Origin of the sequence: Snuella sedimenti (assembly GCF_016428595.1) — a bacterium.
GTDB lineage: Bacteria > Bacteroidota > Bacteroidia > Flavobacteriales > Flavobacteriaceae > Snuella > Snuella sedimenti.
Map to the genome: position 1 here is coordinate 1 of NZ_JAELVQ010000019.1, position 57,671 is coordinate 57,671.

Here is a 57,671-nt window from a genome sequence, read left to right on the forward strand (position 1 = left end):
ACTCAAATAGAAACGATTTTTAGTGGCTCACTTTCGTCCGGCAAGCTATGCTCAATTTAGACCGGCAAGGGTGGCTCACTTTGCTCCGAAGTTAGTGGTATACTTTGTCCGAATTTTGCAATTAAATAATGACAATTGACATTATTGATCATTTTTTTTCTTCATTAGAAGGGGTTCGTGTTAAAGATACTTTTGATTTATTTAGGATTGATTATAAAACTAATGACTTAAAATTATTAAAGGAAATATTTACAAAAGAAAACTACACAACTATAAATGAAGAATTAAAAAAACACGAATATAGTTGGGATGTTTCTATTGATGAATTAGATTATTCAATTAGTCAAAATAGCTTTTCAACACCTAATATAGATGATGAATCATTTGATGTTGTTGTCGAATTTAATATTTATAAAACTAGCAATCGAGTTGTTATTTTTGATGAGTCGTTATTTAATGATTTTATCAATAAAATAGATTATGAAAATTTATTATTGGCTATTAAAAGAAAACCTGCTCCAATAGAGTTTATTAACGATTCGAGCGTGTTTTATGGAGATAGTAACATAATTATTCTTGGAAATACTAAGGATTCTGTTGAAAAGGCTAATCTTAGTTATCAATGTAATTTCAGAAATTATAATCAAATTAATTTTTCTCCCAATTATTTTCATTTGCCAAATGTAAATGATCAACTTTCAGTATTGGAGACAAAACTTAAGAAGTTAAATTTTGTGTATTGCTTAGTTTACATATGTAATTCTTCAGAAATACATGAAAATAATCTTGATGTTACTATATCGGGAAACAAAACGTTGAAATATAGTTTAAATATTAATGAAGATTTAGATTTAGAAGCAGCAAACCATTACTATAATATATATAAATGGATATATAGTGAATCAACAAAGATTGAAGATAAACTTGGTTTGTCAAGGAATATTATAACTTCATATTTGAAAGAAGATTCTATAAGCATAGACGGTTCTGTTTTTAACTCTATTTTGTCTTCAAACCAAATTTATGTCAAAGGAAATATTAATAAATATTTCGAAGTTAGAAATAAAATTATAGAACAAATTGAGCAAACGATTAGTAAAGTAAATCAATCACTAGATACTTTTTTTAATAATTTTCAAAAAAACATATTGATATTTCTTTCATTTTTCCTTAGTATATTCATTTATAAAATCTCTAGAAATGGGGATGTTGAGAAAATATTTAATGAAGATACATCAATGATTGGGCTTTATTTTGTAGCAATATCTGCTTGTTTTTTATTAGTTTCCTATATTATATATAGAATGGATAAAAAAAGGGTTGGAGAGCGATATGAAAATGTAAAAAAAAGATATCAAGATGTTTTAATTCAGGACGACATTGATAAAATTATTAACAATGACGCTGAATATAAAGATGAGATTAAATTTCTTGAAAAAAGAATAGGGTGGTATGTTTCATTGTGGATTATATCAATCATACTATTTGTTGTGATATTATTCCTGACTTCAAGTTATTTAAACCTAACAAGTTTAACTTAATTGTCCCCTTATTCGTCCCCTATATGTTTGCTTGTTTTGTAAAATTTTGAAAATGAAATGTTTAATGTGTATTTGGTGAATTCAGTATGACCCACAAATATTTTTAAGATTTATTTTTCCTATTTGGATAAAAAAATTTTGCTAATTAAAAAACTGATTTATCTTTGCAGTCCAAAATTCAGGGCGCGTAGCTCAGTTGGTTCAGAGCACTTGGTTTACACCCAAGGGGTCAGGGGTTCGAATCCCTTCGCGCCCACAAAATCTAAGGTTATCCATGAAGATGGGTAGCCTTTTTTGTTTTATGGTGTATTACGTTTATATATTGTATTCAGAGATACTGGATATGTAGGACTGGCGTTTGGTTTATAAAGAAGCATATGTTACCAAACCGGATGCTCTGTTGCGGGAGCGTCAGAAAAAGAAATGGAAAAGCAGAAGGAAGATTAAGGATTTAATAGAACAGGGCAGAACTAAGGTTTAGGGCATCCCGATTTACATCGGGAGGGTCAGGGGTTCGAATCCCTTCGCGCCCACAACAATATAAGGTTGCCCGTCGTTTATGGGCAACCTTTTTTATTTCGTGGTATATTATACTGTTACTAAATATAGTATATTTGTGATACTATCATATGATACTATTAAAAATGGAATCACCTTATCAGATTACCGATAACATTTTAAGATTAGTCGTTGAGGTTTCTGAACGTTTGGGTGAAATAAACGCTACCCATTTATACAAACCCCCTACTGAGTTACGCAAAAAGAATCGCATTAAAACTATACAATCCTCTTTACAAATAGAAGGTAATACACTTACGGAGGTACAGATAACAGCACTTTTAAACCATAAGCGAGTAATTGCTCCACAAAAGGATATATTGGAGGTACAGAACGCTGTAAAAGCATATGATCAATTACGACAGCTCAATCCTTATAAATTAGACGATTTAGAAAAGGTGCACGCAATTCTTATGAAAGGATTAATTGAATACCCAGGGAAATTACGTACTAGGAATGTCGGTATAGTTAAAGGCTCGAAAGTTGAACACGTTGCGCCAAGTGGAAGTATGATAAAAGGATTAATGAATGATTTGTTCGATTATTTAAAAACCGATAAAGATGTATTGCTAATAAAAAGTTGCGTATTTCATTATGAATTTGAGTTTATACATCCCTTTTTAGATGGTAATGGACGAATGGGAAGATTATGGCAGACACTAATCTTAATGCAGAAATATCCCGTTTTTGAATACCTGCCAGTTGAAAGCCTAATTAAAGAAAACCAAGAGGAGTATTATAAGGCTTTAAGCTTGTCTGATAAAAAGGCGCATTCAACACCATTTATAGAGTTTATGTTGGGTATTATTCTTCAAGCGTTAGAAGATATTTTAAAAACCCAAAATAGAACGCTTACAGGTCAAGATAGGATAGAGCTTTACAAGGATATTATAGGTAATAAAGATTTTAGCCGAAAAGATTATTTGTTAAATTACAAAGGTATTAGTCAAGCCACTGCGAGCCGAGATTTAAAAAGAGCAGTAGAACAAGGCGTTTTGGTTAAATCTGGAGATAAGCGACTAACGAAATATCAATTTTGGTATTAAGGTGGTGTCTGTGTGTTTACATAAAAATGATATTACTAAACTATTTAAGTTTGGAGTAGGCGAAAGGCGAAACAAATCTTAATCAGTTAAAAACACTGTTAACAATTGCAAAGATTAACTCTAAAGATGCCATAAATATCCGAGACGGGAAATTAGTTAGAATTCCTTCGAGCCCACAAAATCTAAGGTTATCCATGAAGATGGGTCGCCTTTTTTGTTTTAATAATCATGCCTAAGTCTGCTGCCTTTTGGTGATTTTCGACAGTTTTTTATTTAAAAATAGAAGTTAAATTATTGGTAGGTAGTTGTCTATAAAGAATCTCCCAAAGTATTCATTAATTTTTTTTATCTCGATTATCAATTAAAAAACTTGTTTCTTTCAGTGTTTTTTTTAGATTTGTGAATGTTTGCACATACAGACATTTTTTAGTTTGATTATTTACTCTCCTTGAGAAGTTAATAGGAAACCTAAAGTGTTTATTGTAAATTTATAGACTTAACTAAACTCTAAATTAAAATCTCATTTTTATACAAATTTCTGAATTTGTAGAGGTTTTTAATGTCTTTATTTTCAGTGATTTAAATAATTTTAAGTATCGAACGGAGTGATTATTCACGTTCTTGATTTTATAATTAATTTATTATCAGATAATTATCAAAATTTAAACGAATGAAATTAAAAATCAGTGTTTTAGTTACTTTAATTGGGGTAATTGTTTTAATCTATGCTTTTAAAGTAGGAGTATTTCAAGGAGAGAAAGATGCTTATGTAAATCAAAAGCTGCCAGATGTGGTCGACTACAATTTTCATATAAAGCCTATTTTGTCTGATAATTGCTATACCTGTCATGGACCAGATGCCAATAAACGAAAAGCAGGTCTACGATTGGATATTGAGTCTGCAGCTTTTTTAGAGTTACCAGAAAGTCCGGGTAAATATGCCATTGTTAAGGGTAAACCAAATCAAAGTTTGTTATATAAACATGTAACGACCAATGACGTTAAGCAATTAATGCCTCCTGTAGATTCTAATTTAAAATTAACTGCTTACGAAAAACAATTGTTAAAAAAATGGATTGAACAAGGTGCTAAATTTGAGAAGCACTGGGCTTTTATAACACCAAAGAAAAATAAAGTTCCAAAAGCCGAAGGAGAAGCGTGGGTACAAAATGAAATTGATGCTTTTGTTTTAGAACAATTAGAAGCTAATAATTTAAAACCTTCAGAAAAAGCTTCAAAGGAAACTTTGATTAGAAGGGTTAGTTTAGATCTTACCGGTTTACCACCAAAACAAGAACAGTTACAAGTTTTAACTTCCAGTAGTATAGAAGAAGGCCTGAATCAAGTTATCGATACATTTTTAGCGTCACCTGCTTATGGAGAACGCATGACACAAGTATGGTTGGATGTAGCAAGGTATGCCGACTCTCATGGTTATCAGGACGATAGTTATAGGAGTATGTGGCCCTGGCGCGATTGGGTAATTCATGCCTTCAATAATAATTTGCCGTACGATACGTTTTTGACTTGGCAATTAGCGGGCGATTTGCTACTTAACGCTAACATTGAGCAAATATTGGCAACAGGCTTTAACAGAAACCATCCCATCACACAAGAAGGGGGCGTAATACAGGAAGAATACCAATCCTATTATGTGGTTGATAGAACAAACACTTTGGGGAAAGGCGTTTTAGGGCTTACTTTGGAATGTGCTAAGTGCCACGATCATAAATACGACCCATTGTCTCAGAAAGATTACTATGAGATGTATTCTTTTTTTAATAATGTAAAAGAAAAAGGCTTACAAATGGACGCCGTTCAGGCTGCTAACAAAAAGTTCTTTGCCGATCCTCCGTATATCACGATCTCTGATGAGGTTGTTAACGAGGAACTAAACTTTGTGAATAAGGAGGCTGGTGAGGCTGTTAAGGTAATGGTAATGAACGATTCGATGCCGCGCAAAACGCATATTTTTAATCGTGGCGAATACGATCAACTAGGGGAGGTAGTGGAGCCAAATACGCCTTCTGTTATTTTGCCGTTTTCTGATGATTTGCCCAAGAATAGATTGGGATTGGCAAAATGGGTAACCGATACAAATAACCCGTTAACAGCACGCGTATTCGTTAATCGCATTTGGGCGATGTTATTCGGAAAAGGTTTAGTGCTTACTGCAGAAGATTTTGGCGTTCAAGGAAGTTTACCAACACACCCACAATTGTTGGATTGGTTGGCCGTTGATTTTATGGAGCATGATTGGGATATCAAGTACCTGCTAAAGAAGATTATGCTATCAGCAACCTATCAACAAAGTTCTGTTGCAACTCCAGAATTGATAGCTGCAGATCCAGAAAACAAACTATTAGGAAGAGCTTCTAGGTTTAGAATGAGTGGAGAAATGATTAGAGACTATATTTTAGCAACCAGTGGTTTGTTAAATACTGAAATTGGCGGTTCTAGTGTTAAGCCGTATCAACCAGCAGGGCTTTGGGAAGAAACCAATGCAGGAGGTAATAGAGGCATCTTAACAAAGTATATCCCAGATACCGGAGATAAACTCTATAGACGTTCGCTGTACACGTTTTGGAAACGTACCTTGCCTCCACCCAATATGTCTGTTTTTGATGCCCCCAATAGGGATCTGTGTGAGGTAAGACGGCAAAACACGAATACACCTTTACAAGCTTTGGCCTTACAGAATGATGTTCAAGTGTTGGAAGCCGCAAGGGTATTAGCAGAGCGCACGATCTTTGAAGAAGGCATAAAAAATGCTAAATCTATAATTAAAAAAGTGTTTAAGCGTATTTTAATTAGAGAACCAAAGGAAGAAGAGTTAACAACTTTAGAATCTTATTATAGTGATGCTTTAAAAAGGTTTTTAGGAGAAAAAGAAAAAGCAGTACAATTAGTAGCATTGGGAGATTATGAAAGTTTGGGCACAGACCCTGTAAAAACAGCGGCATTGATGCTAACGGCACAAGTAATTTATAATCTTGATGAAACAATAACCAAAGAATAGGAGAATCATGGAGGAAAAAAAATCAAATTCAGAAAACCCCCTTAAAATTAACCGTAGACACTTTTTTTCACAATTAAGTGTAGGTATTGGATCTGTTGCTCTAGGGTCGTTATTGATTCCCGACTTGTTTAAAGGAGGTCCAGAACTTGTTGGAACACCACCGCTCGGTATCCCGCATTTTGCACCAAAGGCCAAGCGGGTTATATATTTATTTCAATCTGGAGCACCATCGCAGTTGGAATCTTTCGATTATAAGCCAACACTACTAAAACGTATGGGGCAGGATTTGCCTGAGTCTGTGCGTAACGGACAGCGCTTAACCGGAATGACCGCTGGTCAGGATAAATTCCCCCTAATGCCATCGGCAGCCAAGTTTAGGCAGTACGGTAAAAGCGGTGCCTGGATTAGTGATTTTTTTCCGCATATTGCTAAGATCTCAGACGATATATGTATCATTAATAGTATGCATACAGAAGCCATTAATCACGATCCGGCTATTACATTTTTACAAACAGGAAGTCAGCAATCCGGACGTCCAAGTATGGGGTCTTGGTTGAGTTACGGTTTAGGAAGTGAAAACCAGAATTTACCATCCTTTGTAGTGTTAACCTCAAGAGGTAAAGGTAACAGTCAGGGATTGTATTCCAAGCTGTGGTCTAGTGGTTTTTTGGATTCGAAGCACCAAGGTGTTATGTTGCGTTCTGGAAAAGATCCGGTTTTGTATTTGAATGACCCAGACGGACTTTCACGAGCCGATAAACGCCATTTATTAGATCATGTATCGTCACTTAATAAGTTACACCATGTGGAAACGGGCGATAATGAGATCGAATCGCGCATTGCCCAGTACGAGATGGCCTATAGAATGCAAATGTCCGTGCCCGATGTAATGGATATTAAAAACGAACCAGAATCCGTTATCAAATTGTACGGAGAAGATGCGAAGACTCCAGGGACCTATGCAGCAAATTGTTTGCAGGCACGTAGATTGGCAGAAAATGGTGTGCGCTTTATTCAATTGTACCATCAAGGTTGGGATCAACATGGTAATTTATTTAATGACATGGCAAGTCAGGCAAAGGATGTAGATCAAGCGTCAGCAGCTTTAATAATGGATTTAAAACAACGCGGTATGCTTGAGGATACCTTGGTAATTTGGGGCGGTGAGTTTGGTCGAACCAATTATTGTCAAGGAAAATTCGATCCTAAAAATTATGGTAGGGACCATCACCCAAGAGCCTTTAGTATCTGGATGGCCGGCGGCGGAATAAAACCAGGTATCACTTATGGTGAAACCGATGAGTTTGGGTATAATATTATTAAGAATCCTGTGCATGTCAATGATTTTCACGCTACCATCATGCATAATTTAGGACTTAATCACGAGCAATTAACCTATAAATATCAAGGACGCCGGTTTAGACTTACCGATGTAGCTGGTAATGTTATAAATGATATTTTAACATAAATTATGGCTAAAAAAGATACTACCCGTTTGGTCGATCTTCTTGTTTTTGGATTGACCGTTTTTCTGATATTTTGTTTGATTTTCGAATCTTTTGTTAGTCTGCCGAACCTTGTTTCTTGGTTAGGGCGCTGGCACCCTTTGGTATTGCATTTCCCTATTGTTATCGTGCTTGTTGTAGCCTTAGCGGCTTTAATTGGTAAACAAATAAAAAAGCAATGGCTTGTTGTAGCGGTTTTATCGGTTTTAGTTACGGCCATTACCGGTTTTTTTCTGGGAACAGAAACGTCTTCAAAAGGACAGTTGTTATTTTGGCACCAGTGGTTAGGCGCAAGTATGGCATTTTTGACTGTAGTTTGGTATTGGTTATACACGCATGACATACAGAATGTTTACCTGTTAAAAGGAATTCAAGCAGGTCTTATTCTATTAGTTGGATTTACCGGACACTATGGTGGTATGGTTACGCATGGTGAAGAATTTTTGGCTTTACCAAAGAGTAATAAGTTAAAGAAGATTCCCGATAATCCATTGATTTACGAACATGTAGTCGGACAAATATTGGAAAATAATTGTGTGGCCTGTCATAATGAGAATAAGAAAAAGGGCGATTATTTAATGACAGGGATGGAGCAAATAATAGCGGGGGGAAAGACAGGTGTAGCTATGATTTCCGGAAAACCAGAAGAAAGCGAGTTTATTAGACGTTTGCGGCTGCCTGTAGAAGATAAAGAGCATATGCCTCCAGAAGGGAAAAAGCCATTGTCTGAAAACGAAATGCAAATTTTAGAGCGATGGATAGCCTTGGGTATTTCTGATACATTGCGGTTAAACCATCTAGGGGCTAATGAAACGTTAGCAACTTTGGTAAGTAACATGATGGTTCCCGAAGATAAAGAGCGTTGGAATAAGTTGCCAAAGGTGGATAATGTGACGTTACAGAACTTAACATCAAATTATGTTAATGTAAAGCGTATTGAAAATAGTTCAGAGGCGCTTAGTGTGTCTGTGTTTTTACCGCCTGAATACAATTCGCAGTTGGTATTGAATTTGAAACCAATAGCAGAAAATATAGTAGAGTTGGATTTAAGTGGTCTGCCAGTTGGAGCAACCGAAATGGATTTTGTTGCCACATGTAAGAACCTTGAATTGTTAGAAATAGATAGGACACCTGTAACCGACATTGAGGTTGAAAAGCTAAAAGCATTAACAAAACTTAGGGCGCTTAAAGTATATGGCTCTAAAATTACCGATGCTGGATTGCCAATAATAACTGAATTAAAAAGCTTAAAGCGTTTGTATATTTGGGATACGAAAATTAGTGAAGTGGCCTTAAGAAAGGTAGCGGCAACTAAACCAGAATTGAAAATAGATACAGGTATTAATTCTGAGCTTCTGGAAGCCTTTATTAAACATGATACTTTAAAAAAGGAAAATTAAATCATAAAAAAAGAGACTGTCTTCATAAAAAGACAGTCTTTTATAGCTTTTTATTAGTATGACAATCTATAGACCAAAGGCCTCTTTTACTTTGTCAACATAATCTAATTTTTCCCAAGTAAATAATTCTACATCTAGGGTCACAGATTCTCCGTTTGGCTGTGAAAATGTTTTGGTAACAATTTCATTTTCACGGCCCATGTGTCCATATGCAGCTGTTTCGCTATACATAGGTGAGCGCAATTTTAGTCGTTCTTCGATAGCTGCTGGTCTCATGTCGAATAGTTGCGATACTTTTTTTGCAATTTCACCATCGGTCATATTAAAAGGACAAGTGCCATACGTGTCTATAAAAATCCCCATAGGTTCTACTACACCAATAGCATAACTCACTTGTACCAAAACTTCGTCGGCCACACCAGCAGCAACTAAATTTTTGGCAATGTGCCTAGTAGCATAAGCGGCACTTCTATCAACTTTACTAGGGTCTTTTCCAGAAAATGCGCCACCACCATGGGCGCCTTTACCGCCATATGTGTCAACTATAATTTTACGTCCAGTCAAACCAGTATCACCATGTGGTCCGCCAATTACAAACTTTCCGGTTGGGTTAATATGGTAAGTAATGTCACTGTCGAATAATGCTTGCGTTTGTTCAGGTAGTTTGGCAATAACCCGAGGGATCACAATATTAATAACATCATCCTTTATTTTAGTAAGCATGCTTTCATCGTCCCCAAACTCATCGTGTTGCGTAGAAACTACAATAGAATCTATACGTTGAGGTATGTTATCGTCGCTATACTCGATGGTAACCTGACTTTTAGAATCGGGTCTTAAATAGGTGATGTCCTTGTTCTCTTTACGTAAGGTTGCAAGTTCTTTAAGGATTCTATGTGACAAGTCCAATGCCAATGGCATATAGTTTTCAGTTTCGCGAGTGGCATAGCCAAACATCATGCCTTGGTCTCCGGCTCCTTGTTGTTCTTTGCTAGCTCTGTCTACCCCACGATTAATATCATCAGATTGTTCATGGATAGCAGAGAATACTCCACAAGAATTACCGTCAAACATATACTCGCCTTTTGTATACCCAATTTTGTTTATGGTGTCACGTGCAATTTTTTGTACATCTAAATAAGTATGTGATTTTACTTCACCAGCAAGTACTACTTGTCCAGTTGTAACAAGCGTTTCACAGGCAACTTTAGAATCTCTGTCAAACGCCAAAAAGTTGTCTATAAGTGCATCACTAATTTGATCTGCTACTTTATCAGGATGTCCTTCAGAAACACTTTCTGAAGTAAATAAATAAGCCATATATCTATTAATTTAATCTAAGATTTGACGATAACGTCTCAGGAAGTTTACACTGCCTTTAGCATTTTTATTTTATACCGATACAAGTCCAGTATAAAGAGGTTGCAATCAGTCAAATCTTTCCTCTATTATTTGTGAGGGCAAAAGTAAAAAAATAAAAGTAAAAGTGAATTGATTTTTATTTTTTTCGGAAATTAATTGTTTATTAAAATTTATTTGTAAATATTTGTTCCCTCATAAATGAAAAGACAATTTTTAAATATCATTTCTATTATCGTCATCGTGATTATTTCATGAGGATAAAGGGATGGTATCTAAAACTAAAATATATTTAAAGGCCTTCCCATAAACGGAAGGCTTTTTTATTGAATATTTTTTCATTTTTGAACATCATAAAAATATAGAGTTAATTTATTGTTTTTCAAATAGTTATGTTGTTTGTTGTGTTGCTGGGTTTAACCTTAAAAAACAATAAATCGGGCAATTAAAAACCTAATAAATTAATTTCGAAGCTTATTTGTAGCATTAGGAAGTTTCTGTTAAAAAGCTTAAAACATTAAAGAATATTAAAACAAATAGGATAAAACATAAAATTATCTACAATAAAAATGAAGGAACTTAATAAATATAGTAGAAGGTTAACTCAGGATGAATCCCAACCTGCCTCACAGGCTATGTTATATGCGGTTGGACTAACCGATGAAGATATGCAAAAACCCCAAGTGGGCATTGCAAGTACTGGCTACGACGGTAACCCTTGTAACATGCACTTGAATGGTTTGGCTGCAGAGGTGAAAATTGAGTGCAAGATCGCTAATATGGTAGGTTTAGGATTTAATACCATTGGCGTTAGTGATGGTATTTCTATGGGGACTTCTGGTATGAACTATTCATTAGCGTCTAGAGACATTATTGCAGATTCTATTGAAACGGTAATGAATGCCCAAAGTTACGACGCCTTAGTTTCGGTTGTTGGATGTGATAAAAACATGCCTGGGGCGGTAATTGCGATGCTGCGATTAAACAGACCTTCTATTATGATGTACGGAGGTACCATTGCTTCTGGAAAATATAAAGGACGAAAGCTTAATATAGTTTCGGCTTTTGAAGCTTTAGGGCAAAAGGTAGCAGGTGAAATTGATGAAGATGAGTACCGAGAAATTATAAAGCGAGCTATTCCAGGAGCGGGAGCTTGTGGTGGAATGTATACGGCCAATACAATGGCCTCGGCTATCGAGTGTATGGGATTTGCTTTACCTTATAACTCTTCAATTCCAGCCGAAAACCCAAATAAACTATCGGAAGCGGAAAGAACGGCAATAGCTATAAAAAAGCTTTTGGAACTGGATTTAAAACCATTGGATATCATTTCCAAAAAATCTATCGAAAATGCAATTGCTTTAGTAAATGCTTTAGGAGGTTCTACCAATGCTGTATTACATTTTTTAGCGATCGCACATGCCGCCGACATTGAATTTACACTAGAAGATTTTCAACGTGTAAGTGATAGAACGCCATTAATAGCAGACTTAAAGCCGTCTGGAAAATATTTAATGGAGGATGTTCATGGTATTGGAGGAACGCCAGCAGTAATGAAATATTTATTGGATAATGGCTATTTACATGGCGATTGTTTAACGGTTACTGGTAATACATTGGCTGAGAACTTAAAGGATGTAAAGCCTCTTGAATTTGAAAACGATCAGGACGTTATTTACCCAACAGACAAAGCCTTAAAATCATCAGGGAATTTGCAAATCCTCTATGGAAACTTAGCATCTGAAGGTGCGGTTGCAAAAATATCTGGAAAAGAAGGCTTGGTGTTTGAAGGTAAAGCGGTGGTTTACGATGGTGAGCAAGCTGCGAATACAGGAATATCAAATGGCGAGGTAGAAAAGGGTGATGTAGTGGTTATACGTTATGTTGGGCCAAAGGGTGGCCCAGGTATGCCAGAAATGTTAAAGCCTACCTCTTTAATCATGGGAGCTGGATTAGGGAAATCGGTAGCACTTATTACAGATGGTCGTTTCTCTGGTGGAACACATGGTTTTGTTGTAGGTCACATTACCCCAGAAGCTCAAACAGGTGGTGCAATTGGAATAGTGAAAACAGGAGACAGAATTAGGATTAGTGCAGAGGATAACTCAATAAACGTCTTACTGTCAGATGAAGAATTAGCAGAAAGAAAAGCCCAATGGAAGGCGCCAGAATTAAAACATAAAAAAGGAATATTATATAAATATGCAAAATCGGTAGCTTCAGCTTCAAAAGGTTGTGTTACTGATGCATTTTAACTCTTTTCAAGATGAAAGAAACAGAGACATTAGAATCAAAACAAGCTTCAAAAGGCAGTACAGAACGTATTAGTGGAAGTGAGGCGGTTGTAAAATGTTTAATAGCCGAAGGTGTTGATATACTTTACGGATATCCGGGTGGTGCTATTATGCCAGTCTATGATGCACTTTATAAATATCAAGACCAAATTCATCATGTTCTTACACGTCATGAACAGGGAGCTGCGCATGCTGCTCAAGGCTTTGCTAGAATTTCAGGCAGAGTAGGTGTTGCGATGGCAACTTCTGGTCCAGGAGCTACCAATTTGATTACCGGAATTGCAGATGCCCAAATAGACTCTACACCGTTGGTGTGCATTACAGGACAGGTGTTTTCTCATTTATTGGGAAGTGATGCATTCCAGGAAACCGATATTGTAGGTATCTCTACGCCCGTTACTAAATGGAGCCATCAGATAACTAAAGCGTCTGAAATACCAGAAGTCATGGCCAAGGCATTTTATATAGCCAAAAGTGGGCGTCCGGGGCCTGTTTTAATCGATATTACTAAGGATGCTCAAGTTTCGGAGTTAGATTTTAAATATGAAAAATGTACTGGCGTAAGGAGTTATAATCCTGTTCCAAAATTAAATAATGATACCGTTCAAGCAGCAGCTGATATTATAAACGCAGCAAAAAAACCTATGATTGTTTGGGGACAAGGCGTTATTCTTGGTAAGGCCGAGGAAGAATTAAAGGCTGTTATCGAAAAAGCGGGTATTCCTGCAGCGTGGACTATTATGGGTGCTTCTGCTATACCAACATCACATCCGTTGAATGTAGGTATGGTAGGTATGCATGGTAATTATGCGCCTAACGTGTTAACTAACCAATGCGATGTGCTTATAGCTATAGGAATGCGTTTTGACGACCGTGTTACAGGTAAATTGGAAACCTATGCAAAACAAGCCAAGGTGATTCATTTTGAAATAGATCCAGCAGAGATTGATAAAAATGTAAAAACCGATGTTGCGGTTTTGGGAGATTCTAAAGAAAGTTTAGCGGCTTTATTACCGTTGTTAAATGAAAATACACATGAAGGATGGTTGGAAGAATTTAAAAAGCTGTATGCCATAGAGTTTGAAAAAGTTATCAAGGATGATATTCATCCAACCAAAGAAGGGTTGACTATGGGTGAAGTTCTAAAAGAAATAAACAAGCAAAGTGAAGGAAATGCAGCTATTGTTTCCGATGTAGGGCAACACCAAATGATTGCTTGTCGCTATTCGAAGTTCAATAAAACCAAAAGTAATATTACTTCTGGTGGTTTGGGAACTATGGGTTTTGCACTTCCTGCAGCAATGGGAGCTAAAATGGCAGCACCAGAGCGTGAAGTAGTGGCTATTATTGGCGATGGAGGTTTTCAGATGAATATTCAGGAATTGGGTACCATTTTTCAAACACAAATACCAGTTAAAATTGTGGTGTTGAACAATGAGTTTTTAGGTATGGTTCGCCAATGGCAACAGTTGTTTTTTGATAAGCGTTATGCTTCGACAGAAATGACCAATCCAGATTTTATAACGATTGCCAAAGGCTATCACTTAAAAACCAAAAAGGTAACCAAAAGGGAAGAATTGGCAGAGGCCGTTAAAGAAATGATAGCTTCAGATAGTGCTTATTTCTTAGAGGTTTGTGTAGAAAAAGAAGATAATGTGTTTCCTATGATTCCTGCTGGAGCATCGGTTTCAGATATTCGCTTAAGTTAAACCAAGAAATAGATAAAAGAAAATAGAAATATTAACGAGAGATAATATTAAAGAGACATCAAGATTTGTGCTAAAGTAATCTTTTCTCTTTCATCTTTTCTCTTTCATCTTTAACAAAATGAACGAAGAAATAAAAACTTTTACGATTTCAATTTATACCGAAAACAATATTGGTTTGCTAAATCGTATTTCAGCTATTTTTCAGCGCAGACACATCAATATAGAAAGTTTAACAACATCACAATCTGAAATTGAAGGTGTAAATCGCTTTGTAATTGTTGTAAATATTACAGAGCATCAGGCTAAGAAAATTATAGGGCAAATAGAAAAGCAGGTAGAAGCTATTAAAGCCTATTATCATACAGATGAGGAGACTATTTTCACAGAGTCTTGTATGTTTAAGATCAAATCGAATTTGTTGTTTGAAGAGCCTCAAATTCAAAACATAATAAAAGAAAGTAATACTCGAATTGTTACTGTAAATAAAGAGTTTTTCGTATTGGAAAAATCAGGAAGGCGTCATGAAATAGAGACTCTAAGAAAAGAATTAAATACGTTTGGTATTATGCAGTTTGTGCGTTCCGGACGTATTGCAGTAACTAAAGAAGAAATGAAAATAACAGAAATGCTTATGGCATTCAATAATCAATAACACAATAAAATGGGAAATTATTTTAACACATTATCGTTAAGAGATAAGTTAGATCAATTATCGAAATGTAGGTTTATGGAGTCTTCAGAATTTGAAGATGGTGTAAATGCTTTAAAAGGAAAAAAAATAGTCATTGTTGGGTGTGGTGCTCAAGGTCTTAACCAAGGTCTTAATATGCGTGATTCAGGATTAGATATTTCTTATGCCTTACGCGATGCTGCCATTGCAGAAAAACGCACTTCTTATGTGAATGCAACCGAAAATGGGTTTAATGTTGGAACATACCAAGAGCTAATTCCAACGGCCGATTTGGTGTTGAATTTAACTCCAGATAAACAACATACCAATGTAGTTAATGCAGTTATGCCTTTAATGAAACAAGGGGCAACTTTATCATATTCTCATGGTTTTAACATTGTAGAGGAAGGGATGCAAATCCGTAAGGATCTTACGGTTATTATGGTAGCTCCTAAATGTCCAGGATCTGAAGTAAGAGAAGAGTATAAGCGTGGTTTTGGAGTTCCAACACTTATTGCCGTGCACCCAGAGAATGACCCAGAAGGAAAAGGTTGGGCACAAGCAAAGGCTTATGCGGCAGCAACAGGAGGTGATAGAGCTGGGGTTTTAGCGTCATCTTTCGTTGCCGAGGTAAAATCAGATTTAATGGGAGAGCAAACTATTCTTTGTGGTTTGTTACAAACAGGATCTATTCTTTGTTTCGATAAAATGATTGAAAAAGGAATTGATGCTGGCTATGCTTCAAAATTAATTCAATATGGATGGGAAACCATTACCGAAGGTCTTAAGTATGGAGGTATAACAAACATGATGGATCGTTTGTCTAATCCGGCTAAGATTAAAGCGTTTGAATTGTCTGAAGAATTAAAAGATATCATGCGTCCATTATTCCAAAAGCATATGGACGATATTATGGAAGGTAACTTCTCTAGTGGTATGATGGCAGATTGGGCGAATAACGATGAAAAATTATTGACATGGAGAGCCGCAACAGCAGAAACTGCTTTTGAAAAAACACCAGCTGGTGATGTAGAGATTACAGAGCAAGAGTATTATGACAATGGTGTGTTAATGGTTGCTATGGTAAGAGCTGGAGTTGAGTTAGCCTTTGAAGCTATGACCGAATCAGGAATTATCGATGCCTCTGCATATTACGAGTCTTTACACGAAACACCACTTATTGCAAATACCATTGCAAGAAGAAAGTTGTATGAGATGAATAGTGTAATCTCCGATACTGCGGAGTATGGATGTTATTTATTCGATCATGCTTGTAAGCCTCTATTGGGCGATTTTATGAAGAAAATTGATACAGATGTTATTGGCAAAGCTTATGCTAAAGATAACGGCGAAGGTGTCGATAATGCTAAATTAATTGAAGTAAATGCAGCTTTAAGAGCGCATCCCGTTGAGAAAGTAGGCGCTGTTTTAAGAGCATCTATGACAGCGATGAAACCAATAGTTTAACTAGTTATGGAAGAGGAAAAATTAGTGTATTTTCCTAAAATTAAAGATGTCCAAGTAGCTGCCGATACAATTAAAAATGTATCGGCAGTTACGCCTTTACAGACTAGCATTAGGTATTCAAATGAACATCAAGCCAACATACTCTTAAAACGTGAGGATCTCCAGCAAGTACGTTCTTATAAGATAAGGGGGGCTTACAATAAGATTAGCTCGCTAACAACTGAAGAATTAAAGAATGGCGTAGTTTGTGCCAGTGCAGGTAATCATGCCCAAGGTTTTGCCTTTGCCTGTAACCATCTTAAGATACATGGTGTTGTTTATATGCCTTCGGTAACACCTATGCAAAAGGTAGAACAAACAAAAATGTTTGGAGGTGATTATATTACGGTTGTATTGGAAGGTGATACTTTTGATGATGCCTACCATCTGGCAATGAAAGCCTGTGAAAAGCAACATAAAACATTTATTCACCCGTTCGACGATAAAAAAGTCATTGAAGGACAGGCTACAATCGGTCTGGAGATTTTGGATCAGGTAGAAGAACCTATAGATTATGTATTTGTTGCTGTTGGTGGCGGTGGCATGGCAGCTGGCTTATCTACGGTATTTAATGCGCTTTCTCCAGATACTAAAATTATAGGTGTAGAACCAGAAGGCGCACCTTCAATGTTAACATCCATTAGAAATAATAAAAATACAGAACTTGACCATATTGATAAATTTATTGACGGTGCAGCTGTAAAGCGTGTAGGGGATCTAACCTTTCCAATATGCAAAGCGTTCCTGCATGATGTTATTGCGGTACCCGAAGGTAAGGTGTGTCAGACTATTTTAGACCTGTACAATAAAGATGCTATTGTGGTGGAGCCTGCTGGCGCTTTGAGTATTTCTGCATTGGATTTTTATGCTGAAAAGATAAAAGGCAAAAATGTAGTTTGCGTGGTTAGTGGTAGTAATAATGATATTACGCGCACACCAGAAATTAAAGAACGTGCCTTGTTGTACGCCAATTTAAAGCATTATTTTATTATTAAGTTCCCGCAACGTGCAGGGGCTTTAAGAGAGTTTGTGGTAGATATCTTAGGCCCTAACGATGATATTACATATTTTCAGTATGCCAAAAAGACCAATCGTGAAAACGGTGCTGCTGTGGTTGGTATCCAATTGAAGGCTTCTAAGGATCTTGAACCTTTAATTACAAAAATGAAAGCGCATAATTTTTATGGTGATTATTTAAATGATAAACCGGATCTGTTTCAGTTTTTGGTGTGATAAATTAGCCAGTTTATAATGAATTCAAAAGCGCTTGTTAATACGGTTAAACAAGCGCTTTTTTTATATTCAGTTATTATTAGAAGTCTCGATATGCACCTTCGAGATATTGATTGGCTTCTTCTTCAGCGAATTTAGCGTTTGCACTGTCCCAATGCAGGGTTTGGTTCGGAAAACGTCCAGCTATAACACCTAAAAGGATCGTTTCAGTTAATTTAGAAGCATAAGAAAATGGAGCACTACAAGTGCCTTTGCCTAAACAAGCATCTATGAACTGGTGATAGTGCTTAGGACCTTCAGAATCATAATTACGAATTGGTTCTCCCAAATTGTTAGCTTCTGAGATTGCCGCAATCTCAGAAGAGATGTCCACATACTTCCCATCAACAATTTTCTGGGGAAGTTGCATAAAATGAGGTAAAAGCAATCGGCCTTTTTCACCAACAAACATAGCACCTTGCTCAGGTAAACTACCTTCACTGGCTGTTTTGGCTTCAAGAGATACTTTATCTTCTAAAGAAGCTTCTTCGCTATTTGATGTATTCGCTGTTTTTGTTGCTTCATCCATGCCCGGTAACTTTAGATCTTCATGATCTCTGGGGGCACCGGGGCCATCGTGCCAAATCCATTTTAAGGTTTCTGCAGTATAATTGGTTTGAGGAAATTCGTAGGTTACAATATTGTTTTCAGGATATCCAAAACCTGTAGTCTCTCTACATTCATTCTTAATGGTCATAGGGACGTCTAATTCAAGAGCATTGTATGGTGTGTCAAAAATGTGTACGCCCATATCGCCAAGGGTGCCACAGCCATAATCCATTATCTTACGCCAATTGCCCGGATGGTACATGCCATTTTTATAGGGTCTTTCAGAAGAAGTTCCTAACCAAAGGTTCCAATCTAAAGTTTCTGGTACGGGATCGTTACCTTCTGGAGCTGGGCCATCATATCCCCAGTTTTTTGGAGACCATGCGTGTACGGTATGTACTTTGCCTATAATCCCAGATTGAATTAAAAGCGTAGCTAACTTATAATCGTAAAAAGAGTGTACCTGAATGCCCATTTGCGTAATAAGATTCTTTTCTTTGGCCAGCTTTTTCATAGCTCTGGCTTCCGAAACATAATGTGTTAATGGCTTTTGACAATACACCGGTTTGTCCATATTCATAGCTGACATCGAGGCAGGCGCATGCGTGTGATCGGGTGTAGAAACAATAACCGCATCAATATCGTCTGCCATTTCTTTCAGCATAACACGGTAATCTGAAAAAACTTTTGCGTTTGGGTGTTGCTGTTTGGCTTCTGATAATTTATTGGAATCCACATCACATAAGGCAACTATATCTGCTAACGGGTGTGATGCAATGGCATCAAGATCGGCCTTTCCCATACCGCCGACACCAATATGGGCTGTTCTAATGCGTGTTTTAACAACAGGTTTTTCTTTGCACATAATAAGGGATGGCGCTAAAACCAATCCTGTAACTCCTAAACTGCTTCTCTTTAAAAAATCTCTTTTGTTCATAAACCTTGTTTTAGCTATAGTTTCTTTATTTTAATGTTTCGTAACCATAAGGGGCTGTCGTGGTCTTGAATTGCAATATACCCAGATTTAAAAGTGCCGTATTTTGGATAATCTTTCCATTTGCCTGTTTTTTTTCTGGTTTCCCAATCTTCTGACCAAGGGACAAATTCAAGCAGTTTTTTCCCGTTTAGCCAATGTTCTACTTTTTCTGCTGTAAAAATGATGCGCGACGTATTCCATTCCATAGCTGGTTTTGCTATTTTCTGGCTTAAATCTGGTACATACATGGCATAGTCGGCTCCTGTTTTTTGCCACTCTTCTAAGATAGCATTATTAATTTCCTCCCATTTAAAGTCATCCAGCATTTGATATTCTGGGGATACCTCGTATGGCGGCCAATCACCTTCTTTTACATGGTACATCAAGCCGCTATTGCCCCCTTCAGGGATCTTCCATTCCCAATATAATTCAAAATCATCGAATTCTTCTGCGGCATATACAATATCCTTGCCGCCTTTTCTGTTGGCTTCTGTGCGTTTTTCGGTGTCAAAAGTTAGTTCTCCGTTTTTTATAACCCAACCTGCAGGTAAAGTATCTCCGTTGTAGGCACGCCATCCTTTGGTACTGGAACCATCAAAAAGGTAAATCCAGTCGCTTTCATTAGGCTGAGATCTATCTGTTGTTTCCTGAGTTAAAACTGGCGATTTTTTGTCTTCTTTATCCTTACAAGAAACTAAAAAAACGGACGTAAAAGATAATGCTAAAATTATATGCTTCATGTTTTGAAATTTATTAAAAGTTTAAATATAAGCAATTGGATGATTTTTAAAGTGGGTTCGCTAGGTTTTGTTGTCTGTCGAGAAATAATTATGTTAGATTAATCGGAAGGATTCCTTGATGCTTTGCGTTAGGGGTTCTCCGTGAAATCGAAGATTCATGAATGTAAAAGGTTAAGAATATGTATATATGAAACCAACATTAACAAAATTTAAGCATTTTTTCGCAAAAAGGAATGTTTAAAATTTTTAATGTGAGAGCGTAGCGATTGCATACGTTCTCAATTTTATAATTAATATAAAATCAAATGAATTATCAAAATTTATTCGTGTGAATACAACGGGAACCTAAATAGTTCTGAAAGCTTTCGGGATCGTTTCAAGAAATTCTTTATTTGGAACGGTATTGCTTTGTAAATAGATCCATTATAATTTTCTAGTAATTGTCTAACGCTTGTAGTACTTCTTGTTCAAAAATAATTAAAGAGCTAATCATAAAGGTAAATCAAGGTTTGCAAAGTGTTCAAAACCATGCAGGAAGCGTATTATGATGAAAAATGTATCAAAATTAACCGTTAAAATTTTAACGTTTGAACTTTTTTTTGTTATTTGAGCCCCCGTAATAAAAATGGATTAAAAATACAGAGAGGTGGCCGAGTGGTCGAAGGCGCACGCCTGGAAAGTGTGTATACGTCAAAAGCGTATCGAGGGTTCGAATCCCTTCCTCTCTGCTGTTATTTTATTTTTAGTTGCATTTTTTTTATATCTTTAACACTTTAAAACTAATAAAATTAAGATCTAGAACATGAAAAGATTATTTTCTATCCTTGCCATTACTGGGGTTATGGCATTCGGAACTGTTAATGCAAATGCAAGCACAACTACTGCAGCAACTACATCTGCGGTTGTAAGTACAACACAAGATGACGCGGCTGAGCCTGCTGAGGAGCTTGGATTTCACCAAGTATTAAAAAAGTATTTTTTAGAAGGAGGACCTGGATTTATGGGGATTGTATTATTATGTTTAATTCTTGGGTTGGCAATAGCTATAGAGAGAATTATCTTTTTAAACCTTTCAACTACAAATACAAAAAAATTAACGAAAGACGTTGAAGATGCATTGTCTTCAGGAGGCGTGGAATCGGCTAAAGAAGTATGTAGAAATACAAAAGGGCCTATCGCTTCTATTTATTACCAAGGCTTAGATAGAACCGATGAAGGTCTAGATGCTGTTGAAAAAGCGGTTGTAGCGTACGGTGGTGTACAAATGGGGCAATTAGAGAAAAATGTATCTTGGATCTCTTTATTTATCGCATTAGCACCAATGCTTGGCTTTATGGGGACAGTAATAGGTATGATTGAAGCGTTTAATAAAATTGAAGCAGCAGGGGACATACAGCCATCACTTGTGGCAGGTGGTATTAAAGTAGCGCTTTTAACAACTGTATTTGGTTTGATTGTTGCGATTATACTTCAAATTTTTTACAATTACATTATTGCTAAAATTGATAGTATCGTTAATAATATGGAGGACGCTTCCATTACGTTAATGGATTTATTGATCAGACAAAAGAAGTAATAATTAAAAACTATAAAAATTATTATGAATTTACATAAAATAATGAAGATCATAGCTTATGCTTTTGGTATTATTGGTTCTATTTTTGCACTGATGATAATGTCGGGATCGGAAGCAATGATCGATAACATATTATTTGTAACATATATTACGCTTGGTTTGGTTTTATTACTAGTGTTGATATATGTTCTTAAAGGTTTATCTACAGGAAACATTAAAAAGACATTGATTACAGTAAGTATATTTTTGATTATTGTGTTTATATCATATGCTATGTCTTCTGGAACAGATTTAGATTTAAAACCTTTTACGGATAAGGGGCAAGATATTACAGAAATGACTTCTAAGAAGGTAGGGGCCGGATTATATACATTCTATGTGCTTGCGTTTTTGGCAATTGCCTCCATGGTGTTTTCAGGCGTTAAAAAAATATTTAAATAATTATGGCAAAACGAGCAGCACCAGAAGTTAATGCAGGCTCTATGGCCGACATTGCCTTCTTATTGTTAATATTTTTTCTTGTAACAACAACTATTGAGACGGACTCGGGAATTAACCGTAAGTTGCCTCCAATAGAGGACAATACAGAGCCTCCTATTATTAAGCAAAGAAACATCTTTACGGTATTGATTAATGGTAAGAATCAGTTGATGGTTGAAGAAGAGTTAACAGAACTTAAGGACTTAAGGCAAGCAGCTATTGATTTTTTAGATAATAATGCTGATGGGTCTTGTAGTTATTGTAATGGTAAAAAAGAAGAGAATTCATCTGTTAATCCTGATAAGGCAATTATATCTCTAAAAAACGAAAGAGAAACATCTTATGAAATGTATATATCGGTTCAAAACGAATTGGTAGCTGCTTACAATGAACTTCGAAATCGACTAGCAAAAAGCAGATACGGTAAGTCCTTTATTGAGATGCAAGCAGATTATAAGGATGTTAACTGGCCAGGAAATAAAGAAAAGTTGAAGGGGCAAATAGATCAGATAAAGCTGGACTATCCTATGAAGCTTTCTGAGGTACAATAATAAAATTTAACACATACACTTTAATATGTCTAAATTTAAAAAGAAAAAAAGCGGCGAAGTTCCTGCAGTAAGTACGGCATCGTTACCCGATATTGTATTTATGTTATTGTTCTTCTTCATGGTAGCTACTGTAATGAGGCAAAATACCTTGATGATTGAGAATAACCTGCCTTTTGCCGATCAAGTTGAAAAGCTTGATAAAAAAGACTTGGTTATGTATATTTATGCAGGGAAGCCAAGTGATAATTACAAGCAATATGGAACTGAGGCTAGAATTCAGCTAAATGATAAATTTGCTAATGTAAGTGATATAGCTGCCTTTATAGCGGCAGAAAGAGATTCTAAGCGTGAAGAATTGGTGCCATTTTTAACTACTGCTTTAAAAGTTGATAGTAAATCGAACATGGGTTTGATAATGGATATCAAGCAAGAGTTACGCAAAGTAAATGCTCTTAAAATTAATTATACGACCAAAAAGGGTAGTGTACTTAATAAATAAGTAAAATTCTTAATTTTATATTATAAAGGCGTTTTGATTTATCAAAACGCCTTTTAATTTTTGTTAGTGCCAACAATATAATAGAAACTTTGATGTTACTATCTTTATAACGTTGATTGTATATTAAGGGTTAGTATTTTAAAGTAGTTTGACTGTGAAGAAACTCATATATTTTTTATTTTTCTCTATTGTAAGCTTTCAAGTGATATATCCACAAGAGCTTGATATAAAAGTAGTAGACTCTCTTTATAAAGAAGATCAGTTCTACGCAGGGGTAACCTATAATTTACTTGGTAAAAAGCCTTCAGAGCTTTCCCAAAGTGGTTTTTCGATAGGGTTTCACTTCGGGTTTATTAAGGACATGCCAATAAATAAAGATAGAGATATAGCTATTGGTATAGGAGTTGGGTACTCAGCTAATTCATTTAATCAAAATTTAAAAATAACCAAAGATGATTTAGGCGCTATTTCGTATCGTATTTTGGGAGCAGAGGACAACTATTCTAAAAACCAGTTTTCCAGTCATTTGTTAGAAATTCCTATTGAGTTTAGGTGGCGAACATCAACACCTGTTGAGTATAAGTTTTGGCGTGTCTATACAGGTTTTAAATTTGGGTATTTACTAGCGAATACTGTGAAGTTTAATGGTGATCCCGAGCACTTAAAATATAAGGGGCTTAATGATTTTAATAGGTTTCAATATGGTTTAACCTTGTCTATGGGCTATAATACTTGGAATTTATATGCTTACTATGCTTTAAATCCTATTTTCTCTAAAGATGCAATGCTGGATGGTGAAGTTATAGATATGCATGCCATTAAGGTTGGCTTGATGTTTTATATCTTATAACCAATAATTCGATTCGATTAAATTGCTGTAACACCCCCAAATACAATGATTGATTTGCTAATACTCTAAATAGGAATAGACTATTATATTATTCTTAAAGTCATTGGTTGGGTAATTTTGTAAAACTGATAGTTTTCTTTTCTTTATCTAAGAGGCTCTAATTAAAAGTTTGAGCTTTTTTGGTTAAATAATCTTGCGAGTTATACGTTTAATTAATTTTAACTCTGTAGTTTACAAAGGGGAATAGTTATAAATGTTACAATAATAAGTTTGAGCTTTGTTGAACGTAAATTTCTTGTTTTAATTTTTTAATTGCAAACATTTGATAATTAGTTTTCTGTGTTGTGAAGTTATTTGCAATATTGATTCGGTTTACATATAAGTAGGTGTTTGTTTTAAATTTTAACATCTTATTCCTTCGTTTTTTGAAATAAAATATTACATTGGTTTATTTATTGATCAATCAGTCAGAATATAATATTAATATCAACGTGGATTTATGGGCAACTGTGATCAGTCAACAGAAAAATTGCTTCACTTATTAAGGGTAAAATTTACAAGAAAATATATTAAGGACTCCATTTTATCGCATCCAGACCATCCTAGTTTGTTGGCAATCTCCGATACTTTGGAAAAATATCGAATAGAAACATTAGCCGTTAAGATTGACGCGAATAAACGTAAAGATATGCCCTTGCCCTGTATTGTGCAGGTGGAATCTAACAGGCAGCCATTGTTTTATGTTCTAAAGGAAACACCTAAGGGTCATGTGGTTTATTACGATGACAAAAACAAGCTGGTGCAAAGTACTAAAGAAACTTTTTTAAAGCAATGGATAGGAGTTTGTCTGTTGGTAGAAACTACAGAGAACTCGAAGGAGAAGGATATCGAGAAAAAACTAATTGCTAAACGGATTCAATATGCCTTAAATGAAGTGGAATCTGATTTGGGTTTCCAACTAAATGCTGAAGACGCCACAATTGTACTTAATGATGGTTATGCTGCTTGTCATTGTGTAACCAATATTAACTACCTTAATGCGGCTGAGTATGATGCCTGTTATGGTACATAGAGGCAATATTTTTTCGGGCTTGATTTGTGTTGCTATGTTTGTTTGTAGTGTATCCTTTGGACAGATAAGCAAGGCTATAATAAACTACAAAGTGAAGTTATACCCTAAAGATAGTGTCAATAATTCAAGGAATTATAATTTAGTTCTAAGTGAAGTTGATAAACTGGAATTTAAATTAATTTATAGTAAAGATAGTATTAATGAACAAGCCCGCTTTGTTGAAGTTATCGAAGGAGTAAATTTTAATTTTACCGATGGGTTTTTTAAAAAAAGAGCAAAGATTTTTGCAGGTTTAAATACATCTTATTACTATGACTTAGTCAATGAAAAAATCTTAAAGAAGAAGGCATTTTTAGGGAATGAATATATAATTATTGGGGATTTTCATCAATATGCTTGGAAAATAACGGAAGAATCCAAAAGGATTGACAACTACCTGTGTCAAAAGGCTATTTCAGAAAAAAAATATAAAACCAGGATGGGGGCTATAGATACTCTATATCTAACAGCTTGGTTTGCAACTGACTTGCCCATTCCATTAGGGCCTAAAGACTATCAAGGTTTACCTGGGCTAATACTAGAATTACATGAATGTGCAGATTCTACCCATGAAGTTAATACAAGCTATACAAAAGGAAGAACCTACTATGTTTCAGGTATAGAATTGAATGTTAAGCAACCAATAGACATAGTACCTTTTGATGGCGAGAATGTAGTAACGGAAAAAGAGTACGAAAAAATTGTTGAAAATTAAAAAGCCCAAAGCGGTCACTTAGGGCATGAACAATATCCTTTCGTGAAGGGCAGACACAAACCTTGAGTGTCTTTAACTGTTCAAGGCAAATATAATTATTAAAACTTTTTTAAAATGAAAAAATTAAGTTTAAAGAATTTGAACCTTGGAGCACATGATATGCTTCAACGTAACCAATTAAAAACTGTGTTTGGTGGAGATGGTGGTACTTTATAATGCCGCTGTAAAAATAAGAATACTGGAGCTGCATGGTTTGATAGCGTCAGTAGCTGTGATGACTGTACAAGTAGTTGGTGTAACAATAAAGTTCCTTCTGGTTTAACTTGGACCAGTTTGATATGTACAGGGCCTTTAGTAGGTGGTGGTTACGGTTATTAACAAAAACACAGGTTAAAGGTAATTACCTTTAACCTGTTATATCTATACATTTAATATTTCAATGAGAAAGATAATATTTAACCTCGTAATAGTTATTGTGGTCTTTAGCTGTAATAATAAAAGCAATAGCAGTCATCAAAAGATTAAAGACACAAATAATGTAAAAAAAGAAAAAGTCTTAATTATTGGTAAAACAGATGATTTAGGAGCTTTTAAATATATTAGTGTACTAAATGCGTCTTCGGCTTCACTTAATCATGGAAATTGCATTACTGACCGAAAAGTGATTGGTGACTCTATAGTCATGGAGATCGATTCTATTTTAGAACCACAACTCTTACACTTGTCTTCATGGTCCAAAGATTTCAAGGATAGTACTACATTTATGGCGAAACCAAATGATACGATAATTTTTGAAATTAAAAATAAGCGATTTAGCATTAAAGGAGAAAATGCTGCTGAACATAACTTTTATTCAAGTTTAAAAGATTCTACCCCAAGATATATGCACAATCCTTATAAAGGTAATATTTTGGAATATAAATCTAGGGTAGACTCCATTTACAGAAAAAAAGTAGACTTTTTTAATAAATACGTAAGGCGGCATAATATCACATCAAAGTCATTTGTTGATTTTGTAGAATCTGGTTTGAAATATTCGCACTTATATGAATTAATAATCCCTAGGACAAAAAAAAATGGAGACTCTGTTTACTTGGCTGGCCCAGAGGAATTATTTACAATTATTCAAAAAGAATATAGTAGTAAAGAGCAGTTGTTTAATCTTAAAGACTATATAGGAGATATTTCAATAGATGATTTTAAAGATGAGAGCCATTTAAGTATAGGCTCTTTCAAATCTGCTTTATCAGTACTCGTAAGAAATTACTTTGATGCTTCAGACCATCCAAGTTATTCCAAAGAAAAATTTTTAGCAGAAAAAGCTGTTATAGAACATAATTTTAGTAAAAAAATCAAGGAGTACGCAATGGCTTCTCTCATTACTGTTTATCATTGGAGGGGCTTTGGGCATAGCAAACAAAGCGTTTCTTTTTTTAAAAATGAAATTAACGATTATGGTAAGCAATATCCCAATTCTATGTATACGAAAGAAATGGAAGATATTTTAGAAGATCTAAATTCTTTCGACTTAAAGTTCCCAGGATCGGCATTAAATACCAAGTTACTCAGTAAATATGGAGACACTTTAACATTAGGCGAAATTTTTAACCGTTCAAATAAAAGGATAAGAGTTATAGATTTTTGGGCAAGTTGGTGCCCTCCTTGTATAAGTGAAATACAAAAAGCACAAAACTTTAGAGATAAACTATCAGTTGAAAATAATGTAGAATGGATTTACCTATCAATAGATGAAGATGAAAAAAAATGGTTAAAAAAATCAGAAGAACTTGAAAGCTATCTTAATGTCCGAAATCAATATTTAGTTATTAATGTTACAAATTCACCACTAGTAAGATATCTAAAAGTCCATTCGATTCCAAGATATATAATTCTAAATAAACAAAACGAGATTGTTTTAAATAATTCACCACATCCTTCAGATAGTATTGCTTTTAAAAGAATTATTAATAGTATTGAATAAAAGTATTGGTATCAAGAACTTATTTTACTAAATGCCCAAAGCTGTCACTTTGGGCACGAACAATATCCTTTCGCGAAGGGCAGACACAAACCTTGAGTGTCCTTAACTGTTCAGGGGATTTAAAGAAAACTATTTTTGAGGGGGCTTCTTTTTTTATCCCTCAAAATGCTAAGTCATGCTTAGATATGTCATATAGTAATTGGAAAAACTGTATCTCTGTTTTTTCCTGGTGTCATAAAAAGGAAAAACATCTTTTTTCCTGCTTTAAACCTCGAAATAAAGGTAGATAGTAAAGGAAGAGTTATTGATTAGTTTTACATTCTATAACCAATAATTCACTAAAATGAGTTGCGGAAGTGCACCAATAAAACAGCCTAGTAATATTTCGGTGTAATTATGAGCCTTAACATGAAGCCTAGAAGTGGCTACAGCGCCAGTTACAATAGCCATAAAAGCTAAGGTGCCATTTATGTTAATGCTAAAGTGAATGCTTAAGGCTATAAAAAACATAAACAGCCCCGATACCGCAATCATGTGGATACTCGCTTTAAATTTAAAGATTGCCAAAATGAGACATGAGAGGGTAGAAATTAAGATACCAACAAAAAAATAGTAAAGCTCAATAACTTGCTTAGGGGTTAAGATGCGTTGCAGTATTATTAACAGAATAATACAATTAATAAGCAAGGGGATAATACGCTCATTTGTAGACTTAAGATATATTGAATTAACCCTCCCTAGGGTTTTTAGAAGGAAATAAATGACGATAGGTAAAATTACCGTAAGAATGATAAGGGCAACTAGTTTTGCTTGAATTGCCTGTATGGGAATATGGCGGGGCGACTTCGCAAAGTAAAACACAACGCCAAACAAGGGCATCAAGATAGGGTGGAAGATAAACGATATACTTTTTAAGATACGATCCATTTATATCTTTTTACGCAATCGTGCCACAGGAATGTCTAATTGTTCGCGATACTTAGCAACTGTCCTCCTGGCAATGGGGTAGCCTTTTTCTTTTAATATACTCGCTAATGTCTCATCGGTTAAGGGTTTTCTTTTGTTTTCCTCTTCAATAACCGTTTCCAGAATCTTTTTTATTTCTCTTGTAGAGACATCTTCTCCCTGGTCATTTTTCATAGATTCGGAAAAGAATTCTTTTATAAGCTTGGTGCCATAAGGCGTGTCTACATACTTACTGTTGGCAACCCGCGACACGGTTGAAACATCCATAGCTATCTCGTCGGCAATGTCCTTGAGGATCATAGGTTTTAGCATGCGCTCATCACCAGTTAAAAAGTAATCGCGTTGGTAGTGCATGATGGCACTCATGGTTATAAATAAGGTTTGTTGTCGCTGTTTTATAGCTTCAATAAACCATTTGGCAGCATCTAATTTTTGTTTAATGAATATAATGGCGTCTTTTTGAGACTTCGATTTCTCTTTTGTGTCCTTATAGCCCTTGAGCATGTCATTATAAGATCTGGAAACATGTAACTCGGGAGCATTGCGACCGTTTAATGTTAATTCCAGTTCACCATCTACAATTTTAATGGCAAAATCAGGAACGATATGTTCTACTATTCGGTTGTTTCCTGAGTAGGAGCCACCTGGTTTTGGGTTTAGATGTTCAATTTCAGATATGGCGTCTTTTAATTGAATTTCAGTAATGTCGAATTTTTGAAGCAACTTTTTGTAGTGCTTTTTAGTAAACTGTTCAAAGGCCGTGTCAATAATTTTAATGGCTAATTCATTATCGGCTGTCTTTTCTTTTCTATGTAATTGAATACTTAAGCATTCTTGTAAATTTCTAGCGCCAACACCAGCAGGATCTAATTGGTGTACAATCTTTAGCACTTTTTTAATTGTTTCTTCTGTAGTATAGACATTTTGGGTAAAAGCCAAATCGTCCATTATATCGGTAAGCGCACGACGAATATAGCCGCTTTCGTCAACACTTCCCACTAGAAACTCTGCAATGTCGCGCTCTTCATCAGTGAGTCTATAAGTGTTTAACTGGTTTATTAGGTGTTGCGTGAATGATGTGCCAGCAGCATAGGGCATGGTCTTTTCCTCATCATCACTACTGTAATTATTTGCTTGTGTTCGGTAGTCCGGAATCTCATCATCACTTAAATACTCATCAACATTAATATCTTCGGCATTAATAGATTCATTGTCATTAAAATCATCTGTAGAATTATCTAGATCTGAGTCAAATTCATTGTCTAGGGACTCTTTACCTCCTTCGAGTGCTGGATTTTCTTCTAATTCTTGCTTTAAGCGTTGTTCGAAAGCAAGTGTTGGCAACTGTATCAATTTCATCAATTGAATTTGTTGCGGAGACAATTTCTGGGATAATTTAAATTGTAACTGTTGCTTAAGCATGCTTTAATTTGGTTTGAGATAAAAGTATAAAATTTCTTTTATCTCTTTATTGCAATATGATTATTCTTTTTCATCTCAAAACTCAGCGTTTTGTGGTGTTCTTGGAAATGGAATAACATCTCTAATGTTACTCATTCCCGTTACAAACATAACTAGGCGCTCGAAGCCAAGTCCAAAACCTGAGTGTACGGCAGATCCGTATTTACGTAAATCTAAATACCACCAAAGTTCTTCTTCCGGAATATTTAAGGCAGCCATTTTTTCTCTTAAAACGTCTAAGCGCTCTTCCCGTTGTGAACCACCAACCATTTCGCCTATACCTGGGAATAAAATATCCATGGCACGAACGGTCTTTCCATCATCGTTTAAACGCATATAAAAAGCTTTAATATTGGCCGGGTAATCAAATAATATAACCGGACATTTAAAGTGTTTTTCTACTAGATAACGCTCGTGTTCACTTTGTAAGTCGGTTCCCCATTCGTTAATGGGGTATTTGAACTTCTTTTTCTTGTTTGGCTTTGAGTTTCTTAATATGTCTATGGCCTCGGTATAACTAACCCGTTTAAAATGGTTATCAGTTACAAAGTTAAGTTTTTCAATAAGTGTCATCTCATTGCGTTCGGCCTGCGGCTTTAACTTATCTTCATCTTGTAATCGTTTATCCAAAAAGTTTAGGTCTTCCCTGTTATGTTCTAAAACGTATTTTAGTACAAACTTCATAAAATCTTCTGCCAAATCCATATTTCCGGCAAGATCCATAAAGGCTACTTCAGGTTCAATCATCCAAAACTCTGCCAAATGACGTGATGTGTTTGAGTTTTCTGCTCTAAAGGTTGGCCCAAACGTATAAACCTTTCCTAAAGACATGGCATAGGTTTCGGCTTCTAATTGACCGGAAACGGTTAGGTTGGTTTCCTTACCAAAAAAATCCTGGGAGTAATCTATGTCTCCGTCTTCTTTTAGTGGTGGGTTTTTAGGATCAAGGGCACTTACACGAAACATTTCGCCCGCACCTTCGGCGTCGCTACCAGTAATGATAGGGGTGTGCATATAGTAAAACCCATGATCGTTAAAATATTTGTGTATGGCAAACGATAAGGTGGATCGCAAACGCATTACGGCACTAAATGTGTTTGTTCTTGTGCGTAAGTGTGCGTTTTCCCTTAAAAACTCAAAGGAGTGTTTTTTAGGTTGAATAGGATAGGTTTCAGGATCTGAATCGCCTAAAACCTCTAAGGATTCAACTTGTATTTCTACAGATTGCCCTTTACCTTGGCTTTCAACCAATGCACCTGTAACGTGTATCGCTGCACCAGTTGTAATGCGTTTTAAAAGTGTATCGTCAAATTTTTCAAAATCAATTACACATTGGATATTATTAATTGTAGAGCCATCGTTTAAAGCTATAAAACGATTTGCTCTAAATGTTCTTACCCAACCTTTAATATCTACTTCGGTTAAAACATTTTCTTGTGATAAAAGTTCCGAAACAGTTCTTGTCTTCATACATTAAATATTTATAACAAAGATAATTTTTTATTACTATGAATTTGTGTTTTCGTCGTCATCACCCTCTGGAATAATATTTATAGAAGGCTCTTTTAAAACTTGCTTATTGGCAATACTACGTTCTAAAGATAATAGTAGTGATGGTAACACCAATAAATTGGAAAGCATGGCAAACAATAAGGTAATGGATACTAAAGCACCTAAAGCCACTGTTCCTCCAAAATTGGAAATGGTAAATACCGAAAACCCAAAGAACAGTACGATTGATGTATAGAACATACTTACCCCTGTTTCACGTAATGCACCGTAAACGGATGTTTTTATTTTCCAGTGATTCGCTTGCAGTTCTTGTCTGTATTTTGCTAAAAAATGGATGGTGTCATCTACAGAAATACCAAATGCAATACTAAAAACCAATATGGTTGAAGGTTTTATGGGAACCCCTAAATAACCCATGAGACCAGCCGTTACCAAAAGCGGCAATAGGTTAGGTATAAGGGATACAATAATCATTCTTCCAGATCTAAACATGTATGCCATAAAAAGAGAGATTAGAAAGATGGCAAGTGATAAAGAAATGGCTAAGTTCTTGACTAAGTAATTGGTGCCTTTTTGAAATACCAAAGCTTTACCCGTCATGGTTACATTGTATCGCTCTTTTGGGAAAACCTTATTAATTTTATTTTGTAAATTCTCTTCGATACGTTCCATTTTATCCGTGCCGATATCTTTCATAAATGTGGTGATTCGAGCATATTGTCCGGTGCTGTCCACGAAATTATTCAACAATCCCACATTAGAGGTTGAGTTTTTAGCATACGATAGAATAAAGCTATTCTCTTGAGAGGTTGGTAGCTGATAGTATTTAGGATTGCCATTATAGTAGGCTTGTTTAGAATACTTAACCAAGCTTACCACGGAAATAGGTTTCGATAATTCGGGTGTTTCAATGATAACATCTTCCAAAGCATCCATACTTTTTAAGGTCGATAATTTCATAACGCCTTTTTTGCGTTTGGTATCGATCATAATTTCCAAAGGCATGATGCCATTAAACTCTTCTTCAAAAAAGCGAATATCTTTAAAGAACTCTGTTTTTTTTGGCATATCTTCTATAAGACTACCAGAAATTTTTATCTGGTAAATGCCTATCATACTTACTATAAGCAGTACAACCGAAGAGGCATAAATGGCAATACGTTTTTTTCGCACCATGTATTCCATCCAGTTTACAAAACCACCAATCCACCGTTTGTTTAAATGCTCTAAATGGCGGTCTTTAGGGTAGGGTAAAAAGGTGTAGATTATAGGGATGATGAGTAAGCATAAAATGAAAATTGCTAAAATACTTAGCGAGGCTACTACACCAAACTCTTTTAAAAGTTTACTTTCTGTAAGTATAAAAGTTGCAAATCCCGATGCTGTTGTAACATTGGTCATTAAAGTGGCATTACCAATTTTTGTTATAACGCGCTGTAAGGACTTTACTTTGTTACCATGCAGTTTTACTTCGTGCTGGTATTTGTTAATTAAGAAGATACAGTTAGGAATACCTATAACTATAATTAAAGGGGGGATAAGAGCTGTTAGGACCGTTATTTCGTAATTTAAAAGCCCTAATATGCCCAAGGTCCACATAACCCCAATACAAACAACAATTAATGAGATAAACGTCGCTCTAAACGATCTAAAAAAGAAAAAGAAAATAAGTGAGGTAACCAGTAAAGCAGCTATCACAAATTCGCTTATTTCATCAATAATGTTCTGGGAATTTAAAGTACGAATATAAGGCATCCCCGAAACCCTTACATCCAAGTTGTTTTGTTCCTGAAAAGCTTCAATTTTTGGCACTAGGACTTTAACAATAAAATCTTTTCTAGAAGGGGTATTTACAATGTCTTTTTTTAAATAGATGGCTGTTCGAATGGTTTTCGTGTTTTTATTGAACAGAAAATTATCATAGAACGGGTATTTTTTGAATAACTCATCTTGAAGCACATTAATTTGTGCTAGCGATGCAATGGTATCTTTTATAAACGGTTCTAATTCGAACTTTTCATTAACATTGTCCTTTACAAGTTTTTGAAGGTCTTTAATGGATACTACCGATTCTACTTCATCATACTGTTTAAAATCTTCCGAGAGCCTATTCCAGGCGTTTAATTTTTCGACCGTAAAAAGTGTGCTGTCTTTTACGCCTAAAACAATAAGATTACCTTCTTCTCCAAAGGTTTTTAAGAAGTTGTTATAGATTACGTTTACCTCATGGTCATCCGGGAGTAAATTGGCCTCGGTATATGTAAAACGCATATTGTCCCATTGGCGACTAAAAAACACGGTAAGCAATATAATGCCGACAAGGATTGTTATTTTATTGCGCAGAATTAATCTGGCAGTAACATCCCAAAAATTTTTTGTAAAAAGTTTGAACATACTTTTGATAAAAGATTGGCAAAGGTAGAAAAATCCAATGTATTACTTGCCCGAAATACTTTATAAAGTTACGTTAAAAGTAAATTTAAGAGCCACATTATCTTCTACTTGTGACAAGTGGTAGGCGCCATAACGATAGGTGAAACTTAAACCAAAACCAAACAGTAGTTTGTTGATTTCAAAACCAGATTCGGTATAGCCATGATTTAGCGTGTCAAAACTCATGTTCAAGTGCCTATCAATGTTTTTCATAGTGCCAATAGCATAACGCGTTATTAAAACAAGTTGTGGCTTATAACGTTCAGTAATTTCAAAAGGTATTAGGTACTGTTTAAATTGAATGGTAGCAAACTTATCTGAAAAGAACTCATTAAAGAACATGGTTTCAAAACTATTTAATCCGGCCACTGAAAAGCGTTGAAGTATTTGTTGTTTGTTTATGTTGTTAGGATACGCATGGTACAAGTGGGTTAAGGGTGTGTTGCCATTTGCAATGCCCGAAACCAAAATAAGCTCAGAAGCAAGGTTGTCTTTTGCTCCGGTTTGATAAATAGTCCTGAAATCTACTTTAGAAAAAGCGAAATCACTTTTAAATACATCCTTAAAATTTTTAGTGTACTGTAAAGTGAATTTTGGAAATCTTTTTTTGGTTTCTTTCAATCCTTTTTCGGAGTATTCGAAATTACTAAAGGGACTCCATTGGAATGCTATTTTTAAAGCACTTAGATCGTATGTGTTGTAGCTTAGGTCATTTATATAGAAACTGTAATTGTAGGTGGGTTCTATTTTGCTTACCGCGAATTGCGTTTCTGTCAATAATTTAGAGAATAGCCGATGTTCTAGGGAAATAGCTTTAGTGATATGTTTGTGAAACAGATCGATATTTAATAAGCGTGGTTCAAAAAACTGGAAAAAACGCTTATCCGTTAGAAATTTTGTACTACCGGTTTCCTGTAAGTCATCGGTATACGATAAGTTTATCCAAGTGTTGGTTTTAGGGGCAATCCTAAAACCGCCTCCCATACTATATTTAAGCCGTTGATCGGCAAAACCGTAAACAAGATAACCGTTTAAACGGTATTTTCTGGAAAATGTATTATTCGTAACGCCACCTAGTCCTGTTCTAAAGCCTTCATGCTGATTGAATTTCACGAGATACCTTAAATCGAAATTAAAGTATTTTGTAGGCAAAAAACCATTCCCCAATTGTTTTATGAAAAGGCTTTTTTTAATAGAATCCTGCTGCGTTCCAAAAGCCGTGTTAGAAGCTGTTTGTGTGTATGCCAATGCAGAAAACAAACAAAAAAAAAGAAGATAAATAGGTTTTAACATTCGCGCAAAAAAGCAACAGGTTAGGTTACAAAAAAAGCGACATTTAAGTCGCTTCCCAAGTTATACAGTCATAATTTCGTTTTCCTTGGTGGTGAAAATGTCGTCAACTTTCTTAACGTATTTGTCGGTCATTTGTTGTACGTCAATTTCAGCATTGTTCTTTAGATCCTCAGAAACATCTTCTAATTTTTTAATTTCGTTATTAGCGTCTTTTCTAGCGTTTCTAATTCCAATTTTTGCTTCTTCGGCTTCAGATTTAGCTTGTTTAGCCAATTCGCGGCGACGTTCTTCTGTTAAAGGCGGTACGTTAATTATAATGGATTCGCCATTGTTCATAGGGTTAAATCCAAGGTTAGCATACATAATACCACGTTCAATCTCTTGAAGCATACTTTTTTCCCAAGGCTGAACAGTTATGGTTCTACCATCTGGGGTGTTAACATTGGCAACCTGACTTAGTGGCGTTTGCGAACCGTAATAATCTACCATTACACTTCCAAGCATAGCAGGGCTGGCCTTTCCAGCTCTTATGTTTACTAATTGCTTTTCTAAGTGTTTAATAGCCTTGTCCATTGCTTCTTTTGTCGTATCTAAGATAAACTGTATGTCGTCGTTCATGGGTATTAACTTTAGTGTTAAGTAGTTAATTAATATTCATCTTACAAATTTATTATAAAAAATAAAGCACATAGAAATTATTTTTTACAATTATTTAGCCTTTATTTCAAAAATCAAGCCAAGTTATATATTTACTTTTGTTCCAATGTTTTCTCCCGATACAACTTTTAGTAAATTGCCTTTTTTGTTCATATCGAAAACTATAATTGGTAATTCGTTTTCCTGACTTAAAGTAAAAGCAGTTGTGTCCATTACCTTTAATCCTTTTCTTAGCACATCGTCAAAAGAAATGGTGTTGAACTTAGTCGCTTTAGCGTCTTTTTCGGGATCGGCATTGTAGATGCCATCTACGCGCGTTCCCTTTAAAATAACATCGGCTTCAATTTCTATAGCTCTTAAAACGGCTGCAGAATCGGTTGTGAAATAAGGGTTTCCTGTCCCGCCTCCAAAAATAACAACACGGCCTTTTTCCAAATGACGCATCGCTCTTCGGCGAATAAAAGGTTCGGCAACTTCGTTTATCTTAATGGCGGATTGCAATCGGGTAGGAATACCTGCATTTTCGAGTGCACTTTGTAAGGCTAGACCATTAATAACGGTTGCCAGCATGCCCATATGGTCGCCTTGAACGCGATCCATACCTTCACTAGCTCCAGCGACGCCCCTAAAAATATTACCACCACCAATTACGATGGCTACTTCAACACCTTTATCTGTAATTGCCTTTATGTCTGCAGCGTATTCCGATAAGCGTTCGGGGTCAATACCGTATTGGCGATCCCCCATTAAGGCCTCACCAGATAGTTTAAGAAGTATGCGTTTGTATTTCATTGAATTTATTATAAAAATGATATCCGATTGGATCGGAATAAAAGTTGTGCAAAACTACATATTTTTTTGTGGATTATCGAAGAGGTACAGACCAAAAAAAGTTTGTGCAAAATCTTACTGTTTATAATATTCAATTTTCACTTTAACCCATAAAGTTTAAATGAGTTCTATAACATCGTAGAAGTAGGGGCTTTTTTAATTAAAAGTTTATATCTGCTGTTGGTGTTAAGTAGTTTTTGTCATATCTTGCTTACAAAACATAGTGTTTTTATGTTTGGCAATACACATGGGAAATTATTGCTTTTATCGCTGTTTTTTATCGCTTATTTGGATTTGTTTTATTTATGAAAAAGTTTCAAGATATACTGTTAAATGTTCTGTTTGGGATCTTAACTGTCATTATTATATTGTTGTTAAGCATTATTATTTTTGTGTTGATATTTGATTTTTCTAGAGGTATAGAAAAGATATTAATAGCAGGTGCTTCTATTTTACTGAGTCTTTTATTGGTGTTTCTTTTTAAGAAAGAGAAGATGTATGGTGCTATAGTTTTAATGGTTTCTAGCGCAATGGCTTCCTTTTTATGTTATAACGGAGTTCTGGATATAATATCAGAAAAGCGAAATGTATGGATGAATTATACCACGCTTTGGAAAAATGAAAATCATGCTATATCCATGCCTTTTTTTGTGAGTCCAACGGGACACATTTATCTTAAGGTTAAAATAAATGGAGAGAAGAAATATTTAAGTTTTGATACGGGATCTTTGTCTACTGTTTTACATGAGAAGTACATTGCCTCAAAGTTAATGGATACTATTGTAGCGACATCTTCACAAGCTAGAAATGATAAAATGTCAGTTCATAAATTAGATATTCTTTCTTTAGGTGATTTGACCTTTAGAAAGTTAACTTATACTGCTTTAAAAAAGGATGCATGGGATTCATGTGGGATTTTCTATAATCAAGATTCTATTGCTGGCATAATAGGGAGAAACATTATAAATAATTTTGTTTGGGATTTCGATATGGTAAATCATAAGGTATATGTAAAAGACAATCCGTATTTAGATTCCATAACAAACTCCAGAATTGTTCCTTTGAGTAGGTTGGGGATGGGGTGGTGTATTGATGTAATAGTAAACAACAATAAAAAAAAGGTTATACTTGATTCTGGAAATAATATGATTCTCAATATAACAGATACCATTAAAGTAGCAAAAACTTACACGTATTCCATTACGAATGCAGGTAAGTCGAAAGGCATCTTTTCCTATTTAGATTGTAATGGGAATGCAGTTAAAATAGATTCAAATAGTATAAATAAAAGTGCAAAGCGCAGAGTATTCGCAAACCTAGGTATTGCCGATACACTTTATAAAGAGACCTTTGTAGTAGATAGATCGACATCAAATTTATTAGGAGTCCCATTGTTTTGGGAGTATGAAAGGGTCGTTCTAGATTTTATTAATAAAAAAATGTTTCTTGTTAATCCAGTAAAAAGAACTAATGTCAATCAAATTTCAGTAAGAAGTAGGAAGGAATTGTGGAAAACAAAATTAGACGCACTTTCTCAATCAGGATATTATGAGATATATTATAAAGAAGCAATTAAAATAAAAACTAAAACTAAATTTACTCTAGATACTATGGTTTTTAGTTTTAAAGGCAAAACCAAAGTGTTTGGTACTGTAATATTAAATAAAAGTGACCAAGTGGAGACCTTTGAAGTTGATAGCATAAAAGGAAGAGGATATATTCGAAATAATAAGAGTAATTATTTTAAGGAGGGTAGTCAGATTATAAGTTTACGTTTACGAGATAATATCATCCTAGAAAATCAGAATTTAATAGAGGTGTTGTAGTAAGAACATTGATGCTGCCAGGTTACATTATAAAAAAAGCCACTACATCCATAAAAGAGTAGTGGCCTTTTTAATATCTAAACGGTTATCGGATATATTATCCTACTGAAGCACGTTTGAAACCTGAGATTTCAACATCTCCATAGGTTTTAACATACTCTGCAACTGTTTTCTTTTCATCTTTAATAAACTTTTGATCCAATAAACATTGTTCTTGGTCTAAAGTTGTATTGTCTGAAATGAATCGCTCCATTTTACCTGGAAGAATTCTATCCCAAATTTGCTCTGGTTTACCTTCCGCTTTTAATTCGGCTTTAGCGTCTTCTTCAGCTTGGGCCAAAACTTCAGGCGTTAATTGTGCCATAGAGATGTATTTAGGAACGTTTTTAAGTGTTTTTCCTAAACGTGCCAACTCTTCATTATCTTTTTCAATAACAGCAATTCTAGCCTCAGTTTCAGAAGCGATGTACGCTGGATCAAAATCTTTGTAAGATAATGTTGTAGCGCCCATTGAAGCAACTTGCATAGCTACATCCTTAACTAAAGTTTCTGCGTTGTCTACTTTTGCAGACAATCCAACTAGAGCAGCAATTTTATTAATATGAACGTAAGAACCAACGTAAGGAGCTTCTACAACTTCAAAAGCGTTGATGTCTAATTTCTCTCCAATAACACCAGTTTGTTCAACTAATTTATCAGCAACGGTCATGCCATCAAAATCAGATGCCAAGAAAGCGTCTTTAGAATCGAAGTTTAATGCTATCTCACCCAATTGGTTTGCTAGTTTTAAGAAGTTTTCGTTTTTACCAACAAAGTCAGTTTCACAACCTAAAACAATAGCAATACCTTTAGTTTGGTCTGCATTAACTTTAGCAACAGCAGCCCCTTCACTAGACTCTCTATCAGCTCTCTTTTCTGCTACTTTTTGTCCTTTTTTACGTAAAACTTCAATAGCTTTATCAAAATCACCACCAGCTTCAACTAAAGCTTTTTTACAATCCATCATTCCTGCACCAGTAGCTTGTCTTAATTTGTTTACTTCTGCTGCTGTAATTTTTACCGTAGATTCCATACTATTTTAAAATTTAAAAAAGCCGTTCAAATATTTTAATAAAAAAAATAATTAAACGACTTATTTGTATTGTGTAATTGTTAATTATTCTTCCTCTTCAGCTGCAACTTTTTTAGCAGGAGCTGCTTTTTTAGCCTTTGCGCTTTCTTTTGGAGCAGCTTCAGCTTCTTTTTCAGCTTTGCGTTCAGCTAAACCATTTGCGATAGCATCAGTTACGTGAGATAAGATTTTATCTATCGATTTAGAAGCGTCATCATTTGCAGGGATTACATAGTCAACTTGACGTGGGTCGGAGTTGGTATCTACCATAGCAAAAATAGGAATGTTTAATTTTTGAGCTTCTTTAATCGCGATGTGCTCACGCTTAATGTCTACAACAAATAAGGCTCCAGGTAAACGTGTCATATCGCTAATAGAACCTAAGTTTTTCTCTAACTTAGCTCTTAAACGATCAACTTGTAAACGCTCTTTTTTAGATAACGTGTTAAAAGTACCATCCTTCTTCATTCTATCGATAGAAGCCATTTTTTTAACAGCTTTTCTAATAGTAACAAAGTTGGTTAACATACCACCTGGCCATCTTTCTGTGATGTAAGGCATGTTAATGGCACTTGCTTTTTCAGCAACGATATCTTTAGCTTGCTTTTTTGTTGCAACGAATAATATTTTACGACCAGAGTTAGCAATTTTGCTTAAAGCAGCACTTGCTTCTTCAATTTTAGCCGCAGTTTTATATAGGTTGATAATATGGATGCCATTGCGCTCCATATAAACGTAAGGAGCCATGTTTGGATCCCACTTACGTGTAAGGTGACCGAAATGTACACCTGCTTCGAGTAATTCTTTTACTTCTACTGCCATTTTTTAATAGTTTACGTTCTGTTGAATTAGCAATGGTCAAGTGGTCTTTTTTAAATCGCCTTGATCATTTAGATGCTAAACTAAATCCCGTCTTTTACGACATGGACAACAATAACTAGTTTTTTGTAATGCTGAATTTATTTCAGCATCGGTTTAATTTTCTTTTTTGAACTTGATTAAGGTAGCTGATAAGCAGAACCCGAATCCAGTTCAGGATATTAACGTTTAGAGAACTGGAATTTCTTACGCGCTTTCTTCTGACCGAATTTCTTACGCTCAACCATTCTTGGATCTCTCGTTAATAAACCTTCTGGTTTTAAGATGGATCTGTTTTCAGCATCAACTTCGCATAAAGCACGTGAAATTGCTAAGCGAACAGCTTCTGCTTGTCCAGTGATACCACCTCCATATACATTAACGGTAATATCAAAGTTGCTATCATTGTTAGTCATAACTAAAGGTTGTTTTACCTTATACTGCAAAGTAGCAGTAGTAAAATAATTAGCTACGTCTTTTTTGTTAACTGTAATGTCTCCTTTTCCTGGGGCAACATATACACGAGCAACAGCCGTCTTTCTACGACCAATTTTGTGAATTACTTCCATTATTTGAATTCGTTTAAGTTAATTGTTTTTGGTTTTTGTGCAGCATGCGCATGCTCTGAACCAACAACAACTGTTAGATTGCGGAATAAATTTGCTCCTAATTTGTTTTTAGGAAGCATTCCTTTTACTGATTTCTCTACTATTCTTGCTGGATCTTTTCCAAACAATTCAGTAGCAGTTAAACTTCTTTGACCACCTGGATAGCCTGTGTGACGAATGTATGTCTTTTCGTTCCACTTGTTTCCAGTTAAGTTGATTTTCTCTGCATTGATAATAATAACATTATCTCCACAGTCAACATGTGGGGTGAAGCTAGGCTTGTGTTTACCTCTTAATAGTTTTGCAACTTTAGAAGCTAAACGACCCAAAGTCTGACCTTCAGCATCAACCAAAACCCACTCCTTGTTTACAGTGGCTTTGTTTGCTGAAATCGTTTTGTAGCTTAATGTGTCCACACTAATAATTTTTTATTTATTAAACATTCCTCTCTCAAAAAGAGTTTGCAAATTTACGATTAAATATTTGATTACCAAATAGTGGGTTAAGTTATTTTCAATCCGTTTTATGCTCCTAAATATCAGTGGTTTCGTTAGGGATTACTTTTTGGTACTTTGGGAGATAATTTTGGGATTTGCATCAATCTTTAAATGCCAATTCTTTTTTTGTTAAAATGTTATTGGGTAAAAAGGCTATTGTTATGACTAAAAGGGTTTAATATATGGTTTTTGCATAAAAAGTAAATTGAATGATTGGTCAATTTATATTTTGTTGTTAATTTAGCCGAAGAACATATAAATGTCAAATAATGTTACGAATAGCTTCTTGTTTAGTGTTTTTATTTCTTATGGCCTGTGGTAACACGAATAAGTATAATGAAACGGAATATGATTGGGTAAGTTACCAACATGACAATCAGAACAGTGGTATTAGTCCTGTAGCACTGCACTTTCCCTTAACTCTAAATTGGCAGATTGAAAATGAAGCACCACAAGCGGCTTGGCCTGCGCCGGCTAAACAAGATTACTATAATAAGGTGAGAAAACTTGAGGCTCTGGTTACCTACGATAGGGCATACCATACAACGGCAGCTAATGGACTGATTTATTTTTCCAGTTCTGCTACACATCAGGTATATTGTCATGATATAAGTACAGGTGAGAGAAAATGGTCCTTTTTTACAAATGGTCCTAATCGAACAGCCCCTACCATTAATAAAGGTCGATTGTTTTTTAGTTCGGATGATGGTTTTGTTTATTGTTTGGATGCCTATTCGGGGGAGTTGATCTGGAAATATAAGCCGGGAAAAAGCCATTTAAAGATTATCGGAAATGGGAAAGTGGTAGCCGCATCGCCATGTAGAACAGGTGTTTTGGTAAGGGGTGATACTTTATACGCAACCGAGGGGCTTTTACCAGAACAAGATGTTTATGTATCTGCGCTTAACGCTTCTAATGGTAGTGTTATTTGGGAACGCAAACAAGAAGGGCTTGCACCGCAAGGGTATCCAGTAGTGTCTAATGACGAGATTTTCATTCCTAATAGTAGAACCCAACCGTATGTGTTACGTCGAGATAATGGAGAATTGGTAAAAAAGCTAAAAGGTAAAGGCGGGGATTATCTTTCGTTGGCTAAAGATAAAATTGTGCACGGCGTAAATCATAATAGTGAGATTAAATCAGATGATTTTTTAAGTGCCGCATTCAAAGGGCATAAGGTTATTATAGATAAGGAACGATATTTTGTGGCAGCCGATTTTCAATTAACCTCTATTGCTGGCAGTACTTATAATGAAATAACAAAAAAGAGAAAGGAATTGTCTCTAAGAATAAATGCGTTAACAGCCTCGATAAGGGAAAAGAAATTAGTTAAAAAAGACGTGTCGACCGAATTGACTGATTTAACATATGCAAAATCGCAACTCGATTCCTTAACCAATAAAGAATTTAACTGGCAAACACCTATTAATAAACCAATCTCGATGGTGAAATCCAATAATGCAATTATAATCGGTGAAGTTGGTAAAGTGTCGGCTTACAATGTTAACGATGGTACCTTGGTCTGGACGCAACAAATTGATGGACACCCTTATGGTATGTCCATTGCCAGCGAAAGTTTGTTTGTAAGTACCGATAAAGGAACCATTTATTGTTTTTCTTCTAATAAAGCGTCAAAAAAGAAGAAGGTAAAACAAGAAATTAATACGTCGTTTTATACCGAAAGTTCTAAAAGGGAAATGTTTGAAAAAGCAGCCGAAGCCATTTTAGAGCGAACGAACCGTAGGGCTGGTTTTTGTTTGATAACAAATTTTAACGAAGGAAGATTGGCTTATGAACTCGCTTTAGCATCCGATTTTCAAATTATTGGCGTAGAGTCCGATCCAGATAAGGTGAAAAAAGCGAGAAAAAATTTAGATGCCTGTGGGATTTATGGTAAAAGAATTACACTCTTTGAAGGCAATCTGGAAGATTTAGAGTTTACGAAGTACTTTGCAAACCTCATAACAGACGACAGGTTGGTGGAAAAAGGGACGATTGCTGTAAATGAAGCTGCGCTCTTTGAAGTTTTGCAACCTAATGGAGGTAAAGTCATTCTTACCAATAATGATTTTAAAGAAGCCGAATATCACGACTTGATAAACAAGGAGCGTTTTATAGATTGTAAGTGGTCCTATGATGACGAATCACTTGTAGTAACAAGGCCAAGGCTACCGAATTCAGGAGAATGGACACATCTATACGGTAACCCGGCTAATACGGTTTCATCGGGAGATAAAAAGGTGAACGAAAAGATTATGCCACAATGGTTTGGACAACCCGGCCCAAGGGAAATGACAGACCGTCATCACAGGGCTGTTTCTCCATTATACAAAAATGGGATTTTGTTTATCCCTAAAGATAATGGCGTTATTGCCTCTGATGCTTATAATGGCACTTTGCTTTGGAATAAAGATATAGCAAATTTTAGACGAATTAAAATTTCAAGAGATGCAGGAAGCCTTGCTGTTGGTAACACCTATTTTTATGCGGTTGCGGACAACACCTGCAATGTTTTTGAACCATTAACCGGAGTGGAGAGGACACCATTTAAGGTGCCTCAGTTATTTAATGTTGATAGGGATTGGGGGTATTTGGCAGTTGTTAATGATAAATTGTTTGGTAGTGCTCGAAAAACTAAGGCTACCTATAATGAATATAGCAGGTTTGATTGGGGTGAGTATAGTAATCTGGTGTGTAGCGATTACCTTTTTAGTATGCATAGTGAGAATGGTAAATTGCATTGGACTTACAAAGATGGGATGGTATTAAATCCTACTATTACTATAGGCGAGGAGAAAATGTTTTTTGTAGAAAGTAGAAGTTCGGTTACAATGCAGGATGAAGATGGACTTATAGATTTTAATACATTTAAAAAAGGAAAACCGTTTATAGTCGCTCTTGATACTAGAACAGGAAAAAAACTTTGGGAAAAAGCTTTTGATTTCAGTTTGTTGGATCATGTGCTGTACGGAAGCTATGATAAAGGTTTGTTGGTACTTTCGGGATCGGGAAATAAAAATGGCGGTTTGTGGTATGGGACCTATGTGTTTAAAGCCGAATCCGGCGACCTGGTATGGAAGCAAGAGCAAAAACATGCCGATTGGGTTAATGGATCGCATGGGGAACAACTGCATAGAGCATTGATTATGGAAGACAAAGTATATGTAGAGCCTTTTGCTTATAATTTGTTTACAGGCGAGCAAGAGAAAGATTGGAAACTCAACAGGAAAGGACATAGCTGCGGAAATATCTCAGGATCATCTGGTCAGTTGTTTTTTAGGGGGTCTAATCCGTCGTTGGTTGATGTTAGCAGTACCGATCAAGCCAGTAGAATAAACTCTACCACAAGAACAGGATGTTGGATTAATATTATCCCGGCAGGAGGATTAGTAATGATTCCCGAAGCGAGCTCTGGTTGTTCCTGTAATTATCCTTTGCAAATGTCTGTAACGTATTTACCTCTTTAGAAAAGCAATAGATATGACACCCGTTTTACAGATAAAAAAGCAAATACTCCAACTTACTTTTATTGTTATAAGCTTATTTTCAGTACAGCAAATTGAAGCCTGTCGCTATACCGTTCGCGAAATTGGGTATTCCGATCTAGGCGAGTGCCAATTTCAGCTTTATATGTTTGTTCCAGAGGGGTTTGATGGTGAAGTTATTAAAACTTTTAAGCAGTTGGGGTATGCTACTTTTCTTGATACAAATATAGCCTTTCATGTTATTGATGTTTCGGCAAATCCAGAAGATAAGCGGGTGCGATATCTAAAAGACCATAAGTTGTTGCGTGATCGCCCAATGTTAATGCTGGTTTCACCACTTGAGAAAACGAAACTAATTACTTTGGAAGATGATTTTAGCAAAGAGGCCATTTGGGAAGTTTTTGAAAGGGTTATAAATTCTGATTTACAAAGAAAACTGTCTAAGGATCTTGTTGATTCTTATGCCGTAGTATTGTTGCTTCATGGTGATAATGATACTGAAAACAGAAGGGTTCGTAGAGAAGTAGATAAAGCTGTTGCGGATATAAAGCAAGTTATGCCAGCCATGGCCAAAAAGGTAGACCTACCTATTAAAATATATGAACTGTCATTGAAGGATCGATTAGAAGAACAGTTGTTGTTGTGGAGTACAGGGATTCCCATCGATGATCGTTCGTCTAAAGTCATCTCTGTTTTTGGTAGAGGTAGGATGATGGGGCAGCCACTAGCCGATAGTGCGATTACACGTGAACGTTTATTTAAACAACTCTCTATAGTAGGAGCCGATTGTGAATGTGGACTCGATAGAAAATGGTTGCTAGGTACTATATTGCCTTTAAGATGGTCTGCCGAGAATAAACAAAACGTTGCAAATGCATTAGGGTTTGATGTTGAAAATCCCATTGTAAAATCAGAAATGAGTCAAATTATGTCAATAGATCTACGGCTTATTGACGATATTTCGCAAACACCTTATTTGAATTCTTTGGAGCGGATTAAAGAAAACCCAGTTGCAAAAGAAGAACCGTCTACACCCAACTCTAATAAAGTTATCTGGTATAGTTTGTCTGGGCTTATCCTAGTAGTCTTAATAGCTAGCCTTAAAATAATCCGAAAAAAATAATCCAATTTCTTTAGGGATCACGTTACAGTAGAATTGGTGTGATAAAGTTGAAAATCTTTAAGAGCCCCTAATGTATCTTCGATTGAAATTCAGAAAGAATTTAGTACTTCGACAAAGCCCGTATCGAGTTTAGCGAAGTCGAAGTGCACCAAATCACAGATTTGGCACTCTAACTGACATAAATTCCTTATCCATTATTCATGTTATATTACTATTTCCACGATTTATTTTTAGTAATAATGATGTGCTAAGCTGCTCTTTTATTAGTTTTGCGGCTCAAAAAAAGTTTCGTATGATTTCAGTTGATGCCTTGGCAGTTGAGTTTAGTGGACAGACCCTATTTAGCGACGTGTCCTTTACAATTAATGCAAACGATAAAATTGCCCTAATGGGTAAGAATGGTGCAGGTAAATCGACCATGATGAAAATTATTGCAGGTGTACAAAAGGCTACTCGTGGTAATGTAAGGTGTCCTAAAGATGCCATAGTAGCTTATTTGCCACAACATTTATTGACTGAAGACAATACCACGGTATTTGATGAAGCCTCTAAGGCTTTTGGTCATGTGTTCCAAATGCGGGATGAAATGGAACGTCTTAATAAGGCATTGGAAACAAGAACCGATTACGAATCGGATGAATACATGCGTATCATAGAAAAGGTGTCCGATTTAGGAGAGAAGTACTATGCTTTGGAAGACGTAAATTACGATGCCGAAGTTGAAAAAGCATTAAAGGGACTTGGTTTTAAGCAATCCGATTTTACTAGACAAACCAAGGAGTTTAGTGGTGGTTGGCGTATGCGAATTGAATTGGCAAAGATATTACTCCAAAAACCCGACTTGATTTTGTTAGATGAGCCTACTAACCATATTGACATTGAATCGGTTATCTGGTTGGAAGATTTTTTGGTGAATAAAGCCAATGCTGTTATGGTAATATCGCACGATAAGGCATTTATCGATAACATAACCAATAGGACCATCGAAGTTACTATGGGACGCATTTATGACTATAAAGCCAATTACTCCCATTATTTGCAATTACGAGAAGAGCGCCGTGCACATCAGCTAAAAGCGTATCAGGAACAGCAAAAGTTTATTGCCGATAACATGGCATTTATAGAACGCTTTAAAGGCACCTATTCCAAAACCAATCAGGTAGCTTCGCGTGAGCGTATGCTGGAAAAATTAGAAATTATAGAGGTTGACGAAATCGATAATTCGGCTTTAAAATTGCGTTTTCCTCCAGCTATGCGTTCAGGAGATTACCCCGTTACAGTTAAGGATGTTTCCAAATCTTATGGCGATCACGTAGTGTTTAAAAATGCCAGTATGTCTATCGCACGCGGTGAGAAAGTATGCTTTGTAGGGAGAAATGGCGAAGGAAAATCGACTATGATTAAAGCTATTTTAGGAGAAATTGATGTGGAAGGGCAATGTAGCTTGGGGCACAATACACAAATAGGCTATTTTGCACAAAATCAAGCTGCTTTATTAGATGAAAATCTAACCATTTTTCAAACGGTAGATGACGTCGCCAAAGGCGATATACGTACACAAATAAAAAATATCCTTGGACGCTTTATGTTTAAGGGAGATGATATAGATAAAAAGGTAGGTGTGCTTTCCGGAGGCGAAAAAACCAGGTTGGCTATGGTTAAATTGTTATTAGAGCCAGTGAATGTATTGGTTCTGGATGAGCCTACTAACCACCTAGATCTAAAATCGAAGGACGTTTTAAAAGAAGCACTATTGAATTTCGATGGGACGCTTATTCTAGTGTCCCACGATCGTGACTTTTTAAGAGGTCTTTCTAAAAAGGTATTTGAGTTTAAAGATCAGCGTGTTATTGAACATTTCGAAACCATTGATGATTTTCTGGAAAGGAATCGCTTAGAAAACTTAAAGGAGATTGATTTAAATAAATAAATGGTTTAGTATTTGTTTGTATTGGTTTCATAAAATTAACGTTGCCTTCCCTAAAAGCTTCGTTTGTTTTCTAAATTAACTGATAGTTAGTGGTTTAAATCAAGTAAGGAAACCGTAAACCTTTTGTGAATAAAGTTATAAGAACTTATTTTTTGACTACTTTTGCACCGCTATGCAAGAACTAAAACTTTCAGATTGGTTGCCTACCACAAACAAAGAGGTTAAAATACGCGGTTGGGAAGAACTGGACGTCATTCTATTTAGTGGCGATGCTTATGTAGACCATCCATCGTTTGGAGCAGCTGTTATTGGACGTATTTTAGAAAGTTACGGTTTACGAGTGGCTATTGTGCCACAGCCCAATGTGAACGATAATCTACAGGATTTTGTAAAGTTAGGACGACCAAAATTGTTTTTTGGTGTTACAGGTGGTTGTATGGATCCCATGATCAATAATTACAACGCCAATAAAAAGCGACGTGATAAAGATGCTTATACACCCAATGGCGACATCGGTTTTCGTCCAGATTATGCAACGACGGTTTATTCGAATATATTAAAAGAAAAATGGCCAGATGTCCCTGTGTTAATTGGAGGGATTGAGGCTTCCTTACGTAGAGTAACGCATTACGATTATTGGAGCGATAAATTGATGCCAACCATCTTGGAAAGCTCTAAGGCCGATATGTTGGTATATGGTATGGGAGAACAGCCTTTACGGGAAGTAGTACGCCTGTTGCAAAAGGGCGTGCCGTTTAATAGTATCAATACAATAAATCAAACAGCAGTATTATTAAATAAGGACGAAAGTATTCCTAAAAACAAAAATTGGGAGGATGTTGAAATAGTATCCCATGAAGCTTGTTTGCAGGACAAGAAAGCCTTTGCTTCCAACTTTAAGATAATAGAACAAGAATCTAATAAATTAGCTGCACGACGCATTTTTCAGAAGGTAGGAGATAAGACCTTGATGATTAATCCGCCGTATCCAACCATGACGGAAGAGGAAATCGATGCCTCTTTCGATTTGCCTTATACACGGTTACCACATCCTAAATACAATAAACGTGGACCAATACCTGCGTTCGAGATGATTAAGTTTTCCATTAACATCCATCGCGGATGTTTTGGGGGCTGTAGTTTTTGTACCATTTCGGCACATCAAGGAAAGTTTATAGCATCCCGTAGTCAGGAATCTATTTTAAAAGAAGTCGATACAGTAGCCAATATGCCCGATTTTAAAGGTTATCTGTCCGATATTGGTGGCCCTAGTGCGAATATGTACAAAATGAAGGGTAAAATACAATCTATTTGCGATAAGTGTGTGGCGCCTTCATGTATTTCGCCAGTAATTTGCAGCAATTTAGATACTTCCCATAAGCCATTAACCCAATTATACCAAGCGGTAGATAATCATCCTAAAGTTAAAAAATCTTTTATAGGTAGTGGTATTCGCCACGATATGTTGGTGCCTGAATTTAATAAGAATGCCGATCCGAAGGAGTTGGACGACTATACTGAAGAAGTGATGACTAAGCACGTGTCGGGACGCCTTAAGGTAGCACCAGAACATACCAGCGATCCGGTATTGAAATTAATGCGTAAACCCTCCTTTTCCTATTTCCACAAATTTAAGGAGCGCTTCGATAAGATTAATGTAAAGCATAAGCTAAAACTTCAGCTTATTCCCTATTTTATTTCAAACCATCCAGCTTGTGAAGCCGAGGATATGGCCAACCTAGCGGCCGAAACCAAAGATATGGGCTTCCAGTTAGAGCAAGTACAAGGCTTTACGCCAACACCTATGACCGTGGCTACGGTGATTTACTATAGTGGTTACCATCCCTATACCCTTAAAAAGGTAAGAACGCCAAAAACCCGAAAAGAGAAGGATGAGCAGCACCGTTTCTTCTTTTGGTATAAGGACGAAAATAAGGCTTGGATAAAGAAGACTTTAAATAAGTTAGGGCGACAGGATTTGTTGAATGTGTTATTGCCAGAAAATGATTCTTGGCGAAAAAACAAACCGGGTAAGCCAAAGCACACCTTTGATGATGCCATCCCTTTTAATCAACGAAAAAACAAGGCTAAGTTTAGATCTAAGAAGAAAAGGCGTTAATATTAACGTATTCCTTTAAAACATAACATTAATTCTTTAATAGTTCATACCCTTGGTTGATACCTTTTTCGACTGCAGGAACACCGCGTTCCATCCAAACAGGTTTAGGGGCTGCTTTAAGATAGTGATCGAAAAACTGAGCCATTCTAATATTGAAATCTTTTCTGTTTTGGTATTTTACAGGCCAATGGGGTTCGTCGTTGTAGTTTAAAAACCAAGATGGTTTTCCTAAACGACGTAGACTAACAAAAAACTCTATGCCTTGGTACCAAGGTACATGACCGTCGGCGTCATTATGCAATATTAGTAAAGGTGTGTTGATTTTATCGATATTGAAAATAGGAGAGTTTTCTATATAGCGCATGGGGTATTCCCAAGGCGTGCCCCCAATTCTACTTTGTGTATGCTCATATTGAAATTGACGGCTCAATCCTGTCCACCACCTAATACCTCCATAAGCGCTAATCATGTTCGATACAGGCGCACCAGATTCGGCTGCCTTAAAGATACCAGTTTTAGTAACCAGATAAGCAATTTGGTAGCCTCCCCAGCTATGCCCTTGTACGCCAATATTGTCTTTATCAACAAATCCTTTTTCTATTAATTTTGTAACACCCGGTATTACGCAGTTATAGGCGCTTTCACCTGGATAGCCAATGCGATATTCAACGTCGGGATTGAAGATAACATAACCGCGACTGGCATAAAAACTATAATTAATAGTAGACCTGCCATAAGATGGAGCATGATGATTGTGTAACCTGTTAGAGCTGCGCTCGTAAAAATTAACAATCATGGGGTATTTTTTATTAGGATCGAAGTTTTCTGGTTTTACCAACAAACCTGTTAATTCTTTACCATCAAGAGATGTCCATTTTACAGTTTCTATACTCCCCCAATTATAATCTTTTTGTTGCGGATTGGCATCGCTTAAAACAGTTTGCTTTTTAAAATCTAAATCCGTTAATCGTAAATTGGGAAATTCCTTAAAAGATTCTCGGCTAAAAAGCAAGGTGCTATTCAATTTTGCTTTTTGTGGATTGTTATATTTAAAAGGCCCTTTTTCTAGTTGCTTTAAACTGTTTTGTTTCGGGTTGTATTCTGCAAATCCCCCTTCTTTGGTGCTCTCATTAAATGTAGAGAGTAGCCAATTGGATTTTAAACTGATATCATCACGCTCCTTGTCTAATTTTATATAACGGTACACAGTTTTGTTGGAACGTCCGTTAGTTAGGTTTTTAGCTTCTCCAGTATCTGGATCGATTTGCCAGATGTCATAGCGGTCGTATATTAACATGTGCTTGTCGGCTGTTGTCCAACCTGCAATTCCATAGGCGTTAGGGTGTTTAGGAGCATCGTTTCGTTCGTCATAAAAAACGCTGCCTTTGGTAAGTGCTTTATACTTGTTGGTTTTTATGTTGTAAGCAAACCATGTGCTGTCTATTGTGTGATACCCATAAATATAGTTTCCTTTAGGGCTTAAATCAGCTTTAGGTACTTTTTTTAATACCACGTTTTGTGAGCCCGACTTGGTATCCACAATAGCAAAATCTTTTAAATCCATAGCGGTCCACTGACTTTCAAGTGCATATGGTGTTGGATTATTTACTAAAGCTATGTTAGCATTGCCTTTGTCTGCAATTGTTGAATAAGGGAAGTCCTTCGTTTCAATCTGGATTGTCCTTTCGGCATTAAAATCGTAAACGGTTCTATACGATTTTATAGTGTCGTTTTTTACCTGTAGCTCCTGTACTGTGTATAGTCTGGGTTCATTGTATGTCCAGACTTCAACATTAACAATTTCATCTTTTAGCAATGTTGTATCCTTTGCGATTGGAGGTGTGCGCAATCCAAAATACAATCTTGATTCATCTTCAGAGAAGTTTAGCAACCCATTATCAGACACTAAATACCCCTTAGGTGTGGTCGTGTTATCGTAAAGTTTAGCGGCCAATGTTTTGCCTTCTTCCCAGGTATATAATTCATTTGGTCTTATTTGTGTTTTAGTGGTATCCGTGTCTACTACAAAGGCGAGTCGCTTGCCAGTTTCACTTAAGTTAAGTCCAGTATATCTAGCTTTTGTTGTTTTGTGGATGTGGCTCAACCTACCTGTATTGAAATTATAAACAAATACCCCTGCATTAGCATTGTCTTTGTCTCCAGTTGTAGAAAGTGCTAACTTTTTACCGCTTTTCGCAAAAGTGTAATTGGTAACATGTTTAAAGGTATCTTGATTTTTAGTTGCCAAATTTCGAATGATTAAGTGATACCCATTCTTTTTGTTGACTTCCTTTGGTTTCTTTTCTTTGGTTTTAGTGCTGTCGCTTTTGGTTTCTTTTTTATCTGTCTTTATTTCCTCCAGATAATAAGCTAGTTGTCCAGACCATTTTTCGGGGAAACTATACGATTTTACATTAGGTATCTTGAATAGTTCTTTGGTTTTAAGGTTGTAAACAGCCAAAGTGTCTTTAGGTAGTTTCTCCTTTTTTACCTTTCGACGCTTCATGTTGTCAAGGCTGTCCTTTAAGGGTTTTATTGTAAAGGTTAAAAACTTAGAATCGTAGGTAAACAGCCCTTTGCTTGCTCTGTGATATTCCAAAAGTGTTTCGCCTTTGTTTGACTTTAAAATTAAATGACTATCTGCATCGTCCTGTTGTAAGTCGTAAACCACATAAGCGCCATTAGGTGCAATTTCTTGATTGTCAATACGTTTCCAAAGTGCTACGTCAGCATGGTCTAAAACCTTTTTTTGGGCAACAGATATGAAGGAAACGAATAGGAAAAAGGATATAAAAGCTAATTTCATGTATTGTGTAAAATTTTGCTTAAATATAATTATTCCTATCAGTAAGAACCACTTCTTGTTTTAGTTTAACATAAAAAGCGCTTCGTGTCAGTACGCCGTTTTGTAGCGTATAAAGTTCTAAGGTGTTAAATATTTAATAAATATCCGGATTTGGGTAAAAGGCAGCAATGGCAAACCAAAAACTAATGACAGATTTTGAAGCTGTTAATTTTTCACCTAGCCTAGGGCCTGATATAACCTCTCCAAATGCCGACCACCTATTCCCTTCGTTGTCCTCAAAAAGTGCACCGTCCGTTGTATTTTGTTTATGTTCAAAAGTGAGGTCTTCATATGCTTCGGGAAGCACAAACGAACAAATTAAATCGTCGTTTCCAACTATTAAGTAGCTGCTTCCATTAAACACATCTATAATTGTTTTGCCTCCACTAAAGTCAGAAAAGCGGTATACTTTGGATTTATCGCCGCTTATTATAGCGTGAACACGCTCTTTGTTTGGTAGGGCATTATTAAAAATAGCCGGTTGGAATAAAAAGAAACCATGATTTGTTTTGTATTCGCCGTAAGGATATTGTCCATAGTTTCTTGAAAACCCTGTGTTTACGTCCAGAACTTTAGTGTTTGGGTAAAGTGTTTTCCATCTGTTCCAAGTAGTTTCTATAACCTTAACAAGTGTTGGTGTTTTACTAATTAAGGGACCGTTTACACATTCTAGTTTTAGTTGGGACCAGTTGCTATCTGTGTTTCTGTCGTATAATATTAGGTTGGAATTGTATAATAAACCGGATACCCCAAATGTTGATTTTGTCCCGTTCACTTCGCTTTTCCAGCTAAAAGCGGTTCCGGTTAGGGGGCAATAGTTTATGGTAAGGGATTCACCATTTATGTCGTCGTTAGTAACTTCATGCCAATCCAGTATATCATGCGGATAAGCCCTTGCTTCACCATTTACATGAATTCCCACTACTAAATCGTCATCAGCTAAAAAAGTTGTCTCATTAGCAGTTATAAATTTAGGATTGTCAATAGAGGGGATACCATCTTTACCAGGGCCTCCATCCTTAACTTCATTAATTGGAATTAACCATTGTGAGGCATTGCCTCCATTGTTGCCTCCTGATGGTGGAGGGGTTGTATTGTTGTTTGGATCGCTACTACTGCACGATATAAGTAATAGGCTAAAGGCTAAATTAATAAATGAACGTTTCATGAGTTTATAGTTTTAAGTAGCCAGTGTGATTAGCCATATTAGTAATGGCTCATTTTTAGCTTTTGTTTTACTCGATAATCGAAATTTAAATGCTCCGAGGCTCGCCTCGAAATCAAAAAATAATTTCTATAAATGCCTCGTGTGCTTACGTCGAGGTAGTTTGCTTATTATATTAGGCTTAGGACTGGTTTTAAAAACAAGCCCACTGGTTAGTCTATATGTTGGTGTTAGTTGTGTGCCATCAACAAAGCTGTATATGGGTAATTCGGCTTTTAAGGAAAATGAAAGTTGGGGTGTTAAGCTGATACTAAAATTGGGGATAACAAATACCCAGTTGCCTCCTGTATTGTCTAAATTAAAGTTGTTAACTTTATCTTGATTTGCATTTCTGTATTTAAACGAAATACTAGGAGTGACAATGGTTTTGTAAAAAAGGAATTGGTCTGAAAAATGAATAAAGGCCTGTAGTTCATTTCCAAATTTATAGGCAGAATCGCCAAAATAGGATGTGTTTGTTCCTGTACTACGGTAAATTATATTTGATGAAACTGAAAAAGAAGGCCTAAAATTAAAGCTAGTACTAATTGACGACCAATACACCATATCCCATGCATTGCTACCGGGTTGAAGGTCGGCATTTAATGTAATGCCTTGGTCGTTTGTTTCAGTAGAAGATCCCAAGGGAAGTTTTGTTCCTAAACCAATGGCCAGATCGGTATTCTTGCCCATTATTTTAGGGAACTTGTATTTTGCTAGCAAAACGGCATCACCAATGCCAGAAGTTTTATCTAGGTTTTCATTGTTAAATTGACTTATTTTTCTACGTTGGTTGACCCAGGAAAACAAGCCTTCAATTGAAAGATTATTGGTAAGTGCGTAGTTAGCATTAAGTAAAACAGAGTGGGTAATTCGTAGTCGGGCATCGTCATCCAGTTTGTCATTGCCATTGTTAAGGGTGTTCAAATTATTATAGTCGTAGTGAAGGCCTATTTGCAGGCTTCCTTTTTCTAAAATGGGCAGTCCAATATTATTTGAAAGTGGTATCCCGCCCGAGCAACATGTTTGGGCATTAATTTGTAAAACAGGAAGCATACAAACAATCGAAAGCAATTCTTTAAAACACATAGCAAGTTTCTTGTGGATATATAAGAAGTCGTTGCTATATGTGTATCCTTACTGGTTTTAAGAATTGACCATCTATGTTGTGTTAGTATAAACGATTGAAAATTATTTGTTTAAGGTGAGGTTTGTTGGAGTTTGTCTTGAGTTTTTCAACTACCTTACAGGTTATGCCCTAAGGTTGACTTAATTCAAATTCATAGCCAAATTAAAGGCTTTGATCGATAAGAATCCTCGAGGTCTTGCCTCGAGGATAGTTTGTTTCAAGAAATTCTTTTATTGCAATTCTTCGCAGTAAAATCCGTGGCGCTTTAGGGCATTGCATACCGTTTTTGCTTTGAGCATTTGGGATTCGACTCGGAGAATGTTATCGCAATCCTCCAAGTCAAAATTCCAACGACCCTGCCTCGCGACCAATGTGTCCAAAAGCGGTTGTAGCAGCTTTATGTGCTTTGGTCTAGAAATAGAAGTTTTAAATACTAAAACGGTTTTCATGGGCTGTTCGTTTTAAGATTGATTAGCGTTCGTAAAAAGCAGGTGGTTCAATACCTAAAGAACGTAAATACACATAGCCTTGTCCGCGATGGTGTATTTCGTTATCTATAAAGTAGAAAATAGATGACTGCACGGTGCCTTCATATTGCCCAAATATCTTGATGGTGTTCTGGAATTGATCTGGTTTTATTTGAGTCCAATACCTATTGATCTCGTCGGTAGCTTTGTCCCAGAGTTCAAGTAATTTCTCTTTTTTGTTATTGTGTTCAAAGTGCTCGTTAAGTGGAGCCATTTCTCCTGTGGCAATTTCTTTAATACCGGGGGCTGCAATGCCTAAAAGCTCCATGACCATTTCCGAAAAAGGACGCATACCACCAATGGTGTGATTAAAAAAAGCGTCTTCAGGAAAAGCTTCAATAGTTCTTCGCGTAAGACTTCTGTGTCCTTGCCAGTGATTAATTAGTTGGGTTGGTGTTATCACTTGATGTGTTTTTGTGCTTTTGTTCAATGTTGTTTCCATGTTCTAGTTTTTAATCATTTTTAATTATTGAACAAAGTTAAAATCGGTGTATGACAGCCCTTTGTCAGCAGTGAAAAATAATTTTCATTTTTGTTTTATTATGTTGTAAATCAATGTTTTGATGTGGCGTCTTGACTGGGGGATATAATCTTTTGATACCCTGCTGACAAAGGGGTGTCACCAGCAATGCCTTAATTTGTACTGTAGCAATGTTAATGTTGAATTATTATGGATAAATTGAACCCTAATTTCGACTTATGCATTAAATTGAAGACCTATCTTTGGGAGATATACTATGCTATTATGAGTTTAGATACAGTAAAACGTTTTGATCGTATTGTTGCAATTCTTGTGCAATTACAGTCCAAACGTATTGTAAAAGCGCAAGAATTGGCAGACCGATTTCAGGTAAGCTTGCGGACTATTTATAGAGACATTCGAACCTTGGAGGCTTCCGGGGTTCCAATTGTTAGTGAAGCAGGAGTGGGGTATTCTATTATGGATGGCTATCGATTGCCCCCTGTTATGTTTACACGTGAGGAAGCTGGAAGCTTTGTTGCAGCTGAAAAGTTTATGCAAAAATTTGTAGATAAATCGCTAGGGAATTATCACGAGTCTGCAATGTTTAAAATAAAGTCTGTGTTAAGAGGGGCCGAAAAAGACTGGATTTCTGCCTTAGAAACACAAATTGTTGTAGATCCTTCCCGTGAACTGTTCAATAAAAAAATACCAAATGCCCTGGAAATACTCTTTGAGAGTATAGCCGAAAAAAAACAGGTATTTTTAAAATACCTTGCATTAAATAGTGAAACACCTTCCGAAAGATTTGTTGAACCTGTTGGTTTATTTCATGAAAATGGCTTTTGGTATGTATTGGGCTATTGCCATTTAAGAAAGGATTACAGGC

General features: G+C 35.9%; 42 protein-coding genes and 2 tRNA genes (1 of these 44 running past the window's edge). 26 read left to right on the top strand and 18 right to left on the bottom strand.

Annotated elements, in window-relative coordinates:
- Positions 1–128 precede the first annotated feature (128 nt).
- From JF259_RS13150 to JF259_RS13175, 6 genes are all read left to right on the top strand, one after another.
- Positions 129–1,541 carry a hypothetical protein gene (locus tag JF259_RS13150; RefSeq protein ID WP_199115801.1) on the top strand — a complete coding sequence of 471 codons (1,413 nt, stop codon included), beginning with the start codon at positions 129–131 and terminating at the stop codon, positions 1,539–1,541.
- A 181-nt stretch (positions 1,542–1,722) separates the two neighbouring features.
- Positions 1,723–1,797, top strand: a tRNA-Val gene (locus JF259_RS13155).
- Between the two features lie 388 nt (positions 1,798–2,185).
- Positions 2,186–3,145, top strand: coding sequence for a Fic family protein (locus tag JF259_RS13160; RefSeq protein ID WP_199115802.1), 960 nt, complete (start codon positions 2,186–2,188; stop codon positions 3,143–3,145).
- 670 nt (positions 3,146–3,815) lie between these two features.
- Positions 3,816–6,164, top strand: coding sequence for a PSD1 and planctomycete cytochrome C domain-containing protein (locus tag JF259_RS13165; RefSeq protein WP_199115803.1), 2,349 nt, complete (start codon positions 3,816–3,818; stop codon positions 6,162–6,164).
- 7 nt (positions 6,165–6,171) lie between these two features.
- Positions 6,172–7,632: a DUF1501 domain-containing protein gene (locus JF259_RS13170; protein WP_199115804.1), complete on the top strand. Its 1,461-nt coding sequence runs from the start codon at positions 6,172–6,174 to the stop codon at positions 7,630–7,632.
- A 3-nt stretch (positions 7,633–7,635) separates the two neighbouring features.
- Positions 7,636–9,069: a c-type cytochrome domain-containing protein gene (locus JF259_RS13175; RefSeq protein WP_199115805.1), complete on the top strand. Its 1,434-nt coding sequence runs from the start codon at positions 7,636–7,638 to the stop codon at positions 9,067–9,069.
- 66 nt (positions 9,070–9,135) lie between these two features.
- Here the strand turns inward: JF259_RS13175 and metK are convergent, their stop codons facing one another.
- Entirely contained in the window at positions 9,136–10,389 is a 1,254-nt protein-coding gene (gene metK, locus JF259_RS13180; RefSeq protein ID WP_199115806.1) for a methionine adenosyltransferase, read from the bottom strand.
- Positions 10,390–10,997: 608 nt separating this feature from the next.
- Between metK and ilvD the strand changes: the two genes are divergently transcribed.
- The 5 genes from ilvD (at position 10,998) to ilvA (ending at position 17,840) form a co-directional block, all read left to right on the top strand.
- Positions 10,998–12,683, top strand: coding sequence for a dihydroxy-acid dehydratase (ilvD, locus tag JF259_RS13185; RefSeq protein WP_199115807.1), 1,686 nt, complete (start codon positions 10,998–11,000; stop codon positions 12,681–12,683).
- Between the two features lie 11 nt (positions 12,684–12,694).
- Entirely contained in the window at positions 12,695–14,431 is a 1,737-nt protein-coding gene (gene ilvB, locus JF259_RS13190) for a biosynthetic-type acetolactate synthase large subunit (protein ID WP_199115808.1), read from the top strand.
- A 118-nt stretch (positions 14,432–14,549) separates the two neighbouring features.
- Positions 14,550–15,083, top strand: coding sequence for an acetolactate synthase small subunit (gene ilvN, locus JF259_RS13195; RefSeq protein ID WP_199115809.1), 534 nt, complete (start codon positions 14,550–14,552; stop codon positions 15,081–15,083).
- Between the two features lie 9 nt (positions 15,084–15,092).
- Positions 15,093–16,568, top strand: a complete 1,476-nt coding sequence (ilvC, locus tag JF259_RS13200) for a ketol-acid reductoisomerase (RefSeq protein WP_199115810.1) — start codon at positions 15,093–15,095, stop codon at positions 16,566–16,568.
- Positions 16,569–16,574: 6 nt separating this feature from the next.
- Complete coding sequence (ilvA, locus tag JF259_RS13205; RefSeq protein WP_199115811.1) at positions 16,575–17,840, top strand: threonine ammonia-lyase; 1,266 nt, start codon at positions 16,575–16,577, stop codon at positions 17,838–17,840.
- Between the two features lie 79 nt (positions 17,841–17,919).
- Here the strand turns inward: ilvA and JF259_RS13210 are convergent, their stop codons facing one another.
- Positions 17,920–19,365 (bottom strand): Gfo/Idh/MocA family protein, encoded by a 1,446-nt coding sequence (locus JF259_RS13210; protein WP_199115812.1) that lies wholly within the window; start codon positions 19,363–19,365, stop codon positions 17,920–17,922.
- Between the two features lie 14 nt (positions 19,366–19,379).
- A complete protein-coding gene (locus tag JF259_RS13215) occupies positions 19,380–20,144 on the bottom strand; it encodes a 3-keto-disaccharide hydrolase (protein WP_199115813.1) in 765 nt (254 codons plus the stop codon).
- Positions 20,145–20,784: 640 nt separating this feature from the next.
- Here JF259_RS13215 and JF259_RS13220 point away from each other — a divergent pair.
- The 9 genes from JF259_RS13220 (at position 20,785) to JF259_RS13260 (ending at position 27,907) form a co-directional block, all read left to right on the top strand.
- A tRNA-Ser gene (locus JF259_RS13220) sits at positions 20,785–20,872 on the top strand.
- A 74-nt stretch (positions 20,873–20,946) separates the two neighbouring features.
- Positions 20,947–21,720, top strand: a complete 774-nt coding sequence (locus tag JF259_RS13225; RefSeq protein ID WP_199115814.1) for a MotA/TolQ/ExbB proton channel family protein — start codon at positions 20,947–20,949, stop codon at positions 21,718–21,720.
- A gap of 42 nt (positions 21,721–21,762) precedes the next feature.
- Positions 21,763–22,161, top strand: coding sequence for a hypothetical protein (locus JF259_RS13230; protein WP_233164271.1), 399 nt, complete (start codon positions 21,763–21,765; stop codon positions 22,159–22,161).
- A 2-nt stretch (positions 22,162–22,163) separates the two neighbouring features.
- On the top strand, positions 22,164–22,751 hold the full coding sequence (locus JF259_RS13235; RefSeq protein WP_199115816.1) for an ExbD/TolR family protein: 588 nt from the start codon (positions 22,164–22,166) through the stop codon (positions 22,749–22,751).
- A 25-nt stretch (positions 22,752–22,776) separates the two neighbouring features.
- A complete protein-coding gene (locus JF259_RS13240) occupies positions 22,777–23,250 on the top strand; it encodes an ExbD/TolR family protein (RefSeq protein WP_199115817.1) in 474 nt (157 codons plus the stop codon).
- Positions 23,251–23,404: 154 nt separating this feature from the next.
- Entirely contained in the window at positions 23,405–24,100 is a 696-nt protein-coding gene (locus JF259_RS13245) for a porin family protein (protein WP_317192085.1), read from the top strand.
- 499 nt (positions 24,101–24,599) lie between these two features.
- Positions 24,600–25,172 (top strand): cysteine peptidase family C39 domain-containing protein, encoded by a 573-nt coding sequence (locus JF259_RS13250; protein ID WP_199115818.1) that lies wholly within the window; start codon positions 24,600–24,602, stop codon positions 25,170–25,172.
- The gene (locus tag JF259_RS13255; RefSeq protein ID WP_199115819.1) at positions 25,150–25,926 is read left to right on the top strand and encodes a GLPGLI family protein; all 777 of its coding nucleotides are present in this window, start codon (positions 25,150–25,152) and stop codon (positions 25,924–25,926) included. Before JF259_RS13250 ends, JF259_RS13255 begins: the two co-directional genes overlap by 23 nt.
- Positions 25,927–26,365: 439 nt before the next feature.
- Positions 26,366–27,907 carry a TlpA family protein disulfide reductase gene (locus JF259_RS13260; RefSeq protein ID WP_199115820.1) on the top strand — a complete coding sequence of 514 codons (1,542 nt, stop codon included), beginning with the start codon at positions 26,366–26,368 and terminating at the stop codon, positions 27,905–27,907.
- Between the two features lie 321 nt (positions 27,908–28,228).
- Here the strand turns inward: JF259_RS13260 and JF259_RS13265 are convergent, their stop codons facing one another.
- The 7 genes from JF259_RS13265 to pyrH all read right to left on the bottom strand — a co-directional run bounded on the left by JF259_RS13265 (position 28,229) and on the right by pyrH (position 37,021).
- Entirely contained in the window at positions 28,229–28,834 is a 606-nt protein-coding gene (locus JF259_RS13265) for a hypothetical protein (protein WP_199115821.1), read from the bottom strand.
- Positions 28,835–30,295, bottom strand: coding sequence for an RNA polymerase factor sigma-54 (gene rpoN / locus JF259_RS13270; protein WP_199115822.1), 1,461 nt, complete (start codon positions 30,293–30,295; stop codon positions 28,835–28,837). It abuts the gene before it with no gap.
- Positions 30,296–30,370: 75 nt separating this feature from the next.
- Entirely contained in the window at positions 30,371–31,804 is a 1,434-nt protein-coding gene (asnS, locus tag JF259_RS13275; protein ID WP_199115823.1) for an asparagine--tRNA ligase, read from the bottom strand.
- Positions 31,805–31,840: 36 nt separating this feature from the next.
- On the bottom strand, positions 31,841–34,240 hold the full coding sequence (locus JF259_RS13280) for an efflux RND transporter permease subunit (RefSeq protein WP_199115824.1): 2,400 nt from the start codon (positions 34,238–34,240) through the stop codon (positions 31,841–31,843).
- A 60-nt stretch (positions 34,241–34,300) separates the two neighbouring features.
- Positions 34,301–35,539 carry a DUF5686 family protein gene (locus JF259_RS13285; protein WP_233164274.1) on the bottom strand — a complete coding sequence of 413 codons (1,239 nt, stop codon included), beginning with the start codon at positions 35,537–35,539 and terminating at the stop codon, positions 34,301–34,303.
- Between the two features lie 93 nt (positions 35,540–35,632).
- Positions 35,633–36,190 carry a ribosome recycling factor gene (gene frr / locus JF259_RS13290; RefSeq protein ID WP_199115826.1) on the bottom strand — a complete coding sequence of 186 codons (558 nt, stop codon included), beginning with the start codon at positions 36,188–36,190 and terminating at the stop codon, positions 35,633–35,635.
- Between the two features lie 123 nt (positions 36,191–36,313).
- Positions 36,314–37,021, bottom strand: a complete 708-nt coding sequence (gene pyrH / locus JF259_RS13295) for a UMP kinase (RefSeq protein ID WP_233164276.1) — start codon at positions 37,019–37,021, stop codon at positions 36,314–36,316.
- A gap of 344 nt (positions 37,022–37,365) precedes the next feature.
- Between pyrH and JF259_RS13300 the strand changes: the two genes are divergently transcribed.
- A complete protein-coding gene (locus tag JF259_RS13300; RefSeq protein WP_199115827.1) occupies positions 37,366–38,886 on the top strand; it encodes a pepsin/retropepsin-like aspartic protease family protein in 1,521 nt (506 codons plus the stop codon).
- Between the two features lie 97 nt (positions 38,887–38,983).
- Here the strand turns inward: JF259_RS13300 and tsf are convergent, their stop codons facing one another.
- The 4 genes from tsf to rplM all read right to left on the bottom strand — a co-directional run bounded on the left by tsf (position 38,984) and on the right by rplM (position 41,879).
- Positions 38,984–39,958 carry a translation elongation factor Ts gene (gene tsf / locus JF259_RS13305; protein ID WP_199115828.1) on the bottom strand — a complete coding sequence of 325 codons (975 nt, stop codon included), beginning with the start codon at positions 39,956–39,958 and terminating at the stop codon, positions 38,984–38,986.
- A gap of 84 nt (positions 39,959–40,042) precedes the next feature.
- Entirely contained in the window at positions 40,043–40,819 is a 777-nt protein-coding gene (rpsB, locus tag JF259_RS13310; protein ID WP_199115829.1) for a 30S ribosomal protein S2, read from the bottom strand.
- A gap of 218 nt (positions 40,820–41,037) precedes the next feature.
- Positions 41,038–41,424, bottom strand: a complete 387-nt coding sequence (gene rpsI, locus JF259_RS13315; protein WP_199115830.1) for a 30S ribosomal protein S9 — start codon at positions 41,422–41,424, stop codon at positions 41,038–41,040.
- Positions 41,424–41,879: a 50S ribosomal protein L13 gene (rplM, locus tag JF259_RS13320; RefSeq protein WP_199115831.1), complete on the bottom strand. Its 456-nt coding sequence runs from the start codon at positions 41,877–41,879 to the stop codon at positions 41,424–41,426. Before rplM ends, rpsI begins: the two co-directional genes overlap by 1 nt.
- Before the next feature lie 350 nt (positions 41,880–42,229).
- Here rplM and JF259_RS13325 point away from each other — a divergent pair, with 350 nt between their 5' ends.
- From JF259_RS13325 to JF259_RS13340, 4 genes are all read left to right on the top strand, one after another.
- On the top strand, positions 42,230–45,427 hold the full coding sequence (locus JF259_RS13325; protein WP_199115838.1) for an outer membrane protein assembly factor BamB family protein: 3,198 nt from the start codon (positions 42,230–42,232) through the stop codon (positions 45,425–45,427).
- Positions 45,428–45,440: 13 nt separating this feature from the next.
- On the top strand, positions 45,441–46,568 hold the full coding sequence (locus JF259_RS13330) for a hypothetical protein (RefSeq protein WP_199115840.1): 1,128 nt from the start codon (positions 45,441–45,443) through the stop codon (positions 46,566–46,568).
- Between the two features lie 292 nt (positions 46,569–46,860).
- The gene (locus JF259_RS13335) at positions 46,861–48,498 is read left to right on the top strand and encodes an ABC-F family ATP-binding cassette domain-containing protein (RefSeq protein WP_199115842.1); all 1,638 of its coding nucleotides are present in this window, start codon (positions 46,861–46,863) and stop codon (positions 48,496–48,498) included.
- A gap of 172 nt (positions 48,499–48,670) precedes the next feature.
- A complete protein-coding gene (locus JF259_RS13340; protein WP_199115843.1) occupies positions 48,671–50,617 on the top strand; it encodes a YgiQ family radical SAM protein in 1,947 nt (648 codons plus the stop codon).
- A 28-nt stretch (positions 50,618–50,645) separates the two neighbouring features.
- Here JF259_RS13340 and JF259_RS13345 read toward each other — a convergent pair whose 3' ends face one another.
- The 4 genes from JF259_RS13345 to JF259_RS13360 all read right to left on the bottom strand — a co-directional run bounded on the left by JF259_RS13345 (position 50,646) and on the right by JF259_RS13360 (position 56,764).
- Positions 50,646–53,423: an alpha/beta hydrolase family protein gene (locus tag JF259_RS13345; RefSeq protein WP_199115845.1), complete on the bottom strand. Its 2,778-nt coding sequence runs from the start codon at positions 53,421–53,423 to the stop codon at positions 50,646–50,648.
- Between the two features lie 133 nt (positions 53,424–53,556).
- Complete coding sequence (locus JF259_RS13350; RefSeq protein ID WP_199115848.1) at positions 53,557–54,630, bottom strand: DUF3179 domain-containing protein; 1,074 nt, start codon at positions 54,628–54,630, stop codon at positions 53,557–53,559.
- A gap of 126 nt (positions 54,631–54,756) precedes the next feature.
- Positions 54,757–55,755, bottom strand: coding sequence for a hypothetical protein (locus JF259_RS13355; protein WP_199115851.1), 999 nt, complete (start codon positions 55,753–55,755; stop codon positions 54,757–54,759).
- Positions 55,756–56,266: 511 nt separating this feature from the next.
- Entirely contained in the window at positions 56,267–56,764 is a 498-nt protein-coding gene (locus tag JF259_RS13360) for a DinB family protein (RefSeq protein ID WP_199115852.1), read from the bottom strand.
- Positions 56,765–57,067: 303 nt separating this feature from the next.
- Between JF259_RS13360 and JF259_RS13365 the strand changes: the two genes are divergently transcribed.
- Positions 57,068–57,671, top strand: the 5' portion of a protein-coding gene (locus tag JF259_RS13365) for a helix-turn-helix transcriptional regulator (RefSeq protein WP_199115883.1). The gene runs 353 nt beyond the window's last position; the window shows 604 of its 957 coding nt (coding positions 1–604); it begins with the start codon at positions 57,068–57,070; its stop codon lies beyond the right edge, outside the window.

Bases quoted from the DNA above. Each gene is read 5' to 3' on its own strand.
- JF259_RS13240 (WP_199115817.1), top strand. From the start codon at position 22,777: ATGTCTAAATTTAAAAAGAAAAAAAGCGGCGAAGTTCCTGCAGTAAGT.
- JF259_RS13340 (WP_199115843.1), top strand. From the start codon at position 48,671: ATGCAAGAACTAAAACTTTCAGATTGGTTGCCTACCACAAACAAAGAG.
- rpsB (WP_199115829.1), bottom strand. From the start codon at position 40,819: ATGGCAGTAGAAGTAAAAGAATTACTCGAAGCAGGTGTACATTTCGGT.
- JF259_RS13250 (WP_199115818.1), top strand. From the start codon at position 24,600: ATGGGCAACTGTGATCAGTCAACAGAAAAATTGCTTCACTTATTAAGG.
- metK (WP_199115806.1), bottom strand. From the start codon at position 10,389: ATGGCTTATTTATTTACTTCAGAAAGTGTTTCTGAAGGACATCCTGAT.
- JF259_RS13215 (WP_199115813.1), bottom strand. From the start codon at position 20,144: ATGAAGCATATAATTTTAGCATTATCTTTTACGTCCGTTTTTTTAGTT.
- JF259_RS13225 (WP_199115814.1), top strand. From the start codon at position 20,947: ATGAAAAGATTATTTTCTATCCTTGCCATTACTGGGGTTATGGCATTC.
- JF259_RS13260 (WP_199115820.1), top strand. From the start codon at position 26,366: ATGAGAAAGATAATATTTAACCTCGTAATAGTTATTGTGGTCTTTAGC.
- ilvA (WP_199115811.1), top strand. From the start codon at position 16,575: ATGGAAGAGGAAAAATTAGTGTATTTTCCTAAAATTAAAGATGTCCAA.
- pyrH (WP_233164276.1), bottom strand. From the start codon at position 37,021: ATGAAATACAAACGCATACTTCTTAAACTATCTGGTGAGGCCTTAATG.
- JF259_RS13325 (WP_199115838.1), top strand. From the start codon at position 42,230: ATGTTACGAATAGCTTCTTGTTTAGTGTTTTTATTTCTTATGGCCTGT.
- ilvN (WP_199115809.1), top strand. From the start codon at position 14,550: ATGAACGAAGAAATAAAAACTTTTACGATTTCAATTTATACCGAAAAC.
- JF259_RS13345 (WP_199115845.1), bottom strand. From the start codon at position 53,423: ATGAAATTAGCTTTTATATCCTTTTTCCTATTCGTTTCCTTCATATCT.
- asnS (WP_199115823.1), bottom strand. From the start codon at position 31,804: ATGAAGACAAGAACTGTTTCGGAACTTTTATCACAAGAAAATGTTTTA.
- rpsI (WP_199115830.1), bottom strand. From the start codon at position 41,424: ATGGAAGTAATTCACAAAATTGGTCGTAGAAAGACGGCTGTTGCTCGT.
- JF259_RS13300 (WP_199115827.1), top strand. From the start codon at position 37,366: ATGAAAAAGTTTCAAGATATACTGTTAAATGTTCTGTTTGGGATCTTA.
- ilvD (WP_199115807.1), top strand. From the start codon at position 10,998: ATGAAGGAACTTAATAAATATAGTAGAAGGTTAACTCAGGATGAATCC.
- JF259_RS13335 (WP_199115842.1), top strand. From the start codon at position 46,861: ATGATTTCAGTTGATGCCTTGGCAGTTGAGTTTAGTGGACAGACCCTA.
- frr (WP_199115826.1), bottom strand. From the start codon at position 36,190: ATGAACGACGACATACAGTTTATCTTAGATACGACAAAAGAAGCAATG.
- JF259_RS13280 (WP_199115824.1), bottom strand. From the start codon at position 34,240: ATGTTCAAACTTTTTACAAAAAATTTTTGGGATGTTACTGCCAGATTA.
- JF259_RS13160 (WP_199115802.1), top strand. From the start codon at position 2,186: ATGGAATCACCTTATCAGATTACCGATAACATTTTAAGATTAGTCGTT.
- JF259_RS13330 (WP_199115840.1), top strand. From the start codon at position 45,441: ATGACACCCGTTTTACAGATAAAAAAGCAAATACTCCAACTTACTTTT.
- JF259_RS13360 (WP_199115852.1), bottom strand. From the start codon at position 56,764: ATGGAAACAACATTGAACAAAAGCACAAAAACACATCAAGTGATAACA.
- ilvB (WP_199115808.1), top strand. From the start codon at position 12,695: ATGAAAGAAACAGAGACATTAGAATCAAAACAAGCTTCAAAAGGCAGT.
- JF259_RS13165 (WP_199115803.1), top strand. From the start codon at position 3,816: ATGAAATTAAAAATCAGTGTTTTAGTTACTTTAATTGGGGTAATTGTT.
- JF259_RS13265 (WP_199115821.1), bottom strand. From the start codon at position 28,834: ATGGATCGTATCTTAAAAAGTATATCGTTTATCTTCCACCCTATCTTG.
- JF259_RS13255 (WP_199115819.1), top strand. From the start codon at position 25,150: ATGATGCCTGTTATGGTACATAGAGGCAATATTTTTTCGGGCTTGATT.
- JF259_RS13235 (WP_199115816.1), top strand. From the start codon at position 22,164: ATGGCAAAACGAGCAGCACCAGAAGTTAATGCAGGCTCTATGGCCGAC.
- JF259_RS13355 (WP_199115851.1), bottom strand. From the start codon at position 55,755: ATGTGTTTTAAAGAATTGCTTTCGATTGTTTGTATGCTTCCTGTTTTA.
- JF259_RS13230 (WP_233164271.1), top strand. From the start codon at position 21,763: ATGAAGATCATAGCTTATGCTTTTGGTATTATTGGTTCTATTTTTGCA.
- tsf (WP_199115828.1), bottom strand. From the start codon at position 39,958: ATGGAATCTACGGTAAAAATTACAGCAGCAGAAGTAAACAAATTAAGA.
- rpoN (WP_199115822.1), bottom strand. From the start codon at position 30,295: ATGCTTAAGCAACAGTTACAATTTAAATTATCCCAGAAATTGTCTCCG.
- JF259_RS13210 (WP_199115812.1), bottom strand. From the start codon at position 19,365: ATGAACAAAAGAGATTTTTTAAAGAGAAGCAGTTTAGGAGTTACAGGA.
- JF259_RS13175 (WP_199115805.1), top strand. From the start codon at position 7,636: ATGGCTAAAAAAGATACTACCCGTTTGGTCGATCTTCTTGTTTTTGGA.
- ilvC (WP_199115810.1), top strand. From the start codon at position 15,093: ATGGGAAATTATTTTAACACATTATCGTTAAGAGATAAGTTAGATCAA.
- JF259_RS13350 (WP_199115848.1), bottom strand. From the start codon at position 54,630: ATGAAACGTTCATTTATTAATTTAGCCTTTAGCCTATTACTTATATCG.
- JF259_RS13150 (WP_199115801.1), top strand. From the start codon at position 129: ATGACAATTGACATTATTGATCATTTTTTTTCTTCATTAGAAGGGGTT.
- JF259_RS13170 (WP_199115804.1), top strand. From the start codon at position 6,172: ATGGAGGAAAAAAAATCAAATTCAGAAAACCCCCTTAAAATTAACCGT.